Origin of the sequence: Mesorhizobium sp. ISC15, from assembly GCF_037162615.1 — a bacterium.
In the GTDB taxonomy this organism is placed as follows: Bacteria; Pseudomonadota; Alphaproteobacteria; order Rhizobiales; family Rhizobiaceae; genus Mesorhizobium; species Mesorhizobium mediterraneum.
Genome location: NZ_JAVSPX010000001.1, coordinates 3031828 through 3088233 on the forward strand (window position 1 = coordinate 3031828; position 56406 = coordinate 3088233).

The 56406-nt window shown below is 60.5% G+C and carries 58 protein-coding genes (2 of these 58 cut by a window edge); 36 read left to right on the plus strand and 22 right to left on the minus strand.

Annotated features, from left to right (window positions below; genetic code table 11):
* The 5 genes in view from RPG13_RS14485 to RPG13_RS14505 are tightly spaced (at most 56 nt apart) and all read left to right on the plus strand, a layout consistent with a single transcriptional unit that may run on beyond the window.
* Window positions 1-554, plus strand: partial view of a flavin-containing monooxygenase gene (locus tag RPG13_RS14485; RefSeq protein WP_337125367.1) — the 3' end only. It extends 721 nt beyond the left edge of the window; 554 of the gene's 1275 nt are visible here — the last part of the coding sequence; its start codon lies off the left edge, out of view; its stop codon occupies window positions 552-554.
* A gap of 56 nt (window positions 555-610) precedes the next feature.
* The gene (locus RPG13_RS14490) at window positions 611-1075 is read left to right on the plus strand and encodes a RidA family protein (RefSeq protein ID WP_337125368.1); all 465 of its coding nucleotides are present in this window, start codon (window positions 611-613) and stop codon (window positions 1073-1075) included.
* A gap of 5 nt (window positions 1076-1080) precedes the next feature.
* Window positions 1081-1755 (plus strand): DUF1028 domain-containing protein, encoded by a 675-nt coding sequence (locus RPG13_RS14495; protein ID WP_337125369.1) that lies wholly within the window; start codon window positions 1081-1083, stop codon window positions 1753-1755.
* A gap of 27 nt (window positions 1756-1782) precedes the next feature.
* Entirely contained in the window at window positions 1783-3273 is a 1491-nt protein-coding gene (locus RPG13_RS14500) for an aldehyde dehydrogenase (RefSeq protein ID WP_337125370.1), read from the plus strand.
* Window positions 3274-3323: 50 nt separating this feature from the next.
* A complete protein-coding gene (locus RPG13_RS14505; protein ID WP_095486329.1) occupies window positions 3324-4274 on the plus strand; it encodes a LysR family transcriptional regulator in 951 nt (316 codons plus the stop codon).
* A 35-nt stretch (window positions 4275-4309) separates the two neighbouring features.
* Here the strand turns inward: RPG13_RS14505 and argE are convergent, their stop codons facing one another.
* Window positions 4310-5473 carry an acetylornithine deacetylase gene (argE, locus tag RPG13_RS14510; RefSeq protein ID WP_337125371.1) on the minus strand — a complete coding sequence of 388 codons (1164 nt, stop codon included), beginning with the start codon at window positions 5471-5473 and terminating at the stop codon, window positions 4310-4312.
* Window positions 5474-5715: 242 nt separating this feature from the next.
* Between argE and RPG13_RS14515 the strand changes: the two genes are divergently transcribed.
* Window positions 5716-7785: an oxidoreductase gene (locus tag RPG13_RS14515; protein WP_337125372.1), complete on the plus strand. Its 2070-nt coding sequence runs from the start codon at window positions 5716-5718 to the stop codon at window positions 7783-7785.
* A gap of 171 nt (window positions 7786-7956) precedes the next feature.
* Here the strand turns inward: RPG13_RS14515 and cyoD are convergent, their stop codons facing one another.
* From cyoD to cyoA, 4 genes are read right to left on the minus strand one after another with little or no spacing between them, the layout of a single operon-like run.
* A complete protein-coding gene (cyoD, locus tag RPG13_RS14520) occupies window positions 7957-8358 on the minus strand; it encodes a cytochrome o ubiquinol oxidase subunit IV (protein ID WP_126103083.1) in 402 nt (133 codons plus the stop codon).
* Window positions 8355-9038: a cytochrome o ubiquinol oxidase subunit III gene (gene cyoC / locus RPG13_RS14525; protein ID WP_337125373.1), complete on the minus strand. Its 684-nt coding sequence runs from the start codon at window positions 9036-9038 to the stop codon at window positions 8355-8357. The genes cyoD and cyoC overlap by 4 nt, the downstream gene beginning before the upstream one ends.
* Window positions 9035-11029, minus strand: a complete 1995-nt coding sequence (cyoB, locus tag RPG13_RS14530) for a cytochrome o ubiquinol oxidase subunit I (RefSeq protein ID WP_337125374.1) — start codon at window positions 11027-11029, stop codon at window positions 9035-9037. Before cyoB ends, cyoC begins: the two co-directional genes overlap by 4 nt.
* Window positions 11030-11032: 3 nt before the next feature.
* Window positions 11033-11983, minus strand: a complete 951-nt coding sequence (cyoA, locus tag RPG13_RS14535) for a ubiquinol oxidase subunit II (protein WP_126103081.1) — start codon at window positions 11981-11983, stop codon at window positions 11033-11035.
* 385 nt (window positions 11984-12368) lie between these two features.
* Here cyoA and RPG13_RS14540 point away from each other — a divergent pair, with 385 nt between their 5' ends.
* From RPG13_RS14540 to RPG13_RS14555, 4 genes are read left to right on the plus strand one after another with little or no spacing between them, the layout of a single operon-like run.
* A complete protein-coding gene (locus RPG13_RS14540) occupies window positions 12369-12941 on the plus strand; it encodes an aminotriazole resistance protein (RefSeq protein ID WP_337125375.1) in 573 nt (190 codons plus the stop codon).
* Between the two features lie 44 nt (window positions 12942-12985).
* Window positions 12986-14479, plus strand: a complete 1494-nt coding sequence (locus tag RPG13_RS14545) for an ABC transporter ATP-binding protein (protein ID WP_337125376.1) — start codon at window positions 12986-12988, stop codon at window positions 14477-14479.
* Window positions 14476-15150: an energy-coupling factor transporter transmembrane component T family protein gene (locus tag RPG13_RS14550; RefSeq protein WP_337125377.1), complete on the plus strand. Its 675-nt coding sequence runs from the start codon at window positions 14476-14478 to the stop codon at window positions 15148-15150. Before RPG13_RS14545 ends, RPG13_RS14550 begins: the two co-directional genes overlap by 4 nt.
* Window positions 15147-15785, plus strand: coding sequence for a phosphoribosyltransferase family protein (locus tag RPG13_RS14555; RefSeq protein WP_095486339.1), 639 nt, complete (start codon window positions 15147-15149; stop codon window positions 15783-15785). The genes RPG13_RS14550 and RPG13_RS14555 overlap by 4 nt, the downstream gene beginning before the upstream one ends.
* Before the next feature lie 275 nt (window positions 15786-16060).
* Here RPG13_RS14555 and RPG13_RS14560 read toward each other — a convergent pair whose 3' ends face one another.
* Window positions 16061-17170 (minus strand): calcium:proton antiporter, encoded by a 1110-nt coding sequence (locus RPG13_RS14560; protein WP_292217515.1) that lies wholly within the window; start codon window positions 17168-17170, stop codon window positions 16061-16063.
* 396 nt (window positions 17171-17566) lie between these two features.
* Here RPG13_RS14560 and RPG13_RS14565 point away from each other — a divergent pair, with 396 nt between their 5' ends.
* Complete coding sequence (locus tag RPG13_RS14565) at window positions 17567-18223, plus strand: TerC family protein (RefSeq protein WP_095486341.1); 657 nt, start codon at window positions 17567-17569, stop codon at window positions 18221-18223.
* 151 nt (window positions 18224-18374) lie between these two features.
* On the opposite strand, the gene RPG13_RS14570 is transcribed toward RPG13_RS14565, so the two are convergent.
* Entirely contained in the window at window positions 18375-19505 is a 1131-nt protein-coding gene (locus tag RPG13_RS14570; protein ID WP_337125378.1) for a site-2 protease family protein, read from the minus strand.
* Between the two features lie 102 nt (window positions 19506-19607).
* Window positions 19608-20045, minus strand: coding sequence for a CBS domain-containing protein (locus RPG13_RS14575; protein WP_127288879.1), 438 nt, complete (start codon window positions 20043-20045; stop codon window positions 19608-19610).
* Window positions 20046-20373: 328 nt separating this feature from the next.
* On the opposite strand from RPG13_RS14575, the gene RPG13_RS14580 reads away from it, so the two are divergent.
* On the plus strand, window positions 20374-20784 hold the full coding sequence (locus RPG13_RS14580) for a DUF427 domain-containing protein (protein ID WP_127288881.1): 411 nt from the start codon (window positions 20374-20376) through the stop codon (window positions 20782-20784).
* Between the two features lie 58 nt (window positions 20785-20842).
* Here RPG13_RS14580 and RPG13_RS14585 read toward each other — a convergent pair whose 3' ends face one another.
* Both RPG13_RS14585 and RPG13_RS14590 read right to left on the minus strand, forming a co-directional pair.
* Window positions 20843-21259, minus strand: a complete 417-nt coding sequence (locus RPG13_RS14585; protein WP_095486344.1) for an HD domain-containing protein — start codon at window positions 21257-21259, stop codon at window positions 20843-20845.
* 274 nt (window positions 21260-21533) lie between these two features.
* Window positions 21534-21773, minus strand: a complete 240-nt coding sequence (locus RPG13_RS14590; protein WP_029356005.1) for a hypothetical protein — start codon at window positions 21771-21773, stop codon at window positions 21534-21536.
* Between the two features lie 251 nt (window positions 21774-22024).
* On the opposite strand from RPG13_RS14590, the gene RPG13_RS14595 reads away from it, so the two are divergent.
* Window positions 22025-22366, plus strand: a complete 342-nt coding sequence (locus RPG13_RS14595) for a hypothetical protein (RefSeq protein WP_185928162.1) — start codon at window positions 22025-22027, stop codon at window positions 22364-22366.
* A 60-nt stretch (window positions 22367-22426) separates the two neighbouring features.
* Here the strand turns inward: RPG13_RS14595 and RPG13_RS14600 are convergent, their stop codons facing one another.
* Both RPG13_RS14600 and RPG13_RS14605 read right to left on the minus strand, forming a co-directional pair.
* Window positions 22427-23833, minus strand: a complete 1407-nt coding sequence (locus RPG13_RS14600) for a PAS domain S-box protein (protein WP_245465495.1) — start codon at window positions 23831-23833, stop codon at window positions 22427-22429.
* A gap of 171 nt (window positions 23834-24004) precedes the next feature.
* Window positions 24005-24169, minus strand: coding sequence for a DUF3309 family protein (locus RPG13_RS14605; RefSeq protein ID WP_126103072.1), 165 nt, complete (start codon window positions 24167-24169; stop codon window positions 24005-24007).
* 401 nt (window positions 24170-24570) lie between these two features.
* On the opposite strand from RPG13_RS14605, the gene RPG13_RS14610 reads away from it, so the two are divergent.
* The gene (locus tag RPG13_RS14610) at window positions 24571-25032 is read left to right on the plus strand and encodes a DUF2267 domain-containing protein (protein WP_126103071.1); all 462 of its coding nucleotides are present in this window, start codon (window positions 24571-24573) and stop codon (window positions 25030-25032) included.
* 102 nt (window positions 25033-25134) lie between these two features.
* Here RPG13_RS14610 and RPG13_RS14615 read toward each other — a convergent pair whose 3' ends face one another.
* A complete protein-coding gene (locus RPG13_RS14615; RefSeq protein ID WP_126103070.1) occupies window positions 25135-25356 on the minus strand; it encodes a hypothetical protein in 222 nt (73 codons plus the stop codon).
* Window positions 25357-25365: 9 nt separating this feature from the next.
* Window positions 25366-25548 (minus strand): hypothetical protein, encoded by a 183-nt coding sequence (locus tag RPG13_RS14620; RefSeq protein WP_095486348.1) that lies wholly within the window; start codon window positions 25546-25548, stop codon window positions 25366-25368.
* Window positions 25549-25715: 167 nt separating this feature from the next.
* On the opposite strand from RPG13_RS14620, the gene RPG13_RS14625 reads away from it, so the two are divergent.
* Together RPG13_RS14625 and RPG13_RS14630 are read left to right on the plus strand one after the other, a co-directional pair.
* Window positions 25716-26147, plus strand: coding sequence for a hypothetical protein (locus tag RPG13_RS14625; protein ID WP_126103069.1), 432 nt, complete (start codon window positions 25716-25718; stop codon window positions 26145-26147).
* A gap of 28 nt (window positions 26148-26175) precedes the next feature.
* Window positions 26176-26943 carry a YbhB/YbcL family Raf kinase inhibitor-like protein gene (locus RPG13_RS14630; protein ID WP_245465496.1) on the plus strand — a complete coding sequence of 256 codons (768 nt, stop codon included), beginning with the start codon at window positions 26176-26178 and terminating at the stop codon, window positions 26941-26943.
* Between the two features lie 106 nt (window positions 26944-27049).
* Here RPG13_RS14630 and RPG13_RS14635 read toward each other — a convergent pair whose 3' ends face one another.
* Window positions 27050-27976: an NADP-dependent oxidoreductase gene (locus RPG13_RS14635; protein WP_245465497.1), complete on the minus strand. Its 927-nt coding sequence runs from the start codon at window positions 27974-27976 to the stop codon at window positions 27050-27052.
* 357 nt (window positions 27977-28333) lie between these two features.
* Here RPG13_RS14635 and RPG13_RS14640 point away from each other — a divergent pair, with 357 nt between their 5' ends.
* The 3 genes from RPG13_RS14640 to RPG13_RS14650 all read left to right on the plus strand — a co-directional run bounded on the left by RPG13_RS14640 (window position 28334) and on the right by RPG13_RS14650 (window position 30598).
* Window positions 28334-28540 carry a sugar phosphorylase gene (locus tag RPG13_RS14640; protein WP_095486351.1) on the plus strand — a complete coding sequence of 69 codons (207 nt, stop codon included), beginning with the start codon at window positions 28334-28336 and terminating at the stop codon, window positions 28538-28540.
* Window positions 28541-28676: 136 nt separating this feature from the next.
* Window positions 28677-29999: a Do family serine endopeptidase gene (locus RPG13_RS14645; RefSeq protein ID WP_337125379.1), complete on the plus strand. Its 1323-nt coding sequence runs from the start codon at window positions 28677-28679 to the stop codon at window positions 29997-29999.
* Window positions 30000-30160: 161 nt separating this feature from the next.
* Window positions 30161-30598, plus strand: coding sequence for a DUF2267 domain-containing protein (locus tag RPG13_RS14650; protein ID WP_095486353.1), 438 nt, complete (start codon window positions 30161-30163; stop codon window positions 30596-30598).
* Between the two features lie 46 nt (window positions 30599-30644).
* Here the strand turns inward: RPG13_RS14650 and RPG13_RS14655 are convergent, their stop codons facing one another.
* Together RPG13_RS14655 and RPG13_RS14660 are read right to left on the minus strand one after the other, a co-directional pair.
* The gene (locus RPG13_RS14655; protein WP_126103067.1) at window positions 30645-32135 is read right to left on the minus strand and encodes an FAD-dependent oxidoreductase; all 1491 of its coding nucleotides are present in this window, start codon (window positions 32133-32135) and stop codon (window positions 30645-30647) included.
* Window positions 32136-32218: 83 nt separating this feature from the next.
* Complete coding sequence (locus RPG13_RS14660; protein ID WP_095486354.1) at window positions 32219-33130, minus strand: hypothetical protein; 912 nt, start codon at window positions 33128-33130, stop codon at window positions 32219-32221.
* Window positions 33131-33571: 441 nt separating this feature from the next.
* Here RPG13_RS14660 and RPG13_RS14665 point away from each other — a divergent pair, with 441 nt between their 5' ends.
* Window positions 33572-34216, plus strand: coding sequence for a hypothetical protein (locus RPG13_RS14665; protein ID WP_126103065.1), 645 nt, complete (start codon window positions 33572-33574; stop codon window positions 34214-34216).
* Window positions 34217-34486: 270 nt separating this feature from the next.
* On the opposite strand, the gene RPG13_RS14670 is transcribed toward RPG13_RS14665, so the two are convergent.
* Window positions 34487-35545 (minus strand): LacI family DNA-binding transcriptional regulator, encoded by a 1059-nt coding sequence (locus RPG13_RS14670; RefSeq protein ID WP_126103064.1) that lies wholly within the window; start codon window positions 35543-35545, stop codon window positions 34487-34489.
* Window positions 35546-35755: 210 nt separating this feature from the next.
* On the opposite strand from RPG13_RS14670, the gene RPG13_RS14675 reads away from it, so the two are divergent.
* The 7 genes from RPG13_RS14675 (at window position 35756) to RPG13_RS14705 (ending at window position 43333) form a co-directional block, all read left to right on the plus strand.
* Window positions 35756-36745, plus strand: coding sequence for an autoinducer 2 ABC transporter substrate-binding protein (locus tag RPG13_RS14675; RefSeq protein WP_126103063.1), 990 nt, complete (start codon window positions 35756-35758; stop codon window positions 36743-36745).
* Between the two features lie 84 nt (window positions 36746-36829).
* Window positions 36830-38344 (plus strand): sugar ABC transporter ATP-binding protein, encoded by a 1515-nt coding sequence (locus tag RPG13_RS14680; RefSeq protein ID WP_337125380.1) that lies wholly within the window; start codon window positions 36830-36832, stop codon window positions 38342-38344.
* Complete coding sequence (locus RPG13_RS14685; RefSeq protein WP_127204000.1) at window positions 38337-39338, plus strand: ABC transporter permease; 1002 nt, start codon at window positions 38337-38339, stop codon at window positions 39336-39338. Before RPG13_RS14680 ends, RPG13_RS14685 begins: the two co-directional genes overlap by 8 nt.
* Entirely contained in the window at window positions 39335-40330 is a 996-nt protein-coding gene (locus tag RPG13_RS14690) for an ABC transporter permease (protein ID WP_337125381.1), read from the plus strand. Before RPG13_RS14685 ends, RPG13_RS14690 begins: the two co-directional genes overlap by 4 nt.
* A 6-nt stretch (window positions 40331-40336) precedes the next feature.
* Window positions 40337-41185 (plus strand): sugar phosphate isomerase/epimerase family protein, encoded by an 849-nt coding sequence (locus RPG13_RS14695; RefSeq protein WP_337125382.1) that lies wholly within the window; start codon window positions 40337-40339, stop codon window positions 41183-41185.
* A 4-nt stretch (window positions 41186-41189) separates the two neighbouring features.
* Window positions 41190-42644: an FGGY family carbohydrate kinase gene (locus RPG13_RS14700; RefSeq protein WP_337125383.1), complete on the plus strand. Its 1455-nt coding sequence runs from the start codon at window positions 41190-41192 to the stop codon at window positions 42642-42644.
* Window positions 42641-43333 (plus strand): class II aldolase/adducin family protein, encoded by a 693-nt coding sequence (locus tag RPG13_RS14705; RefSeq protein ID WP_127288901.1) that lies wholly within the window; start codon window positions 42641-42643, stop codon window positions 43331-43333. The genes RPG13_RS14700 and RPG13_RS14705 overlap by 4 nt, the downstream gene beginning before the upstream one ends.
* Before the next feature lie 161 nt (window positions 43334-43494).
* On the opposite strand, the gene RPG13_RS14710 is transcribed toward RPG13_RS14705, so the two are convergent.
* On the minus strand, window positions 43495-43968 hold the full coding sequence (locus RPG13_RS14710) for a phosphatidylglycerophosphatase A family protein (RefSeq protein ID WP_337125384.1): 474 nt from the start codon (window positions 43966-43968) through the stop codon (window positions 43495-43497).
* Between the two features lie 453 nt (window positions 43969-44421).
* Between RPG13_RS14710 and RPG13_RS14715 the strand changes: the two genes are divergently transcribed.
* On the plus strand, window positions 44422-44949 hold the full coding sequence (locus RPG13_RS14715; RefSeq protein ID WP_337125385.1) for a CDP-alcohol phosphatidyltransferase family protein: 528 nt from the start codon (window positions 44422-44424) through the stop codon (window positions 44947-44949).
* Window positions 44950-45194: 245 nt separating this feature from the next.
* Here RPG13_RS14715 and RPG13_RS14720 read toward each other — a convergent pair whose 3' ends face one another.
* The 3 genes from RPG13_RS14720 to RPG13_RS14730 form a co-directional block, all read right to left on the minus strand.
* Window positions 45195-45869 (minus strand): protein-L-isoaspartate(D-aspartate) O-methyltransferase, encoded by a 675-nt coding sequence (locus RPG13_RS14720; RefSeq protein ID WP_292501259.1) that lies wholly within the window; start codon window positions 45867-45869, stop codon window positions 45195-45197.
* A gap of 376 nt (window positions 45870-46245) precedes the next feature.
* Entirely contained in the window at window positions 46246-46962 is a 717-nt protein-coding gene (locus RPG13_RS14725; RefSeq protein WP_337125386.1) for an alpha/beta fold hydrolase, read from the minus strand.
* A complete protein-coding gene (locus RPG13_RS14730; RefSeq protein WP_337125387.1) occupies window positions 46877-47260 on the minus strand; it encodes a hypothetical protein in 384 nt (127 codons plus the stop codon). The genes RPG13_RS14725 and RPG13_RS14730 overlap by 86 nt, the downstream gene beginning before the upstream one ends.
* Before the next feature lie 328 nt (window positions 47261-47588).
* Here RPG13_RS14730 and RPG13_RS14735 point away from each other — a divergent pair, with 328 nt between their 5' ends.
* The 8 genes from RPG13_RS14735 to RPG13_RS14770 form a co-directional block, all read left to right on the plus strand.
* Window positions 47589-47882, plus strand: a complete 294-nt coding sequence (locus tag RPG13_RS14735; protein WP_292501257.1) for a hypothetical protein — start codon at window positions 47589-47591, stop codon at window positions 47880-47882.
* 260 nt (window positions 47883-48142) lie between these two features.
* Window positions 48143-49489 (plus strand): SGNH/GDSL hydrolase family protein, encoded by a 1347-nt coding sequence (locus tag RPG13_RS14740; protein ID WP_292646474.1) that lies wholly within the window; start codon window positions 48143-48145, stop codon window positions 49487-49489.
* Window positions 49490-49730: 241 nt separating this feature from the next.
* Window positions 49731-51122 (plus strand): family 16 glycosylhydrolase, encoded by a 1392-nt coding sequence (locus RPG13_RS14745; RefSeq protein WP_337125388.1) that lies wholly within the window; start codon window positions 49731-49733, stop codon window positions 51120-51122.
* A 105-nt stretch (window positions 51123-51227) separates the two neighbouring features.
* The gene (locus RPG13_RS14750; protein ID WP_337125389.1) at window positions 51228-52973 is read left to right on the plus strand and encodes a type I secretion system permease/ATPase; all 1746 of its coding nucleotides are present in this window, start codon (window positions 51228-51230) and stop codon (window positions 52971-52973) included.
* Window positions 52973-54283, plus strand: a complete 1311-nt coding sequence (locus RPG13_RS14755; RefSeq protein WP_337125390.1) for an HlyD family type I secretion periplasmic adaptor subunit — start codon at window positions 52973-52975, stop codon at window positions 54281-54283. The genes RPG13_RS14750 and RPG13_RS14755 overlap by 1 nt, the downstream gene beginning before the upstream one ends.
* Before the next feature lie 86 nt (window positions 54284-54369).
* Window positions 54370-54666: a hypothetical protein gene (locus tag RPG13_RS14760; RefSeq protein WP_292646483.1), complete on the plus strand. Its 297-nt coding sequence runs from the start codon at window positions 54370-54372 to the stop codon at window positions 54664-54666.
* Between the two features lie 249 nt (window positions 54667-54915).
* Entirely contained in the window at window positions 54916-55578 is a 663-nt protein-coding gene (locus RPG13_RS14765; protein WP_292646486.1) for a dienelactone hydrolase family protein, read from the plus strand.
* A gap of 128 nt (window positions 55579-55706) precedes the next feature.
* Window positions 55707-56406: the start of an NAD-dependent epimerase/dehydratase family protein gene (locus tag RPG13_RS14770; protein ID WP_337125391.1), read on the plus strand. 1847 nt of this gene lie beyond the right edge of the window; only the first 700 of its 2547 coding nucleotides appear in the window; the start codon lies at window positions 55707-55709; the stop codon falls past the right edge of the window.

Sequence of the window (56406 nt, forward strand, 5' to 3'; positions counted from 1 at the left end):
GTGGCGGCCAAACGATCGACTTCCGGCGTCTTGCCGCGCAAGGGATGACGCTGGTTGGCCGGACGGAATTGTACAGGGACGGTATCATGACCTTCGCGCCCGATCTGGCCAGGAATATCGCTCGCGGCGATGCGAACTATATGTCGGTGCTGGACGAGGCCGACGCCTATGTTGCCCGAAACGGCCTTGACCTTCCCGAAGAGCCCGAGGCCCGCAAGATCGGGTCGGACCCGCAATGCGTGACCGATCCGATTCTCGATCTCAACTTGGCAGAAGCAGGAATAGGTTCGATCATCTGGGCAACGGGATTCACCGTCGATTACAACTGGCTGAAAGTCGATGTGTTCGACGAAAAGGGCAAGCCGAGGCATCAGCGCGGTGTGTCGACCGAGCCCGGAATCTATTTCCTGGGCCTGCCGTGGCAATCGCGCAGGGGATCCAGCTTCATCTGGGGCGTCTGGCATGACGCCCAGCATGTGGCGGACCATATTTCCACGCAGCGCAAATACCTAGCCTACCATGCGTCCGCGAAGCGCGACACCAAGGTGGCGTAGCCAACGGCAACTGCAACGGATGTCCCGACCTCGAGCCTGATCTGACGGAGACCAAGATGGCGCATACCAGAATTCGCAAGTTCAACACCAAAGACACCTATCCCGAGCAGAAGCTCGACAACGATCTGTGTCAGGCGGTCGTTACGCGGGGCGGCAGGACCGTCTATCTGCGTGGCCAGTGTCCGCAGGACCTCGATACGGCCAAGAATATCGACAGCCATGATCCCGTCGAGCAGACGCACAAGGTCATGCAGAACATCCGCCAGCTGATCGAGGAGTGCGGCGGGTCCATGGAGCACCTGGTCAAGGTGGTGGTCTACATCACCGACGTGCGCCATCGCGAGGCGGTCTACCGCACCATGGGCGAGTACATCAAAGGCGTGCATCCCGTTTCAACCGGCCTCGTCGTGCAGGCTCTGGCGCGGCCAGACTGGCTGGTCGAGATCGACGGCACCGCCGTCATTCCGGATGATCGCACTTCGATCATCCCGGATGATCGCACTTCGATCATCCGGGACTGACGGCCATGACCTTTTCCATTGTCGCGCGGTGCAGCCGCACCGGCATGTTCGGGGTCGCGGTGTCATCCTCGTCGCCTGCGGTCGCGGCGCGCTGTGCCTTTGCGCAGGCAGGCGTCGGCGCCATTGCCAGCCAGAACGTCACCGATCCGACGCTTGGGCTGCGAGGCCTCGAACTGCTGGCGCGCGGCGCTTCGGCCGCCGAGGCGGTCGCCATATTGAAGCGCACCGGCGCCTATAGCGAATACCGGCAGGTGCTGGCTGTCGATGCCGCCGGGACGACCGCGATACATTCAGGTCCCAAGGCGCTTGGCATCTGGGCGGAAGCGCGCGCGGAAAATGTCGCCTGCGGCGGCAACATGCTTGCCCATGACGGAGTGCCGCAAGCCATGGTCGATGCCTTTCTGGCGTCGGAAGGACATCTGGGCGACCGCCTCATCGCGACCATGCGCGCCGCGCTGAAAGCAGGCGGCGAGGCGGGCCCGGTCCATTCCGCCGGAATGAAGCTGGTGCGTGAGGTTGCGTGGCCGGTCGCCGATCTGCGCTGCGACTGGACCGACGACTGCCCGATCGAGCAACTGGCGACGCTGTGGGAGCTCTACAAGCCGCAGCTCGATGCCTATGTGACCCGCGCGATAAATCCATCCGATGCGCCGAGCTACGGCGTGCCCGGCGATGAATAGTCAAGACACAGCCACGGGACATCTGCGATGAGCGAACTCAGCCACAAGGACTGGATCGGCAAAGCATCCGCGATCCGTTTTTGCGACAAGGCGTTCATCGACGGTAAGCCGGTTGCAGCCCGTTCCGGCCGAACCTTCGCCAGCGTCAATCCGGCAACCGGCGAAGTGCTGGCCGAAGTGGCGTCTTGTGGCGAGGAAGATATTGATCTGGGTGTTGCCGCGGCACGGCGCAGCTTCAACGCCGGCGTCTGGTCACGGACCAGTCCGGCACACCGCAAGGAGGTGTTGTTGCGGCTGGCGCAGTTGCTGCGCGAAAACCTGCATGAACTGGCCCTGCTTGAATCGCTCGACATGGGCAAACTCGTCAAAGATGCGGCCTCGGTCGACGTCCCCGGCTCGGCAGCGATCTTCCAATGGTATGGCGAAGCCATCGACAAGATCTATGACGAAGTGGCGCCAACCGGCGAAGGCGATCTGGTGTTGGTGCGGCGCGAGCCGCTTGGCGTGATCGGCGCAGTGGTGCCGTGGAATTTTCCACTCGACATGGCGACCTGGAAGTGCGCGCCGGCGCTGGCGGCGGGCAATTCGGTGGTGCTGAAACCGGCCGAGCAGTCGCCCTTGTCGGCCCTGCGGCTGGCGGAACTGGCTGTTGAAGCGGGCCTGCCGGCTGGCGTGCTCAATGTGGTGCCCGGCCTTGGCGAAACCGCCGGCCAGGCGCTTGGCCGCCACATGGATGTGGATTGCCTTGCCTTCACCGGCTCGACTGCCGTGGGCAAGATGTTCCTGCAGTACTCCGGTCAGTCGAACATGAAGCAGGTCTGGCTGGAAACCGGCGGCAAGAGCCCCAACCTCGTCTTTGCCGATTGCAGCAACCTCGATGCAGCGGCCGATATGGCGGCCTTTGGTATCTTCTTCAACCAGGGCGAAGTCTGCTCCGCCAATTCACGGTTGCTCGTGCAGCGCGGCATCAAGGATGTTCTTGTGGAAAGGCTCGTGCAGCGTGCGGCGGCCACGCAGCCCGGCGATCCACTCGATCCGGCTTCGAAAATGGGCGCGATGGTCGATGCCCGTCACGCGGCCAATGTCATGCGGTTTGTCGAGGCCGGCAAGAAAACCGCGCGCTTGGTTGCGGGCGGCGATCTGGTCACGGTCAACGGGCGCGGCAGCTTTATCCAACCCACCATCTTCGACGATGTCGCGCATACCGATCCGATTGCGCGGGACGAGATATTCGGGCCGGTGCTTTCTGTCATCGCCTTCGACGACGAGGCGGAGGCGATCCGTATGGCCAATGACAGTCCATACGGGCTGGCCGCATCGCTGTGGACCGACAGCCTGTCGCGTGCACACCGCATCGCCGGCCGGCTCCATGCCGGCACGGTTTCCGTCAACACGGTCGACGCGCTGAGCCCGATGACGCCGTTCGGTGGCTTCAAGCAATCCGGCTTCGGCCGCGACCTGTCGCTGCATGCGCTCGACAAGTACACCGCGCTCAAGACGACGTGGATCAAATACTGATGGATGGCAAAGGCTTGATCGAAGCACCTAAACCGGCAACATAGCCAGCCATGCCGCTACGCTTTACGCTCAGACAGTTGGAATATTTCGTCGCCGTTGGCGAGGCTGGCTCCATTGCAAAGGCGGCCGAACAGGTCAACGTGTCACCGCCATCGATTTCGGCCTCCATCGCGCAGCTGGAAACTGAGTTCGGCGTCCAGCTTTTTGTCCGCAAGCATTCGCACGGCCTCTCGCTCACCGCCGGCGGTCGCGTCTTCCTTAAGGAAGCCGCCCGCTTGCTCAACGACGCCGACGCCTTGCATGACGTCGCTGGCGACATTGCAGAAAAGGTGCGCGGCCCGCTGGCAGTAGGATGCTTGCTGACGTTCGCGCAGATCGTCCTGCCGGCTCTGCGCATGAAGTTCGAGCGCGCCTATCCTGATGTGCGCGTACGGCAGTTCGAGCGCAATCAAGGGCAGTTGCTCGAGATGCTGCAGCGCGGCGAAATCGACCTTGCCCTGACATACGATCTCGAACTGTCGCAGGACATGACCTTTGAGCCGCTGATCCTGGTGCCAGCCTATGTCATGCTGCCAGCGGGGCACCGCTTTGCGGGAAAGGCGTCGATCACGACGGAAGAATTGGCCGACGAGCCGATGGTGTTGCTCGACCTGCCTTTCAGTCGCGAATATTTCCTGTCGGCGTTCCACCAGCGGGGAATCCGACCGAACATCGCCGAGCGCACAGGCGACATTGCGGTTATGCGCACTATGGTGGCCAATGGCTTCGGCTACGGCATCGCCAATATGCGGCCGCTCAACACCCTGGCGCCGGACGGCAAGCCACTTGTCTTTGTGCCGCTGGATGGTGACTTGCGACCTCTGACCATGGGCGTCGCCTTGCCCAACTCTGAACATCGCACGCAAACCGTCCAGGCGTTCATCGATCACTGCCGGCATTTTGTGGTTGAGCAAGGCGTATTCGGCGCCGGGCGGGCGGTGGAACACCAGTCGATTGGCTAGATCAGCCACCCAATCAAATCGGAACCGCTCTGTTGCTAAGCTCGAAGCTGGTGGACGACAAGCCGCCGCAGCAATTCGTCCAGCATGTTGTCGCAGCGGCGCATCTGCTCGACGCTGACGAATTCGTCCGGCTTGTGCCCTTGCGCCATCGACCCCGGTCCGCATACGACCGTCGGCGTGCCGAGATCGCTGCTGAAAAGGCCACCTTCCGTGCCGAAGGCAACCTTGATGGTGTCGTTGGCGCCGGTCAGCGATTTGACGAAAGCGACGGCTTGCGAACTGAGCGGCGTATCCAGGCCGGGATAGGTGTTGGTGATGTCGATGTCGATCGCCGCCTCGGGCGCGATGGCCGAAGCTTCGACGGCAATGCGCGCTGCCTCCGCGCGCAGACCGTCGAGGATCTCCTGAGGGTTGTCGGCTGCAATATTGCGGATCTCGAAGTCGATCTGACAGAGGTTCGGCACGATGTTCAGCGCCACGCCGGCGTTCATCTTGCCGACGTGGACGGTTGTGTAGGGAATGTCGTAGTCGCCATCGCGGGCGCCATCACGCGCCAGCCGGTCCTGCTCCCGGCGCAAGGCGGCGACGAAGTCGCAGCCGAGATGGATGGCGTTGAGCGCCAGTGGAGCCAGCGCCGAATGGCCTTCGCGTCCCTTGCAGATGGCGCGTGCGGCAAGCTTGCCCTTGTGACCCGTCGCCACCTTCATGCCGGTCGGCTCGCCGATGATGCATAGCAACGGCCGTTGCGGGGCTCCTCGCAGCATGTCGATCAGGCTGCGCACGCCGATGCAGCCGATCTCCTCGTCGTAGGAGAGTGCCAGGTGCAACGGGGTCTGCAGTGTCATTTTCGAGGCCGTGACACATGCAGCGAGCGCGCTGGCGACGAAGCCCTTCATGTCGGCCGCCCCGCGTCCGTAAAGCTTGCCGTCGCGCTCGCTCATCTCGAAGGGCGGCAGCGTCCAGTTCTGGCCGTCGATGGGAACGACGTCGGTGTGGCCGGACAGCATGATGCCGGAAGTGCCGGCCGGTCCGATGGTGGCAAAGAGGTTGGCTTTATGGCCATCCCCGCTTTGAATGATCTGGCAAGCAATGCCATGTGCGTCCAGCAGGTCCGCTACGTAGCCGATGAGGTCGAGATTCGGGTCACGGCTCACCGTCGGGAATGCGATCAGCTTTTCAAGGATCCGGATGCTGTCCATGCGTCTAAATCTCGTTGCCCGTGCGAGCTATCTAGCATCGCGTGGCCACGGCCTTGAAGTCGCATTTGGCTCAGCCGGGATTCACCGGATGCTAATCCAGGCCGTGCCGATTAGGCGGGTCCTAATCGGCACGGAAGAAATCTGTAGTTTTCCGGCGCCTGCCTCAACTTATGAGTAGTCTCTCGGCATCAACCCAATGGCGCTTGGCAGACCGGCTTGCGCCACGGCTCGAGGAAAGTTCCATGCGCGATCCACGCTACGACATTCTGTTCGAGCCCATGAAGATCGGTCCAGTGACCGCCAAGAACCGCTTCTATCAGGTTCCGCATTGCAATGGCGGCGGCTACCGCGATCCTTCCGCCGCCGCCGAGATGCGCCGCATCAAGTCGGAAGGCGGCTGGGGCGTCATCTTCACCGAGCAGACCGAGATGCACCATACCTCGGAGATCACGCCCTTCATCGAGCTCAGGCTGTGGGACGACGCCGATATCCCAGCACTGGCCAAGATGGCCAGCGCCATGCATCAGCATGGCGCGCTGGCCGGCATCCAGCTGGCCTATTCAGGCATCAACGGTCCGAACCTCTACACCAAGGAAGTGCCACGCGGACCGTCGGCTTTGCCCATCCGGACCTTCACCAACGATCCGGTTCAGGCGCGCGCCATGGACAAGCAAGATATCCGCGACCTGCGCCGCTGGCACCGCAATGCCTTCAAGCGTGCCAGGCAGGCGGGCTTCGATCTGGTCTGTCTCTACGGCGCGCATGGCTTCGGCATCATCCAGCACTTCCTGTCTACCGCCACCAACCAGCGCAGTGACGAATATGGCGGCTCGCTGGAAAACCGCTCGCGGCTGATGCGTGAGCTGATCGAAGAGGGCCGGGATGCCATCGGCGGCACCTGCGGCCTGACGCTGCGGCTGTCGTTGGACGAGATGATCGGCGAGCTTGGCTTCGCCAATTCCGAAGTGCGTGACATGATCGAGATGCACGCCGACCTGCCCGACCTCTGGGATTTGGCCCATGGCGCCTGGGAGGACTGCTCCGGGCCGTCTCGGTTCAAGGAGGAGGCCGCGCAGGAGAGCCTCGTGTCCGGTATCAAGAAGCTGACCTCGAAGCCGGTCGTCGGTGTCGGTCGCTTCACGTCGCCCGATGTGATGGTGAAGATGATCAGGTCCGGCACGCTTGATTTCATCGGCTGCGCGCGGCCATCGATTGCCGATCCCTTCCTGCCGAAGAAGGTGGAGGAGGGGCGGATCGAGGATATTCGCGAATGCATCGGCTGCAACATCTGCATTACCGGCGACATGACGATGTCCATCTCGCGCTGCACGCAGAATCCAACGTTCATGGAGGAGTGGCGCAAAGGCTGGCATCCGGAACACATGCAGGCCAAGGGCGACAGCGAGAGCGTGCTGATCGTCGGCGCCGGCCCTGCCGGGCTGGAGGCCGCTCGCGCACTCGGCCTGCGTGGCTATCAGGTGGCCGTTGCCGAAGCCGGCACCGAACTCGGCGGCCGCGTGGCGCGCGAATGCCGCTTGCCTGGCCTCTCCGCATGGGGCCGCGTGCGCGACTATCGCCAGTATCAGCTCAGCCAAATGTCGAATGTCGACGTCTATTTCGAAAGCCGGTTGTCTGCCGAGGACATATTGGCCTTCGGCTTTCAAAACGTTGCCATCGCCACCGGCTCGACATGGCGCAGCGACGGCGTGGCGCGCGCGCATGTCGTGCCGATGCCGATCGATCCGGTCATGCCGGTCTACACGCCGGACGATCTGATGGGCGGCAATGTGCCGACCGGCAATGTCGTGCTGTTCGACGACGACCACTACTACATGGGTGGCGTTCTGGCGGAGCTTATGGCGCGCCAGGGCGCGAGGGTGACGCTGGTGACGCCATCCGCCTATGTATCCGACTGGACCCGCAACACGCTGGAGCAGGGTGCCATCCATCGCCGGCTGGCTGAGCTCGGCGTCGAGATCGTGTTGAACCGGATCGTGACGCGCATTGTGCCGGGAGGTGTTGCCACCGCCTGTGCATATACTGGCAACCGACGTGACATCGCTGCAGACGCTGTGGTGCTGGTGACGTCGCGCCAACAGGACGATGGCGTCTGGCAGGGCTTAAAGGCGCGGAGGGACGAATGGGCCGATAACGGCATTCGCTCGATCAAGGTCATCGGCGATGCCGAGGCGCCGGGGCCGATCGCGTGGGCAACTTATGCGGGGCACCGCTTTGCGCGCGAACTGGATGAAGCCGATATTGGCGACGCACTGCCCTTCCGTCGCGAGATCACGGCATTGGCCGCGGAATAGGTTTGAGAAGAAATAGATAGATTTGAAGCCGTTCATGCTTCCGGTTGCTCAGCATTCGATGAGCCACAGATTCGCGAGGATATGCGGCGCCCCGAACCTTTGGAGATAGCCAGGCGCACAGACAGTCATCGGTCGCTGGAGAACCCAGATAGCTCAGTCTCGTTTACTGTACTACTGCATTTGGATTCCGTTCATCGGCATCATATTGTGATTGAGGTGCGTCATGATCCAGACGGAACCGAGCACGACAAGCACGACGATGAATACGCCGAAGGCCAGCGCCAGGACGTTGTTCGTGTTGTCCGGGCCTGTGGTGAGATGAATGAAGAAGACGAGGTGCACGCCCATCTGCGCAATGGCGAGCACAACGAGCGCTGAGATGATCGCCGGCTGGTAGATGAGACCGCTCTGCGCCGCAACGAAAGAGGCGACAGTCAGCAGGATGGCCAGGCCAAACCCCAGTGCGTAGCCCAGCAGGCCGCCGGCCAGCTCCTGCTCGTTGATGCGCTCTTCGCCAGGCGCGGAATCGTCAAGGTCGGCAAATTCTTCGGGGCGGTGGTCGCGATCGCTCATGCACTGGCTCCCAGAAGATACACGAGAGTGAAGATCGCGATCCAGATGATGTCCAGCGCATGCCAGAACAGGTTGAAACACTGAAGGCGACGCAAGATGTCGTCGCGAAAACCCTTCACCCAAAGCTGCGCGATCATCGTGCCCAGCCAAAGCAGGCCCATTCCCACGTGCAGGCCATGGCATCCAACCAGCGCAAAGAAGGCAGAAAGGAAGGCGCTGCGCGAAGGGCCGGCACCTTCCTCGATCATTCCGGCGAACTCCTGCACCTCGAGCATCAGAAATGCGGCGCCCAGGATTCCGGTCACGAGTAGCCAGATCTGTGTCCAGACCATATCGCGCCGGTGACTGGCAAGACTTCCCAGACCGCAAGTGAAGCTGGAGGTGAGAAGCAGCCCGGTCTGGATCGCGACCCTGGGGAGTTCGAACAGAGCGCGGCCGGCCGGGCCTCCGGCGATCTCCTTCGCCAGCACGGCGTAGGCCGCGAAGAAGGCCGAGAACATGATGATGTCGGACAGCAGGAAAATCCAGAAGCCGTAGGCGACGGTCACGAATTTCGAGGCCGGTCCACCTTCGCCGTGCCCTGTCGCACCATGACCATGGCCTGAGCCATGGCCGAGCCGATGTGGATCTGGCCTGCCAGCCGAAATGGCGCCTGGCAGCGCTCCCGAGACGGCGCTCATGCGAGTTCCTCCCGGCGCTTGGACCACCCAGCCCGGCCAGCGCGTTCAATGCGCTCGAGATCTTCGGCGGAGACCTCATATTCGGCGACGTCACGCCAGGCAAAGACCACGAAGGTGGCGTAGGCGCCGACAAGACCGACAATGGCTAGCCACCAGATGTGCCATATGAGCGCGAATCCAACGAGGGTCGCGAAGAAGGCGGCCACGAATCCGGTAGGACTGTTCTTCGGCATCTCGATCGGTTCATAGGCCGGCTCCTCGCCCGAATCCTGCATTTCGATCCTGCGCTGCTTCATGGTCCAGTAGGCTTCCTCGCCTCCCACATGCGGAAGTCTGGCAAAATTGAAGCTTGGCGGCGGAGACGATGTAGACCATTCCAGCGAGCGGCCGTCCCATGGATCGCCGGTTTCGTCGCGCAACTCATCACTGTGCCTGATCGATACGACAAGCTGCGTGATCTGACAGGCCGCACCAACGATCATCACAAGAATACCGCAGGCCGCAACGATCAACCAAGGCACCCAAGGGTCGATTTCGATGTGCTGAAGGCGGCGCGTCATCCCCTGCAGGCCGACGATATACAGTGGCAGGAAGACGAGAATGAACCCCAGCAGCGTGAACCAGAACGCTGCCTTGCCCCAGCCCTCATGCAGCCGGAAGCCGAACGCCTTCGGGAACCAATAGGTGAAGCCTGCGAAAGCCCCAAACAGCACGCCTGCGATGATGACATTGTGGAAATGCGCGACCAGGAACATCGAGTTGTGCAGCATGAAATCGGCAGGCGGAACGGCCAGCAGCACGCCGGTCATGCCGCCGACGGTGAAGGTGGTGATGAAGCCGATGGCCCACAGCATCGGCGTGTCGAAGCGAATGCGTCCGCCATACATGGTGAAGAGCCAGTTGTAGATCTTCACGCCGGTACCGACTGCAATGATCGAGGTGGCGATGCCGAAGGCGGCATTCACATCTGCGCCGGCGCCCATGGTGAAGAAGTGATGCAGCCACACCATGAACGAAACGATGCAGATGAAGAGCGTAGCGGCCACCATCGAACGGTAACCGAACAGCGGCTTTGACGAGAAGGTGGAGAACACTTCCGAAAAGATGCCGAAGGCGGGCAGCACGAGGATATAGACCTCCGGATGGCCCCAGGCCCAGATGAGGTTCACGAACATCATAGGGTTGCCGCCAGCCTCGTTCGTGAAGAAATGGAACCCTAGATAGCGATCGAGCGTGAGCATCGCCAATGTCGCCGTCAGGATGGGAAACGCCGCGACGATGAGGAGGTTGGCGGCGAGCGAGGTCCAGCAGAACATGGGCATGCGCAGATAGCCCATCCCCGGAGCGCGCATCTTCAGAATCGTGGCAACCAGATTGACGCCGGTCATCAGCGTGCCGACGCCCGAGATCTGGATCGCCCAGAGATAGTAATCGACGCCGACGCCCGGGGAGTAGTCGAGCTCCGATAGCGGCGCGTAGGGGAGCCACCCGGTGCGGGCGAATTCGCCAATAACCAGTGAAATGTTGACAAGCAGTGCACCCGACGCGGTCAGCCAGAGGCTGACGGAATTGAGCGTCGGAAAGGCCACGTCGCGCACTCCGAGTTGCAGCGGAACCACGAAATTCATGAGGCCGATCATGAACGGCATTGCGCCGAAGAAGATCATGATGGTGCCATGCGCGGAAAATATCTGGTCGTAGTGGTCGGGCGGCAGAAAGCCTGGCCCATGCACGGCGGCGATCTGCTGGGTGCGCATCATGATCGCGTCGACGAAGCCGCGCAGCAGCATGAGCCCCGCCAAAAGTACGTACATGACGCCGATCCGCTTGTGGTCCACCGAGGTGATCCACTCGCGCCACAGGTAGGGCCAAAAGCCTTTGACGGTGATCCAGGCCAACACGCCGATAGCCGCAAGGAAGACGACGAGAGCGGCGATGAGCGGAATCGGCTCATCGAAGGGAATGGCGGACCAGTCGAGCTTTCCCAGCATGGTTCAACCGCCTCCGTGCCGTTCATGTCTGGCATTTGGGTCCGCCGGCGTGGCCGGACCCAAAGGATCAGGGTGGACCCGTGGATTGCCGCCGCGGCCTTCGCTTGGCCCGGGCGCTGGCGGCAGGTATTGACGCACCACGGCATCAAACAGCCCTGGCTGAACATGCGAGAACGCAAACGGAGCGACGTCCTGGCTTTGTCGAGCGAGTTCGCGGTACGCCCCCGCGTTCAGGGTCTGGCCGCCGCCGCGGAGGCCCGCCGTCCACTGGGCGAACGCTTCGGGCGGCACGATCCGCACCCGAAAATTCATGTCCGAGAAACCGTCGCCGCTGTAGTGGGCCGACTGGCCATACAGGACGCCAGGCTTGTCGGCCAGGAGGTTGAGCTCGCTTTCCATACCGTTCATCGCGTAAATCATGCTCCCGAGCTGCGGAACGAAAAATGTGTTCATTACGCTCGCCGAGGTCAGACGGAACCGCACCGGCGTGCCTGCAGGCATGACCAGTTCGTTGACGCTCGCGATTTGCTGGTCGGGGTAGATGAACAGCCATTTCCAATCGAGCGCGACGACTTGCACCTCGAGCGGCGAATTGGTCGACGATAGAGGCTTGCGAGGGTCGAGCTGATGGGATCCGTAATAAATTAGACCCCCGAGAAAGAGGATCGTCAGCGTGGGAATTGACCAGACGATGAGCTCTATCCGGCCTGAATAGGTGAATCCTGGATCATATTTGGCGCGGGTGTTGGAAGCGCGAAACCACCATGCAAACCATAGCGCGGCGACGATGGTCGGGACGACGATCACCAACATGACGGCCAGCGAGTTGAGCAGGATTGTCCGATTGCCGGCGCCGACCGGCCCTTGTGGGTCGAGCACGCCGCCTGCGCAGCCGGCGAGCTCGACCGTGCCCAGCAAGAGAATGGTAAGGCCTGACGAGCCAGCCCGCTTCATGTTCGTCCCTATGGTAGGTGATCACATAGTCACCCGGCTCCGGTTCGTTCGTGGCCACCGGCCACGGGCCGAAACTATGCGCATCGACGCGAAATCAGCTCCCTCAGCAACGGCTTCAACTTGCAGTGAGAAAGACCGTATACGTCGAAGAATTTCCTGTCTCTCTGGTTTTAGGTGCGGAACAGATAAGCCGCCGGTCCGCGGAAAGCCGAACATTCAGGGGCCGAATTTGTTCCCGGGCATTTACGCGAGGCAAAGTTAACGTTTGGCGGAGTTGGTGTGCAGTCCGTGAGAAGCGGCAACCGCGGCCCAGTCCGATGTGCCCGCCAAGGTCGGCACATAACTTGCTTATCAAATACGGGAGACACATCAGGGGAATTTCGTCATGCAAGAAGCAACTGCAACTCATCCTGAGGGCAATACCCTCTTCCCGATCGTGCTTTCGATCGTCGCTGCAGCGGCGACCGGAGTGCTCTGGGCCTATGCGAACCCGATCCAACTCGTTCCCGGCGTCATCCAGTGGCGCATCTTCGCCTTTCTGCCCCCGCTGGTGGGCATCCTGCTCGGCTGGAAGAGCGGTTTCATCTGCGGCTATCTCGGCACCGTAGTCTGGTCGCTGCTGGCCGGTACCTTCATCCCCGCTCATTCGCTCATCGTCGACGGCATCATGGTAGGCCTCACTGGCCTCTTGCCCGGGCTGATATTCGACCCAGCGAGGACGAAATTCGATCGCAACACGCTGATCAAAATTGCGGCAGTGTGCCTCATCGTTGGCCTTGTGATGGTCGTCGCGGTCTCGGCCAGTCTCGCTTATCTCGGCATTTTCCCCTTCTGGTGGGCGGTGATGTATCTGGGCCTGTCGGACATCGTGCCGATGATCATAGGCACGCCGCTTCTTGTTGTCCCAGCGCTGAAGATACTCAAGAGCGCGCATCCGGCCGGTTTCACGCGCTTTTGAGCGCAGGTAAGATTTGAAAAGTGCTTGAACTGAACGATGTGAAGGTGGGCTTCGGCGATGCGCCGATGGCAGTCACCGAAGCCACGATGACCATTGCACGTGGCGAGCGCCTGCTCGTGTGCGGGGCGGCAGGCGGGGCCAAGACCACGTTGCTCAACGTGGCGGGAGGGATCATCCCCCGCCTCGTTGCCCCTCGCCACTTCTCCGGCTCGGTTTCATTCGATGGCCAGCCGCTGTCGACCTTGTCGAAGGATGCCCTTTTTACCAAGATCGGCATCGTCACTCAGAATGTCGAGGACCAGCTTTGGGACCTCGGTGTCGAGGACCTGATCGCGTTCCCGCTGGAAAACCGGGGCGTGGAAAAGAAACTTATCCGCCGCAGGCTGCAGATTCTGCTCGATGAGCTTGAACTCAATCCGCTGCGGGGGAGGCGAGTACTCACTCTCTCCGGCGGCGAACGGCGGATGGTGGCAATCGCAGCTGCCCTTGCGGCTACGCCTGTGCTGCTTGTGCTCGACGAGCCCACGACAGGGCTCGATCCAGCTGCCCGTGCACGGCTGGTTCGAATTCTCGCGAAGCTTGCCGACGAGGTGCCCTCGTTGCTTGTCGCCGAGCAGGATCCGGGTGCATTCAAATCTGTCGCTGAAAATGTGCGCCTGCTCGTGTCGGGCAGGCTTTCGGAGGCCGTCGCCGCGCGCACGATAATGACACAGCAAGAGCCATGGCTGGAGGCGGGCATCCTGCCGCCCAATCATCGGACGACCTGCACTCCGTCCTTTCCTGCCGGCGACGTGCTGCTTTCGGTTTCCGGCATCCGCACCCGGCTTGCGCGCCCCGACGGCGTCCCGGTATTGCGTGATATCTCGCTCCAGATTCGCGCCGGGGAGCACGTGGCGCTGATAGGGCGCAACGGCGCAGGCAAGACGACGCTGTTCCAGTCGATCCTCGGCTTGGCGAAGCTCGCCGCAGGATCGATCCGTATTGGCGGCGAACCGGCCGACGGCTGGACCGTTGCGCGCCGCGCCCGCGCGATCGCGTATCTTCCGCAGAACATGCGCCGCATCCTGTTCAACATGACTGTGCTCGAGGAAGTCATTTTCTCCATGATCGCAGGCGCGGCAGCCGACGATTTAGTAAGGAGGGAGGCGCATGCCGCGCTAGAGAAATACGAAATTAAAGGGTTGGCCGAAGCCAACCCCTTCGCGCTTTCGACGAGGCAGCAGGCATTGCTGGGGCTTGCCTGCGCCGATGCGGCGCAGGCATCGATAGCGATCCTGGACGAGCCGCTGCTTGCGCGCGACCTGCACGGCAGACGCATGCTGGACCTGTTCATCGGGTCCATGCTGTCGTCGGGGCGCGCGATCATGCTCATCTCGCATGATCTCGACCTCGTCCAAGATGTCGCCTCGCGCACGCTGATACTGGACGAAGGGCAGATCGTCTTCGACGGCGCGCCGCAGCAAGCCTGGGCGTCGAGCGCGTTCTCCCAACTCGGTTGGCCCGCACCGACGGCTCTATCGACCGGAGCAGCGGCATGAAACGGATCTATGAGTTCAACTTTTTCGTGAAATTGACGGGTGCATTCACGATCATGCTGGTGGCTTGGCTTGCGCCGGACTGGCGCTTTGGCGTGCCCCTGGCCCTGCTTTCTCTCGTTTTCCTGAGCGTGATGCAGGTGCCCGGCTTGCGCGGCTATCTCAAGGGTGCGGCGCTTCTCGTGCTTCTGGTCATGGTGAGCTGGATCGGCAATCTCCTGCTGCAGGGGCTTTCGCCTGCCGATGCCCTGCCGATCGCCGCCGGGATGGCTGCACGCCTCATCACGACGACCGCGGCATTCTATTTCGTCATGGAGACAAGCACTCCAGGCTCTATCCTGGCAGCGGCCAGTGCAGCTCGTCTCCCGCCCATTGTCACTCTGATCCTGTCGCTCACCTTCGGCATCATCCCGATGCTGCGCGAGGATTTCGAGCGCATCGCCGACGCGCAGCGCGCACGCGGCATGGAGATCGACGACGTCTCGCTACCCACTCGATTGCGCTTTGCGCTGGCACGCGGTGTGCCGCTTCTAGTGCAGGCCATCCGCTTGGCGCACGCCATCTCGCTTTCGCTTTCCATCTACGGGTTCGACATGAACCGAAAGCGCACAACGTGGCGCAATGTGGGCCTGCTGATCGAACCCCGACTCGCTCATCAAGGACAAACAAAATGACCCAGGAAACCGCCTTTTCGCCGATAACCGGGCAAAACTGGCCGGTCGACGTCGCCGGCTTGCAGGTCGACTTGCCGATCGTCGCGATCAGGCCGGATTTCGCCATCTCGCTGATGATGGTCATCGATCTCGGAGTAAGGTTCGGCGAGCATGTCGGCCGCAAGTTGGCCGAGAAACTGCGACCGCTCAAACCCGACGTGATCGTGGGCGCGGCCACGCTTGGCATTCCCGTCGCCATCGAAGTGAGCCGCGCCTTGAGCCTCGATAACTACGTGATCTTGCAGAAATCGCCAAAGATCCATCTGGGCGACGCGCTCGTCCAGCACATCTCCTCCATCACCTCGAAGGGCGAGCAGCGCCTGCTTCTCGACCGCCGCGCGATACCGTTCCTAGCAGGCAAACGCGTCGTGGTGGTTGACGATGTCGTGGCGTCCGGCTCAAGCCTAAAGGGCTCGGTCGAGTTGGCGCGCAGCGCGGGCGCGGAAGTGGTCGGCATCGGTGTGATCCTCACCGAGGCGCGGGATTGGCAAGAAACGCTTGGGCCGGACCAGGCACTGATCCACAGCCTTGCGCATATCCCGCAATTCGCATTAGGCAAGGACGGCTGGAGCCCCATTCCAGAAACCTTTCTCTAGCGAACCGGTCCCGTACACTAGCCGGTTGCCGGTAGCGCCATACGTGCGGAAAACATCAGTCACCGACTGACACACATCGTATCTCTGCTCGAAGTCGGGAAAGAGATGAGCGGGAAAGACCGCTCGATCTTCTCCAATACAAGAACGCCTCGACCATCATTCTCGTGATCTTCGTCGTCGTGGTGTTGATGGAGTTCGCGACGGATCGCTTGCGCTCGAAGATCCAGTAGCTGCGGCCATGTGCGTGCAAAATCGACACGACACGGTTCCGCATCCTAGGGCACGAAGATAAGGAACAGATAGGCGACAAACACGACGAGATGAACGAGCCCCGTCAGCATCGTTGTTCGGCCCGTCCCAAAGCTCACGATGCTAATGGCAAGCGCGAGGAGGAGAAGCACAGTATCCCCCGGACCCAGACCAAGCATCAGGCTTCGTCCTGTGAGCAGGCTCGCCACCCCGATTGCCGGGATTGTCAGGCCGATCGTCGCGCAAGCGGAGCCGAGGGCGACATTCAGTCCTCGCTGAAGTTCGTTATTAAGCGCTGCCCGAACGGCCGATACCGCTTCCGGCATAAGCACAAGCGCAGCGACGAAGAAGCCCACGATTGCGTCCGCCTGGGTAATTTGAAGAAATGCGAGCCCATCCTCGATGCTGCCGGCCACCTGCTCGGTCAGAAGAACGATCCCTGCCAGCCCGACAAATAAAAGGAGCACGTTGGTAGTCACTTTCCCACCCTCAGATACATGCTCCTCATGTTCGGCTCTGGACGTCAGATCCTCGATAAAATCGCCCCGTTGGCGCACCATCTGTGCAAAGACGAACGCACCATAGAGGAGAACTGAAAGGACGCTCACGAATGCGAGTTGCGATGCGGAGAACACACCGGGGCTTGTTGCAAGGGTGTAGTTTGGAAGGATCAGCGTAAGAACCGTCAGCGCCATAATGACGGCAAGGGAAGCGTTGGTGCCCTGACGTTTGATGTCCTGATATCGATGCTTCAGCCCACCCAGGGTGAGGCAGACCCCGACCACACCAGTGCACACGATCATGACCGTCGAGAACACGGACTCGCGTGCCAGCGTCGGATTGTTCGCGCCGTGCAGCATCATCGAAACGATGACCGATGCTTCGATGGCAGTGACCGAAAACGTCAACAGCAGCGTGCCGTAAGGTTCACCGAGCCGCCGTGCGACGGCTTCTGCATGATGCAAAACCACAAACACGGTCGCGAAGATGAGGATGGCGACCACGATCAAAGCCAGGATCTTGATCGAAAGCAGCGAATGCTCGATCGACGCGCCGCCGAAATGAATTAGTGCGGCCAGGCCCAAGGAACCGATTGGGAACAGATATTGGCCGATCGGTCGTCGATGAACAGCCAAGACGGATTTCCTTCATCCCATCGACGGTCGCAGATTGGGTATTACAGAGACTGACCGAAGCCCATGGTGTCAGTCTACTTGCGGCTGCCGGCCCGTTCAATGGCCGCGTGCACGACCGACTTGGCGTAACGAAATTGGCCGAGCTCGATGCCGCATAGGCCGGATCACAATTAAGCCTTGAGTTTTCACGCTTCCGGCAATAGCTAGGTGCTACCAGGCCGGGCCCCTCTGGCAGTCCATCAGGACTGTGATGTCGGACTGGAATTCCAATCCGGGTGGCCTGGCTTTGAGTTTCTTCAGCTGTAGCGGCATTTCTCTCATCATACGCGGTGTCCGCGTTGCTCTACGGTTATGCTCGCAAGCCTCGTCACCCCTAGCTGAACGCAAGGGTGCCGTATGACAGAATTTTTCAGTCCTGAAGCAATGACCGCTCTCTTGCAGGTCATCATGATCGACCTGGTGCTGGCCGGCGACAATGCCATCGTTATCGGCCTTGCCGCGGCCGGGCTACCCAAAGAGCAGCGCAGAAACGCCATCGTCATTGGTATCGTCGCAGCGGCCGTTCTGCGCATCGGCTTTGCGGCCGCCACAACCCAGCTCCTGCAGATCGTCGGCTTGCTGTTTGCCGGCGGGATATTGCTGTTGTGGGTCTGCTGGAAGATGTGGCGCGAACTTCGGCAAAACCATGCACAGGAAACACAGGCGATCGAAGCGCTTTCGGAAAGCGACGTTGACTACGATGGCGTCGTAGCTGGCAAAGCCTCACGCAAGACGCTGGCGCAGGCAACCTGGCAGATCATCATCGCCGATGTCTCTATGTCGCTCGACAATGTTCTGGCGGTAGCGGGTGCTGCGCGCGAACATCCGAACGTATTGATCTTCGGCCTTGTCCTCTCCGTCGCGCTGATGGGCATTGCCGCAAACTTCATTGCCAATCTGCTTCAGAAGCATCGCTGGATTGCCTATGTCGGCCTGGTGGTCATCCTCTACGTAGCTGGCGACATGATCTATCGCGGTACTCTTGAACTTATGCCTCACGTCGCGGGCTCTTAAGACGCAAAAAGTGGATCGGCCGGAACCGCATCGTTCCGGCCGGTCTGTTCCTAAGCAAGCTTGATCGAAAGTTATTCCTCCCTCGACCCGCTCCCTTACGATTTAGAGCGGACCCGCTCGATCCGGCGATAGAGAAAGAATATCCTGGTGCTCAGATTTGCGTAAGTCGCGGCTTGCCCCCACGCAAACGACCAAATCGGAAGCCATCTGAAACGGCTGAGCGGACCATAAGCATCTCGCCTATGGTTTCGTGTGTCATGAGCCCGACCAGTCGATCGGAATTGTCCACGACCGCAACGGCAGGCACATCTGCCCGCTGCATGAGGCGCAGGCTTTCCTCGAGACTTTTGCGGTAATGTATTTTCGGGATATCGTTGCGCATTGCGCTCGCGACCGGTTCAGCGGGGCCCTTTTCCTTCAATGTCCGGATCATGTCGTTGCGTGTCACCAGTCCTTCAAGATGGCCAGCGGAATCGATGACCGGGAATTCATGCTGCGTGGTCGCGAGCAGCATCTCGATTGCCTCGTCGAGCGTCGCCGACCGGTCCAGCCGGGCGAACTCGGTGATCATCACGTCCCCGACAAGCACGCTTGTGGCGACCTCGCGGATCTGTGCGTTCTGGGCTTCCGCAGCCGCGGCGAGATAAACGAAGATGCCGATGAAGATCAGCAGCGGGTTGTAGAACAGCCCAATGAAACCGAAGACGAAGGCCAATCCTTGCCCGATCGTGGCGGCGATCTGGGTCGCGCGCGACCAGGAAAGGCGGGCGGCGAGGGCGGCGCGCAGGATACGGCCGCCATCCATCGGGAAGGCTGGGATCATGTTGAAAAGGACCAGGAAGACATTGACCCCTGCAAGCCTGGCGAGAAAATTCGTACGCGGATCCTCGATCCCGGCCATCTGTTCGACACCTGCCGACCCGCCGAGCAAAGCGAAGATCAGCGCGGCGATCGCGACATTGACCAGCGGCCCCGCCACCGCGATCACGAACTCCTGCCCCGGCTCTTCGGGCATGCGTTCCAGCCTGGCCACGCCGCCGATCGGGAAAAGCGTGATGTCCGGCGTGCTGATGCCGAAATACCGTGCGGCGGCGATGTGGCCGAATTCATGCAGGACCACGCAGGCAAAGACGGCAATGATGAATGCTACGCCTTCCCAGGCCGCTGGCGTGCCGCCGATCCGATAGTGCGTTAGCCAAATCCAGACGAGCAGAAGCAGGAAGGTAAAGTGAACGCGCACGGTGGTGCCGGCGATCGTCCCGAGGTTCAGCGACCAACCCAAATTTATCCACTCCAAGAGGCCCCGCCTTCACCATAGGCTTGGCAGGGCGCTTGCAATCGTACGAGAACATCAGGCGCTGGCACCGACGTATCGCGGCGTCAGTCAGTGGGTAGTTTGCGAGTGCTCGCCGCCCGGCTTCGAGATGCCGCTTAAAGCCTCTCCCGCTTCTGCCGCTTCGCCATTCGTCGCGAGATCGCCAAGAGAGATGATCCCGACGAGCCTCTTGTCGCGGTTCAGAACCGGAAGCCGACGCACCTGCAGGTCGCCCATGTTCTCGAGCACATGCTCGACGTCTTCGTCATCGAAGCAATATTTGACCTCCGGGCTCATGACATCTCGCACCTTGGCGTCAGGTCCCTTACCCAATGCTACGCCGCGGATCGCGATATCACGGTCGGTGATCATCCCGACCAGCCGGTCGTGGTCGCCCACAGGCATCACTCCAGCGTCGAGCCTTTCCATAATCTGCGCTACCTCGCGAATGGACTGTTGGGGGTTCGCGACCTGGACATTCCTCGTCATGCAGTTGCCGATTTTCATGGCAATCTCCCTTCTACTTGCAAAGCCCGCCGCCGGTTTTGGTGTTGCTCTAGGAAACGAACTCTCCGGCGGTAACGTTCCCTTGAATCTGAATGGCCCCTGAATGGCCCGCAGCAGGTTTCTCACCTGCAGCCGGAAGGGCTGGGAAAGCTCACATCGCCGGGATCTTGCGGTCTGTCTTTGGCGCGAAGTCGAACCACCCAATGGTCGCGCGCTCCAATGCGCCCATCGCCGTAACTGCCGCAGCAACGCCAATGACCGGCCAGACTGGAACCCTGATGGGCGATACGACGTTTCAGGGAGACAGCGCAGCCAACGGAGAAGTCGAATGCAGCCCGTAGCCGCAAAATCCACACGCCGCCCCAGCGCGCTTGCGATTACCCCGTTCAATGGGACGGTGACGGTCAGGTTTTCCGACGCGATCATTGCCTCAACCGAGCGGGCAAAAGTGCTTCACGAAGAAGGACATGATCCTGTCTTCTATATCCCTTTCGAGGACATCTATTTCGACCTTCTGGAGAAGACGAATACCACAACGCGCTCCCCGCTGAAGGGCACGGCGAATTACTGGCGGGTTCACGCGGTCGGCGGAGCGGCTGATGATTTCATGTGGGCCTACGAGACGCCCGACGCGCCAGCATTGGCCATCGCCCGCCATGGCGCCTTCGATCCCGACAAGGCGCGGATCGATGCCGATCCTGCCGAGGATAAGCGACATACGCCTCACATCCCCGAGTAGCGCGGCGCTTGAATTTTCCACATCGGGGCGGTCACGCCGCAGACGGCGATCTTTTCCGTCAATCGGTGAATTCTTCGTCGAGGATCCGCAGGCCGGCTTCATATTTCGATGTCGAGGTGCCGACCTGCCGTGCCTGCCACAGATTGTCGGCGAGATCCGCGCGCTTCACCGGCAGCGCCAATGGGTTGGCTGCTGCTCTGCGCACGAAAGCGGGGTCGTCCTCGTCCGGCCTGCGTGTCATGGCATCGACTGCCGACACGATGGAGGTTCCGAAACCAGCCGCCTCGAGCCGATCGCGATCCCAATCGTCGCTTTTCTCTAGAACGTCGTGAAGATAGGCAACGGCCTTCTGGTCGAGCGTTTCGACGGCGTCAACGACCCGGCGGCAATGTTCGATATAGGGCCGCCCGGTCTTGTCTGTCTGCCCGGCATGAGCCTGTTCGGCTATTTTTGCGGCGCGGTAAAGCACGCTCATTGCTTCGATCCTTGCTGGCCTGTGTGTGGTGATGCAACCGGAACGTGCCTCAAAAAAAGCGTGTGGCACCGTAGCCCGTGTCACCGAACGCGCGACGATTGCCTGAGGTTCCAGAGCGCAGGCAGGGCTCCGACACACTGTTGCCGAATGTTGCCGAAGGGTCTCCAGCTTCGCGTCACCGAACCTGCCGTATAGCGTGCCGTCGCCGATCTTTGGGAACACCGGGATAGGTTGCTAGCCTTGAGCGACAGGCCAGATGCGCGGTGTGAGGCGGCTAGCCGCCGTCGGACGGTCCATCGACAATCCCGGAACTGGGCAGAATTCCAAAATCCTGTGACTTGGCACCCTGTGCTGCCGTCAAAAACCCGTCTGCATGGAGACCGCGCCGCAGCAACTCTCTCACGGCCGCCGACCGGCTTGGCATGCGCCTTTCAAAGCGCCAATTTTCCAATGCAGCCAATTCGTCGGCAGTTAGCATGATCTGCAGTCGTTCGGGTCTTTCCAGGTCGGCCATTTTCGCCTCCAGCCGCTCAAAGTTAGTATTTACCTAAGAATTAGGAAAAGCCTCGCAGAACGTCAAGATCGGTTAATAGGCCCTCGGCGTGAAAGGCTGACAGTTACTGTGAGGCGTCGCCCGCGCAGTCTGTGTAATAGGCTAACTTATTGATTTTGCGGTATAATTTTATTGATTTCCCTTGCCATTCGGATCGATATGGCACATGCTTACCACGAGGGACAAACCGCTCCTGAAAAAGAGGGTTTTCCATGAGATACAGTTATTCGGCTCATTTGTGTCAAGACGTTAACCTGCAAGTTCGGGCAGCCGCCCGGTATAAGGGAATAGTCAATGTCACTACGGTGGCCGAGGCCGTGCGGCTGCGAAACCTCGCAGAAAACGTTGCGCTTGAAGACATTGAACGCCTTGTGCTGCAAGCGGCCCAGTTCTGCGGGGCGGCCATGGAATTCGACAGCCTCACAGTTCTTGAATCACATGACGTCCATCGGCACTCAGTGAATTGTGATGCTCTGCCTGGCAGCGGCGGCTTCGATGTTCTGGAGGGCAGGACTGTTTCGCTCTATCATCGCCAGCCGGACCGAACGCAATAGGTCCGGCCGAGCCGTCAGCACAGTCGGTCGGAGGGGAAGGGTTCATCTTCACAGGCGCTTTCAAACCGCCGTGTTGTCCGCCACCGACGCCTGGACGAAGTGCAGTGGTGCCTCGAGCGTCCAGGTGACGCCTTGCTCATGGAAGTCCAGCCGGCCGCTGCCGCTGAAAGCCTGCGGCGCCACTCGCTCCAGGACGACCGTTCCGAAACCGCGCCCCCTGACGGCGTCCAGGATCGGCCCGCCCAATTCACGCCAGACCAGTCGAAAGGTTCCCGCGCCGTCGCCGGCAGAGATCACATTCCAATCGATTTCGACGCGTCCACCGCTGCAGGACAGCGCTCCATGTTTTGCCGAATTGGTAGCGAGTTCGTGAAAGGCTATGCCGAGATACTGCACTGCGTTCGGCTGCAGTATAACCATTGGCCCGGCCATCGACACGCGGGACTGCGCTGCGAAGGCCTTGAGCTGTGCCTGGATGAGCTCGCCGACCGTCGCGCCGCGCCACTCGGCATTGACCAGGAGATCATGGGATTCCGAAAGCGCCGCGATACGCTCCCGAACCTGCCCGAGGAAAGCCTCGGGTGTGCTTGTCAGTTTGCTGGTCTCGCGGATCATCGAAATGATCACCGAATACTGGTTCTTCACCCGATGGTTGACCTCGCGCATGAGCAGTCGGATGCGCCGTTCGTTCTCCTTGTGGGAGCTGATGTCGCGCGCGATCTTGGAGGCGCCGACGACCCGCCCGATGGCATCGCGGATCGGCGAGACGGTGAGCGAGACCGAGACGTGCGTGCCGTCTTTGCGCAGGCGCATCGTCTCATAGGAGGGGACGCGTTCGCCGGCGCGGATGCGGCTGATGATCGAGACTTCCTCGTCCAGACGATCAGGCGGAATGAGGATCGTCACCGGCCGGCCAATCGCCTCGGCAGGCGTGTAGCCGAACAAGCGTTCTGCCGCATCGTTCCAACTGGTGATGATGCCGTTGATGTCCTTCGAGACGATGGCGTCCATCGACGACTCGACAATGGCGGCAAGACGCATGCGGGCTTCATCGCCCAGCGCCTGCGTGCGCAGGTCGAGCAGCGTGTTTATGGCACCAACAATGTTGCCCGCTTCGTCGCGAAGCAGCCGTGGGTGAGCCCTGAACGGGACGAGTTCACCATCCGGCCGCTCCGCAATCGCCTGGTCCCATGAGACGTCCCGCCCTTCGCGCAGCGCCACGGCCATCGGACACTCGCCATGCGCCATATTCCGACCGTCTAGATGACGAAGCTTCCACGAGCCGCACCATAGGTCCCGACCGATAACCGGACGATGGCCCCAGAGCTCAGCTGCGGCTTCGTTGAAGAAGGTGATGCGTCCCTGTTCGTCGGTGGTGTAGACGGCGACGGGCAGTGCCTGCAGCAGGTCGGCAGAGGGAAGGCCCGGAACTCCGAGGCCGATATCGGCTTGTTCCACGAAGTTCACGTATTGCGCCATTCCAGTGGATTTCTGCAGCGGCTATAATGCGCTTGAGCAATTTCGGTTCCCCGTCGGGACAATCCCCCCTTTGCCCCGCCGGCTGCGGCGACATTCCTGGACGAGGTACCAGGCCGACACAGGATCACCGGTGAAGTTATCGGCTAAATCGTGCGGGCCCTAAATGCGCCCGAGAAGGACCAGGATAATCACGATCAACAGCACGAGACCGAGGCCGCCACCGCCGTAATAGCCGGTGCCATAGAACGGCCCGCCACCCAGACCGCTGAACCCGCCAAGCAAGACAAGGATCAAAATGATGATGAGTATGGTTCCGAGGCTCATGGTGGTTCTCCCATTCTTGCGCTGCCGCGCCATACAAGGGCACGTCCATGCGCCTGTTGATGACGGTATGAACTCCCAGAGGGGCTTCCTGTTCCACCGGAAGTAGCATCGTTGTGGCTCGTCTAGCGGGAAAAGCCGGTGGGCCCACGAGAAAGCCCGCCGGCCGGGAGCCAGCGGGCAACAGGCTTTTTCAGCCTCGGACCGCCTGGAGGGACGGGCGATCTAAAGCAAGAATGCATGACGTAGGTTGAAGTTGCGACGGTAAGCCAAAAAAGCCCACAGCCATTGCCGAGCCGGTGATATGTCCCGCATCTGGAATCTGAAGACCTGAGGGAACTCATATGGACGTAATCCGTTCACGAATAACTGTGCGCGGCGGACGTGACCGGGAGGACGGTATAGTGAGCGCGACAGGCCTCGACGTGTTCGACAAGACGCTTCAGACAACCAACGTCTGGCTCAATGACTTGATGGAAGAGCTCGGCCCAGACAGGCAGCTCTGCTGGAAGGTGTTGTCGACAGTCCTGCAGATGCTGCGTGACCGGCTGCCTTTGGGGCTAGCGGCGCATCTCGGCGCAGAACTGCCAGTTTTGGTGCGTGGCGCCTACTACGATCAGTTCGAGCCGGCAAGGCAGCCGAGCGATTGTGACTGGGACGAGTTCGTCATCGAAGTCACGGATCGCGTGTCCGATGCACGGCTCATGGATGCCAACGATGCGGTGCGTTCTGTCTTTGCCACGCTGTCGCGGCATGTCTCGCGTGGTCAGGTCGCCAAGGTCCAAGCCACTTTACCGGAAAAGCTGCGCACCATGTGGCGCTTGGCCGAAGAACGGATCGTCCCCCCGGACCAAAGTGCTGCCTAGACCACAGCGCCGTCAGGCGGTGCTCACAATCAGACGGTCTGTTCGCGCCCCGCATTTTCAGCAAAGAATGCGAGGCGCTACGCCCCAGGCTTCAGCGACCATTCACCTTCCTTCTCGTGCCGGTCGGGTGCTGCCGCCCTTCTTTTCGGGGTCATGAGTATGGTGGCTGTCGCGTTCGCCTCCGCCGCCTGAGATCTTGCTGCGGCTGCGCAGGTCGGAATCGGCTGGCGGCTTTTCTATCACCAGCGGCTCCTTCGCATTCTCGTGCGATGCGCCAGGACCGCCGTGGCGGATGCTGGCGCGGTTCTTCTTCGACGTGGACATGAAAATCACCTAACGGTCCTGCTGGTAGCCTTGGTGGGTCGTATTGACCCTCGTGTTGCCCTGCTGGCCCTGTTTGTCGGGATTTGGGGCGGAATGGCTGTGCTGCGTTTGGTCGACAGGAACCGACTTCTTATCGCCCGGACCCTTAGGGCTCTGGTTCTCTGCCGGAACGGGTGGTGGCTTTGTGCTCATGGCGGTCTCCTTTCACTAGCCAAAACAAGCAGGCCCCCGAGAAGGTTCCTGATACGAGCCGTGCGAGGGGTGAACTCCTCACATTGCCAATTCCCGGCCTTGTCGGCGCGTCGCAGCGCAATAATTTTTTGTTAGGGCGTGGGTGCACCTATCAAAAGGAGCCGACCATGAGACACCAAACACTCGACCAACTGCAGACAATTGCAAAAGTTGAGCCCTCGGCGACATACCCTGTCATGACTCGGACGCAGCGGATCGAGCGTTGGGCAGATCTTCTCGAACAAAATCCACGGCGCTGCCTCGGAGCGCTTTCAGGCACCGAATATCTCAGTCCTGAAGCCCGTGCTGTAGCGCGTGGCGCGGGATCGCCGATCACCGTTGCCTATGAGGATCCGGTGCTGCGCGCCATGGGTCTGAAAGATGACACCTACGGTGAGGCAAAGCGCTTCTTCGAGCTAAGTGACTGGCAGTTGCACAACATCGTCTGTCACTGCCACGTTGGTGCTACGATGCAAGCGCGATGGGCTGCCGCCAGAGTCCGCCGGACAATTGTCGGGAACAGACTTCTGGCTTGGCTGAGGGCGAAGTTTGTGCATTGAGGCCCGCGCAGGACGGTGACGAAAAGTCTTGCTCGTTCTCGTTAGCGACTGGCCGCCAACTGCCGGCGGCATCGCCGGCAACGCCATGGATGGTGGAGCCAACGCACTGCTTCAAAGCAGCCGGGTGAAGACCTCATGCTCGCCCGGGCGCGGTTCTTTTTTCGGCGAGCACATTGAGGAGCAATCGGGGCGCCAATTTCAAGTGAGCACGGCCCGCGCCGATACGATCCATAGCCGGTTGTGGTTGTTGGGGTCGTCTGATGGAGAGAAGGCCGCGACGGGCGCGCCCCAAAGCGTCTATTTCGACGAGTCTAGCCGAGCAAGGAGGAGAATGATGGCGTTCACTTTGACCAGTCCCGCCTTTCAGAACGGCCAGCCTATTCCAGATCGTCATGCCCGGCGCGGCGACAATCTCTCCCCGTTTCTGGAATGGAGCGATCCGCCGCCGGGCACTCGGAGCTACGTGCTCGTCATGGAAGATACGGATGCACCGTCACAGGCGTCCCGGCATTGGGTCGTCTACGACATCGGCGGCGACCGGCGTCATTTGGCCGAAGGGCGCAGTTCCAAAGCGCGAACCGAGGACCTGCCTCATGGCTTCAATGATTTCGGCAATCTTCACTATGATGGACCCGACCTGCATCCGGGTTATAAACCACACACCTACCGCTTCAGGCTCGCCGCCCTTGGCATTGCCAACCTTCCCATCGGCCCGGAACCCGATGCCCTGGTCGTGTGGCAGGCTGCCCGTGAAAACATGCTGGGTGAGGCGGAATTAATCGGCACTTACGGATGAATCAGCGCCAAGTCCTGCAGGCGGGCTGCCTGTCGGCCACGCACCGATCACCTCCCGAATGGCTTGCCAGCAGAACTGGTTCACTTTGAACTTGAGCATTCCGGGCTCAGGCGGCCACCTCAACCACGATCTTGCCGCGCGTATGTTCCCTCTCCAGCCGTTCCTCGGCCTTGGCGATCTCCTCCAAAGGATAAGTTGCCTGCACGAACGGAGTTACCTTGCCGGCGTCGATGAGGCGGCTGATCCTCGCAAGCTGCGCCGCGTTTGGCTCAGCCAGATAGGAAACGCCACGCGCCTGATGCAGGCGTGCCTGTTCGGCCGAGGGCTCAGAAACGGTGGAAACAAGTATCCCACCGGGCTTCAGCACGTTCCAGGAGCGATCCTGTGTGTCGCCCGCGACCAGATCGAAAACCATATCGATGTCCTCGACCTCGTCCTCGAAGCGCTGGTTCTTGTAGTCGACGGCCTGGTCGGCGCCAAGCTTGCGGACGAAATCGAAATCCTCGGCAGCAACGGTCGTCGCGACAAACGCGCCCGCAGCCTTGGCAAACTGGATCGCCAGATGGCCGACACCGCCGGCGCCGCCATGGATGAGAACCCGCTGCCCGGATTTGAGGTCGCCATGGTCGAAAAGGCCCTGCCACGCTGTAATGCCGGCAAGCGGCACGGCGGCGGCTTCCACGTGGCTTAACCGTTCCGGTTTTGCTGCCGCCTCCGTCGCCTTGACGACGACGTATTCGGCATTCCCGCCGCGGTTGGGGCCAAGCATGGCAAACATCGGATCGCCCTTCTTCAACGTATGAGCCCGCGTGCCGCACAGCTCCACCACGCCGGACACGTCGCGGCCGAGCGTAACGGGCAGATCCCCGCCCGCCGATCCTTCTCGGGTCTTGTAGTCAACAGGATTGACGCTTGCTGCGCAGACCTTGAGCGTGACCTCGTCGTCACGGGGCTGAGGCAAGGGAACCTCGTCCAGCGAAAGGACCTCTGGCCCGCCAAAAGTATGAATACGAACTGCTTTCATGGTCGCCATGGGTTTCCTCCTCGTTTCGGGGCCCAGCGCAGGTCCGGAAACAGTACGAGCATTGGGTGAATGGGAAACCTGCGATCCCGGCAGTCGAGCGCGGATTTTCACCAATCACTGAGGACATCACCTTCCACTCAATCCGCTTCAAATCCTTGCCCACCTAACCGGATTGCGGGCTGGAAGTTCCAATGAAGTTCCGAGGTCGGTCGTGGCATTCAAAGACCGTTCTCTCGAGTTCTACGAGAGAGCTTGCGCGGAGATCATCCTGCAACATCGCCGCAATCTCGTCTTGGAACTTTTCTGGAGGGACATGGTTGGAATGTGCGGCCGAAAGAATCCGGGCCTGTGCCAAGGAGATTCGCCATGAAGCTTCGCGAATTGATGGACCAAGTGAAGGATCTGCCACCGGATACCCTGGTCTGTACTGCCGAGATTGACGAGGCCTTTGCGGCCAACATTGCTGGCATAGAAACAGTAGAAAGCGCCCGGATCGAAAGCCGCAAGCCGGACGGCACCGAAGCTGTCGAACTCACCAATGGGAACGACAAGGTCGTCGTAATCCGCTGGTGAGCGGCTTGCGCCTGCTGGAGCGGCCATATGCTTGATCACTGAACGCTGAAGGAGTCTCAGACCATGTTTCCGGTGTTGAACAAAAGACTCTGCGCCGGCCTGATTGCCGCAATTCTGATATTCCCGGCCGGCGGCCTTGCTCCGCTCGCAGCTCAGGAAATCCCGAACGACTTCACGGCGAGAAAATTCCGGCCGTGGTCGCCATAACGACCAAACAGATTATCCAGGGCCAGACGACGCTGGACGATTTTTTAGTCCTTTCCGTAGTCCCGGCCTCGAGCCGGCGCAACCACAGGTGCGAGAGGCCCTTGGTTCCGGCTTTGTGATCAGTCCTGAGGGGTACATCGTCACGAACAACCATGTCGTTGCCGATGCAAACGAAATCCATGTCGTATTCTCCGACAAGCAGATTTCGCCTGCGCGGCTCGTCGGCCGGGATCCGGCGACCGACATCGCGGTGCTGAAGGTCGATCCGCGGCCCAATATGACAACGACCGCCTGGGGTGACTCCGATGCAGTACAGCCCGGCGCCTGGACGATCGCGATCGGCAGTCCGTTCGGGCTTGGTGGGACCGTTACCGTCGGCGTGCTTTCAGCCCGTTCGCGCGACATTCAGGCTGGACCCTATGACGACTTTCTCCAGACGGATGCCTCCGTCAATCAGGGCAATTCCGGCGGTCCCCTGTTCAACGCACGCGGCGAAGTGATCGGAGTCAATACAGCCATCGTCTCGCCTTCGGGCGGTAGCATAGGCATTGGTTTCGCCGTGCCATCCCGGACCGCGCAGAGGATCGTCGACCAGTTGATCCGCACTGGTCGGATCGAGCGCGGTTTCATCGGAGTGCGTCTCCAGGAGATCACGCCCTCGATTGCCGAGGCGCTTGGAATACCGGGCAGCAAGGGAGCGCTCGTCGCCTCGGTCGAGCCCGGCAGTCCGGCGGAGAAGGCAGGCATACAGGCGGGAGACGTGATAACGCGCTTTAACGGCAAGGACATCCAGAGCGTTCACGACCTGACGCTCGCGGCTGCGAGCCAAAAGCCGGGGACAAGGACGACGCTCACAAGAAACCGCGGGGGCAGCCAGCAGGAAATAGCTCTGACCATCGGTCAGCGTGACGATGAAGAGCAACAGACCGGCGCCATTCCCGGACCGGAAGCGGCGGACCAACGTCTCGGGCTGTCGCTCAGTCCCATCCCCGATGAGGCGCACCAGCAACTCGGACTCCCGCCGGGCACCACCGGGCTATTCGTGCAAGAAGTGGCGCCGAACAGCCTCGCCGACCAAAGCGGCCTCCGCGCGGGCGACGTGATCGTTTCGGCCAACAATCAGAACGTAAGCCAGCCGTCCGACATCGAAGCGGAGTGGACGAAATCCCGTCAACAGAACAAGCCCATCTTGTTCCGCATCAACAGGCAAGGGCAAACGCTTTTCGTTGCCGTGGCTATGGCCAAATCTTGACGGGCAAATCTTGATAGGAACGCATGGAGCGTAAGCTTGGCCGGACTGATCACACGCTTTTGCGGGCGAGGGTCTTTACGCTTGGCAAGGGGAACAACAGCCGACCAAGGTCGTTTCGTCCAATGAGTTGTTCGAACAGTTGGCAGAAAAAGGAGGCTTCGATGAGCGCCACCGGACTCGACGTATTCGACAAGACGCTGCAGACCACAAACATCTGGCTTGACGAGATCATGGCCGAGATCGGACCGGATCGGCAGATCGCATGGCACGTTCTTGGGGCGGTGCTCCACGCCCTGCGGGATCGCATGCAGCCGGATCTTGCTGCCCATCTCGGTTCGCAGCTGCCGATCCTCGTGCGCGGTGCCTATTATGACCAATATCAGCCCTCCAAGACGCCCGAGAAGTTGCGATCGCTCGATGAGTTTCTAGCCAAAATCAAGGCGGAGCTGGAGTTCACCCGACCGGTCGATTCCAAGGATGCATTCAAGGTCGTATCCAAGGTTCTCGCTCACCACGTGGGAGAGGGGCAGATGATCAAGGTTTGGGAATCCTTGCCAGCAGAAATCAGGCGCGTCGCGGAAGCGCAGCAAGCGGCGTGAGATGACTCGGGAATCTCGACGATCCCGGCCGTGACGCCGGGCCGTGTCAGTCGTCGCCTTTCCACAGCGCGGCCGGGGATAGCGGTTTTCGAGCCGGGCCGTGGATGACCGAACCGTCGGCAGCGAAGATCGAGCCATGGCAAGGACAGTCCCAGGTGTTGTCAGCGTTGTTCCAGGTCACGGTGCAGCCCTTGTGGGTGCATGCCGCGGAAACGGGATGGAGCACCCCTTCAGCGTCTCTCCACGCCGCGATCTTTTCGTCACTCCTGACGATCACACCGCCCATGCCCGGCGCTATGTCGTCGACGCTTGAGACAATGGATTGGCTGCGGCCATTCTTGTGAAAGTCCTCAGGATAAGACCGCGCCGGATCGTAGAGTTTTTGCCATGGGCTCGGCCGAGCGCAGATCAAATCCGCAATCATCGTGCCTGCGGCCGTTCCGTTGGTGATGCCCCAGGCGTTGAATCCCGTGGCGATATGAAAACCGGAGGCTTTGTCCGGATCGGGCTCGCCGGCATACGGAACTCTGTCGGCCGTGTCATAGTCCTCGTTGCACCAGCGCCACGCAATGTCTCCAACTGGAAGACTAATTCTTGCCCATTGCTCCAGCTCGACAAACCGTTTCGCGACGTCGCCGTCCTGGCCTGTATCGAACTTGGGGCCGAGCGTGACCAGCAGCGGGCCTTCGGCATCGCGGCCCGTGCGGATGGAGTGCGTCGGATCGTCGATGCCGATGAACATGCCGTCGACAGCAAGAGGGTCATCGACCCGAAACGCCATGGCAGTGTGGCAGCGCGGCTGGGTCCGGTTCGCCATGCCGATGGGGCTCTTCACTGTCATGTTGGTGGCGACGACCACATATTCGGCGTGAACGGTGCCGCCGTCGGTGACGACGCGCCAGCGGCTTGCCTCGCCAATCGAGATCGCGCGGCTGTTTTCGAAAATCCGTCCGCCACGGGCCGTCACCGCCTGAGCCAGGCCAACCAGATACGCCGCCGGATTGAACTGCGCCTGGTCGGAAAAACGCAAAGCGGCGGCCGTTTCGAAAGGCAGCGGCGCGCGCTCGAGAACATCGGCGTCCAGCCCAACCTGGCGCGCGGCCTCTGCCTCGGCTGCGATCTCCGCGCCCCGGCTTGTGTCGCAGGTGTAGGTATAGGCGTCCTTGGTCTCGAGATCGCAGGCGATGGCATAGTTGCGAACCCATTCCCGGATCTGAACGGCGCCGGCGGAATTCGCATCGGCATAGGCTTGCGCCATGTCCCGGCCGAATGTGTCGATGAGATGGCGATAGATCAGCGCGTGCTGCGTCGTGATCTTGGCCGTCGAGCGGCCGGTCACCTGGCCGCCTGTCCGCAAGCCTTCGACGACGATTACCGACCGACCGGCCTCGCAAAGGCGAAGCGCCGTCGTCAGCCCGACAATCCCAGCGCCCACGATAACCACCTCCGCATGGATCGAGCCATCGAGCGGGGGATAGTTTGTAGCGGTGGCGGCAGCCACCCAACAGCTTCCCGGTTTTCCCGAAAGAATGGCCATTTCACCTGCATCCTTTGCGTTTTCGATGCACTTGTCATCGACAACCCGCGCCGGCGCGAGAACGTTCCCGGGATTTACCGTCTTCAATCGGTCCTTGGCCGTCCGGAAGCTACAAACGCACCGGGAAGATGCGAGGTGCAAGCCATCACCCAGGTGATCGCCTCGCGATCGTATTCGTCGCCGGAGCGCCAGTTCTCGAAGAAAGCGTTCAGCCTCTCGACACGCTCCGGCCAGACGCCGGCGGCTTGAAGGCCCAGCGACACGCCGTAATTGGTGAAGGCGAACTTCGTATCGCGCAGCCACGGCGCGCGGCTGAAACAACCCGGCGGGTCGACCCACATCGTTTCCAACGTTGCCAGCGAACGTTTCGTCTGCGCCTCAGCCCATGGCTCGGTAGGAAAGAAGTGCGCGAGCCACAGCATCATGCCGAGGCCGAGATCCTGTTCGATGTCGAGGGTGCGCCAGTCGCGCTCCATCAGGTCACGCATCTGCGCGATCTCGGGCGCAAGTGCGTCTTCGTCGAGCATCCGGTAGGAGACGTAGCCATCATAGGCGTCCATGCTACCGAGGCCGTAGCCGGGATAAGGTCTGCTCAAATCCTCCTGCATCTTCCAGATAACGCCGCGGCCGGGGATCACGAAGGCCGGATGAATGTCCCGCGCCAGCGCGATGCCGCGCGTGCGGTATCGCGGCTTCAGATCACCGAGACGCGCCAAGGCAAACAGCCACATCGCCAGGTAATGGAAATACTGTCCGTCGCGATCTGCCGCTTCGCCGATCCTCACTCCGCGCAGACGACCGAGCACACGCTCGACCTCCGCCACCAGTCGCTCGGCCTCACCCAGCCAACGTTCCTCGCCGAGCTCCTTGTAAAGCGAGACATAGAGTACGACCCCGAAAGCATCGGTCCAAAGGTAGCGCAGACCGTTGGGCCAGATGCCTTCGGCGCGCATCCAGTCAAGCTTTCGCAAGACATAGTCAACGTCGCGCAGCATAGCGGCGATCTAAAGCTCTAACGGATAAGTACGGGTGCTCCGGTCTTGGCATGTTCCGGCCCGAGCGAAGTCCCGCCGGGTTATATGCGCGTCGACGCTGCGATTGCGAGCATGCGGCATGTCGAGCATGTTTGCCTCCGGTTAGTCTGCGTCAGATATCGCGAAACGAACTGGTCGGCGGCGGGTTCCTTGGCCGTCGCAATAAGAACAGAAGATGGGCGGCGTTTCGAGTTCGCTCCGCCCTTCTCAAGAAAGCCCGTTTCGCCGGACCGGCCGTCTGACTGCGGCCATTGTCGTTGCGCGCCGGCTGGCAAAGGGTTCGAGCTACCAGAACGTACCCGCATTCAGCATTCTGGCGATAAACCAATTCGCACCTTGTTCTTCCTCGTGAAATTCACGAAGGATGGATGGTCGACTGAGGGATCGATTCGGAGCTTGTCTATGCGCGGACTGCAAGCGGCCCTGGCTGCGGTGATCTTGAGCACTTCAGTCAGTTCTGGACGCGCCGATGACAGCTCTCCCTTTATCTATTTAGCGACCCAGGATCCTTTCACAGACGGTCTGCCGACGAAGAACGATGTTTATGTCTTTGGTGGCGTCTTTGCTCGCGGGTCCTTCGGGGATACGATCGACCTTTTTGATGCCAACTACACAGACAACTACATAATCGGGGCCGCATATGGTCGCGATCTCGTCGATATAGGCGCTGGTTTTGTTCTTGGTGGCGTCACCGGCGCGGCCATAAGATTTGGCGAGGACGATGATACGTCTGGCGAACTTTGGGCCGGAGCGCGACTTCGCCATCAGGGCCTTGTCATTGGTGATCTGGCGATCGCGCCCGCAGTGACGGCTGGATTTAGTGCCGTTACGGGCCCCACCGAGATCGAGCGCAATCGCGAAATCCGCGACGATGGCGATGCATCATTCCTCGGCTTCGTTGGTGCGGAGCTTTCTTTCAGAGTCAGGCAAGCACCCAATGTCGAACTCGTCTACCAACTCCACCATAGATCCGGCGCCGACGGTACATTCGGAAATATGAAAGAGGGTTCTAATGCGAACACTCTTGGAATCCGTTATCGCTTCTAGCGCCCGGTGCTGTAGACCTTTTTCAGGCGCCCACGTGCTCCCGTATTGGGAACGGCGACACTCTCGTGAACGCTTTGCACGGGAGATGGCGAGCGTGGCTCCAATGTAGGATCATTGTGGGCCGAAGCCGCCAGGAGAAAGGGGCGATGGCACTTCCGGAGAACAGATTCTGCGTCTTCTGCGGCAAGATGTGGTTGGGCAAGGGATCTCAATGCCGACCGGCACGATAATTTCAGAGCGGGCGGGGTCACCCTGTAGCGCCGTTCACACTCAGGCCATATCCTTGAGCGTGTCCAGCGGCCCTTTCAGCGCAGACCTGGGCTGGATCAACTCTGGCGTAATCAGGAATGTCTGCGGCGGCGTCGTTGGTTCATCGATAAGCTCGAACGCCTTCGTAATCATCGCCTCAACATTCTGCCGCACCATGATTACCGGGAAGGGCAGGAATGAGCCGAACGGATCATAGTCGTAGCAACCGACAACAAGCTCGCTAAACATCTCCGCCGGACGGCCTGCCATGAAACGCAGCAGACCTTCCATGTTGATCGACGAATTGACGAACAGCGCGCGCGGCAGCTTGCCATGGCGTTGGTAAAACGCCTCGAAGGCACGCAAAGTTATATCGGGCGAATACCCGGAGGACTGCACACCGTCGTCAGGGTCGGCGCCCAGCAGTGCCTTCTTGGTCGCATGGAATGCGGCGATGCGTTCGCGGCTGGCGTGGTCGTTGCGGCCGCCAAACAGAAACAGCTCGTCCGGCCGTAGGGGATCGTCATTGCCGAAGTGGCGGATGATTGCTTCCGTCAGCATCCGCGCGCCCTCATAATTGTCGCTGATCACCGAGTGCGCCTTCGCTCCCGGCAGGTCGATGTTGATATGCTTCAGCCCCGCCGGTTCGCAGACCTCATGCACGCCGTCCGGATCGGTGGCGCCGACGATGAAGAGTTGGTCGATTGAATAAGAGATCAGCGTCTCCGCGGTCCGCCGTTCCTCTTCCGGGTCGCGACTGGCGCTGACCACCACCGGGCATTGACCGCGGCTACGCACATGCCCCTCAAACGTCTGCGCCATGGAGGAGAAGTAGCGATTGTCGTGGACGGGCAGCATAAGGCCGACCAGGCCCGATCGCGAGCGTCGCAAACCCCGCGCCTGCAGATTGGTGGTGTACTGGTGGCGTTCGGCGAGGCCGAGAATTGTTTCCGCCGTACTTTCCTTGATACGGCGCTTGCGCCAAGTGCCGTTCAGCACGGCACTCACGGTCGACGGCGAACTACCCGATAGCACGGACAGATCATAGATCGTCGCCTTCTTCTTGACCCGCTGATCCATCTGGCGCCTCCGGCGCGTCTTTTTAGAGCAACATCCCGCTTGACGAGAGCTTCTCGATGCACAATAGTTTCTGCACCATCGATTGTGCAAGCGAAAACCGCTGCATGATCGATGGGGGAGTGTCCCGTCTTTTCGGGGAGGTTTCTAACGGCCGCCGTCGTTCGACGGCTCGAGTGTGTTTCCACTAGGAACGTTATGGGAGGAGTACAGATGAAAAAGCTCATGATCGCGGCGCTTGCCGCGACCCTTATGCTTGGCGGTTCATTCGCTGCGATGGCACAGCAGGCCGGCAAGGTCGGCGTCGTCGTCAAGATCGGCGGCATTCCGTGGTTCAACGCTATGGAGGCGGGAATCAAGGAGCGCGGCCAGAAGCTCGGGATCGACGCATTCATGGTCGGCCCGACCAGCGCTGATCCGGCACTGCAAGTTCGCGCAATCGAGGATCTGATCGCTCAGGGCGTCAAAGTCATCGGTGTCGTGCCGAATGATGCAAAAGTGCTCGAACCAGTGCTGCAGAAGGCGAAGGACGCCGGCATCATCGTCATCACGCATGAATCGCCTGGCCAGAAGGGCGCCGACTGGGACTTCGAACTCGCGTCCGCCACCGGCTTCGGCGAAGCTCATGCCAAGCTCCTGGCGGAGAAGATGGGCGGCAAGGGTGAGTATGCAGTGTTCGTCGGCTCGCTGACGGTGCCGCTACACAATGCCTGGGCCGATGCGGCAATCGAGTATCTGAAGAAGAACAATCCCGACATGAAACTTGTCGGCGAACGTTATGGCGTCGCCGAGGATGTGGACAAGAGCCGCAGCACTGCACTTGACTTGATCTCCGCCAATCCCGGCTTGAAGGGCTTTCTCGCCTTCGGCAGCCAAGGGCCAATCGGCGCTGGCCGCGCAATCGAAGAGCGCCGGAAGGTGGGCGAAATTTTCGTGCTCGGGCCATTCTCGCCAGGCCAGGGCCAGAAGCTCATCAAAAACGACGCGATCTCCGGCGGTTTCATGTGGAATCCGAAGCAGGCGGGCGAGGTTTTCGTCACGCTGGCCGACCATCTCATGAAGGGCAACGAGATCAAGGATGGTGATACGATCGAAGGACTAGGGACAGTTAAGCCCGACTTCGAAAACCGTAACATCATCGTCGATCAGCTGGTCCCAATCAACAAGGATACTGTCGACGATCTCGCGGCGATGGGCCTGTAAAGCCTCCCAAGGCTATGGCAGCCGGGCTGGCCTCGAGCCGCCCGGCTGCAGGATTGCAACCGATTGGATCCAGGGTTCAACTCGATGGCTGATCAGGCACTCGATGGCGCCGCATCACGGCCGTTGCTGTCGCTCCGCAACGTCAACATGACGTTCGGCGGCGTGAAGGCGCTGAAGAATGTCAGCTTTGAGGTGCTGCCGGGCGAGGTGCATTGCCTCGCCGGCGAGAACGGCTCCGGCAAGAGCACGCTGATCAAGGTCATCACAGGCGTGTACAAGCCCGAGGCGGGCGCCGTGATCGACTATGACGGCCAGAGCTACTCCCATATGTCGCCGGTAACCGCGCAAGCCGGCGGGATTCAGGTCATCTGGCAGGACCTCGCCCTGTTTCCCGAGATGACTGTCGCCGAGAATATCGCGTTCCAGACTGTCATCGGCCGTTGGCCGCGGCTGGTGAACTATGCCGAAATGCGCCGTGTCGCGACCAACGCCTTGCAACGTCTTGGTGTTTACCTCGATGTCGATCTCGCACTACACCATTTTCCCATCGCACAGCGGCAGATCGTAGCAATCGCGCGCGCCCTCGTCGGCCAGGCGAAGCTCGTCTTCATGGACGAGCCGACGGCGTCGCTCACTCAATCCGAAACCGACTATCTGCTCGATATCGTGCGCAATCTGTCGGCGTCGGGCGTCGCCGTTGTGTTCGTCAGCCATCGCCTGGCGGAGGTTCTTGAAATCTCCAGCCGCGTGACCGTGCTGCGCGACGGCGCGCTCGTTGGCGTCTATCCAACCAAAGGCCTGACCCAATCGCGCATCACCGAACTGATGACGGGCAAGACCTTCGGCTATTCCGTCCTGCACCGGGATTTAGGCACGAGCCCGGTCATGCTTGAGGTCAAGGGGCTGTCGCGGCCCGGCGAATTCCAGGATGTGTCCTTGACGGTCCGGCGCGGCGAGACGCTCGGCATCACCGGGCTTCTCGGGGCAGGGCGCACCGAGCTCGCGCTGACGTTGTTTGGCATGCGCAAGCCGAAGTCGGGCTCTGTCGTCCTGGAGGGCAACCCCGTTCGCTTCGGTTCCAACCGTGACGCGATCGCCGCCGGCGTCGCCTATCTTTCGGAAGACCGGCTGTCGCTCGGTCTCATTCAGCCCCAGGCAATCGCCGATAACATGGTGATCGCGTCGCTAGACAAGATCCTTTCGCGCGGTTTGATTTCGAGCGATCGCAAGCGATCTCTGGTCAATCGCTGGATAAGGGATCTCGGCGTCAAGATCGGAAACCAGAACGACGCGATCTCGACGCTGTCAGGGGGAAATCAGCAACGTGTCGCCATTGCAAAATGGCTGGCGACCGATCCAAAGCTGCTTATCCTCGACGCACCGACAGTCGGCGTCGATGTCGGCGCGCGCGCCGGCATTTTCGACATCGTTTCCAAACTGGCGGACAGCGGCCTGGCTATTATCCTGATCTCGGATGAGGTCCCTGAAGTCTATTTCAATGCGGACCGTGTGCTGCACATGGCTCAGGGGCGCATTGTCGGCGAATATGCACCGGGCGCTACGACCCTCCAGGCGATCGAGGAGGCGGTCTATGCGTAGGTTTGTCCGCTCCCACGCAACGGAACTGGCTTTGCTCGCCGTGATCGCAGTCATCTGCGTCTTCCTCTCGTTTGCGACAGACCGGTTCTTCACCCTCGGCAACGCGTTTGACCTTCTCAACACCAGCTCGGTTAACATCATCTTCGCTGTCGGCCTGCTCGTTGTGCTGATTGCCGGCGGCATTGACATCTCCTTCGCGGTTGCTGCCTCCGTTGTGCAATATCTGACGGCGACTGTCCTCGGTTGGGTCGGCGGCGGGAATTGGATTGTCGGCCTCATCATCGCTGGCGCTTTGGGCGTCGCGTTGGGCTGCATCAATGCCTTCTTGATCCACGGGTTCAGGATCATCTCGATCGTCGCCACGATTTCGACCTTCAACATTTTCTTCGGCTTGCTGATGTTCTTCACAGGTGGCGTGTCGATCTACAATCTGCCGGACTGGCTCACCACCCGCGTCGTGCTGTTCGAGCGAGAGATGGCTGACGGGACCTGGGCGGAGATCACCCTACCTGTGCTCATTATGGCCATATGCGTGTTCGCTACCTGGGCGTTGATCACGCGCACCACCACTGGTCGCCAGCTCTACGCATTTGGCGACAATCCGGAGGGCGCGCGCCGCTTCGGCATCAATATCGGTGCCATGCAATTTATCGCCTTCGGCTGGCTTGGCATGATGGCGGGCATCGCCGGTCTCGTCCAAGCGCATTACGCGCAGGAAGTCGTGCCGAACGCCCTTTATGGGCGCGAACTCGACGTCCTGGCAGCGGCAGTCCTTGGCGGTGCGCGGCTCGGCGGCGGCAAAGGCAGCGTGCTTGGCTGCATTCTGGGCGTTCTGTTGGTCTCGATCACCCAGAACGGACTCAATTTGATGGGTGTGTCGCCTTTCGCGTTCAAGATGATCGTCGGCGCCATCATTCTTGCCGCCATCACCCTGTCGAACACCAGCATCGAACGCCTGCTGCCGTTCCTGAAAAGCCGACGGGTGCCTTCATGACGGTTTTGATTGACCGCGCCCGCAATGCGCTTGGCCCCGAACTGGCAGGTCCGCTTGCCGCGTTCGCGGTGGTCATGGTCGTGTTCGGCATTGCCGCGCCGAACTTCCTTTCCCGCGCCACCTTTGGATCCGTCGCCTTCCAGCTGCCGGAGCTCGGCCTCCTCACACTCGCTATGCTGCTGCCGATCCTGACCGGCGGCCTGAATCTGGCCATCACCTTCACGGCCAACATGGCCGGCCTGACGCTGGCTTGGGTACTGCAAAGCCAGGGAGGCGTCGACGCGGGCATCGGCGCCTTTGTCCTTGGCTCGGTCCTTGGCGTCGCGGTCGGAGCACTGAGTGGGCTGATCATGGGGCTCGTCATCGCCTACACCAAGGCTCACCCGATCCTGGTCTCGCTGTCGATGATGATCTTCCTGCGCGGTCTCGGCGAATTCCTGACGCGGGGCGGCGACGTGTCCGGCATTCCCGGGTTCCTAGCGCGGATCGGCTATAGTTCGATTTTTGGCATTCCGGTGCCGTTGCTCATCTTCATCGCTAGCGTGCTGATCTGGCACATCCTGCTGACACGCATGAAGCTAGGCTTCAACACTTACATGATCGGCTCCAACATCGAAGCCACGCGCTATTCCGGTATCAATACGCGCAAGGTACAGGTCCTCGTCTACACACTGTCCGGCGCGATGTGCGCGGTCGCCGGTATCATCATGCTGGCGCGCTTCAATTCGGTGCGTGTCGGCCACGGCGAGTCTTACTTGCTGATCACCGTGCTTGCCTGCTTTCTTGGCGGGGTCAATCCGTTCGGCGGCTTCGGTCGGGTGATCCCGGTCTTCGTTGCGCTGGTCGTGCTCCAGCTTCTGTCCTCAGGGCTCAATCTGATGGGCGCAAACCAGCATCTTGCGACGGCAGTCTGGGGCATTTTGATGATCACGGTGATGATCCTGCGCTGGCTTGCCGGGCGCCTCAAATTCCTAAACACAAACAGAGGGTGAGTTGAGATGCATGGTTTTGGGGTCCACACCTCGATGTGGACGATGAACTGGGATCGGGCCGGCGCTGAGAAGGCGATTGCGGCTTCGGTCAAATACGGGATGGACTTTATCGAGATCGCGCTTCTGAACGCGCCGGCGGTCGATGCCGCGCATACGCGCGCCTTGCTCGAACAGCACAATCTTCCTGCCGTTTGCTCGCTTGGCCTGCCGGAGCGCGCCTGGGCCTCGGTGCGGCCGGATGCTGCCATCGAACATCTCGAAGTGGCGATCGACAAGACCGCCGAGATGGGCGCGCTGGCGCTTTCCGGCGTGATTTTCGGCGGTATCGGCGAACGCACCGGCCTGCCACCGACCGAGAAGGAATACGACAATATTGCGCATGTGCTGACCGTCGCCGCCAAGCACGCCAAAAAGCGCGGCATAGAGCTCGGAATCGAGGCGGTGAACCGCTACGAGAACCATTTGATCAATACCGGCGCGCAGGCCGTCTGGATGGTCGAGAAGGTCGGGGCCGACAACATCTTTGTTCATCTCGACACCTACCACATGAACATCGAGGAGAAGGGGGCCGCCAATGGCATTCTGGCCGCACGCGACTATCTGAAGTACATCCACTTGTCTGAGAGCGATCGCGGCACACCAGGCACCGGCAACTGCCCCTGGGACGAGATCTACGCGACGCTGGCGGCGATCGGCTTCAAGGGCGGACTTGCCATGGAAAGCTTCATCAACATGCCGCCGGACGTCTCCTACGGTCTCTCAGTCTGGCGGCCAGTCGCGAAGGACGAGGCCGAAGTGATGGGCAATGGCTTGCCGTTCCTGCGCAACAAGGCTCGCCAATACGGTCTGATCTGAAACGATGGGTGACGCGCAGAAGGTGGACGGCGCAAGGATCGCCGTCCTCGATGTCGGCAAGACCAATATAAAGCTCTCCGCGATGACATTCGACGGCATGCTCGCGGAGAGCCTCTGCGTCCGCAACGAAGTGCGGCCCGGTCCACCTTGGCGGCACCACGATCTCAATGGCATTAGCGACTGGCTGTTCGGCTCGCTCGCCAGTTTGTGCCGTCGTCATCCGTTGGAAAAAATGGTCGGCACCGGACATGGCTCCGCGGGGGTTCTGGTGAACGCAGATCCCGACGACACTTCCGCCCTGCCGATGATTGACTACGAGCAGGACCTGCCGCCTGCAATTCGCGATGGCTACGCGCCGCTTTCGGGCGATTTCTTCGATCGCGGCAGCTCGATGATGCTGAAGGCCGCCCACCAGGCGCGCCAGCTGTATTGGATGCAGCAGGTTGATCCGGAGCGCGTCGCTCAAGCTCGTTGGTATCTGGGCTTGCCCCAATATTGGGCCTGGCGGCTGTCAGGCGTGCCATCGGCCGAAACGACGGTTCTTTCGGCGCAATCACATCTATGGAACAACGTGCGCAAGGAGTGGTCGCCCATTGTGGCGGGGCAGGGCTGGAAGCGCCTCATGCCACCATTCCATCCGGCATGGGAGACGTTGGGGCCAATCCGGCAGGATCTAGCGCGCCGGCACGGCATATCGGAAAAGCTGTCTGTTCTGACCGGCGGCCACGACAGCAGCCTGAACCTCTACCGCTATCAGGCGGCAGGCATGCGCGATGCCTGCGTGATCTCCACCGGAACTTGGATTGTCGGAATGTGCGCCGCGACACCTCTCGACCAACTCGATGAAAATCGCGGAATGGTGCTGAACAGCGACGTGACAGGACGCGCGGTTGGCGGTATTTTGACCATGGGCGGACGAGAGTTCAGTCATGTGGCAGGGCAGGGGCAAGAAGGAAATGCGGCCGACGCCGCGCTGGTCAGTTCGTTGATTGGGCGAGGCACCTTCGCATTGCCGTCGTTCGGCGACGATGACGGACTGTTTCCCGGCAGCGCTGGGCGCGGCCGGTTTGAAGGGCCGCCTGCAGAAACCCCTGAGGAGCGCAAGGCGCTCGCGGTGCTCTATGCCGCGCTGCTGACAGCGGAATGTATCGATGCGCTGAAGGAAAACGGGTTGGTTGCATTGGATGGCACCTTCCTGCGGGACCCGCTCTACGCCATGCTGGTTGCCGCGCTGCGGCCAAACGCCGAAACGGTTTACAACCTCGACTCCTACGGCACCGCTTCGGGTGCGGCATTACTTGGCGAACATGAAGCTCGTGACACGCCGGCTCCGATCGCGCTCAGCCTGCCGGCCGCCTTTGCCGGCGATCGTGCGGCGCTCGCGGCCTATGCGCAGCGGTGGCGCGAACTGGCAAACAGACACATTCTTCCGAGACAAGACAGAAGGAACGACCGATGACTGATGACAGCGCTCTGCGCCGCGAGATGGTGGATGTTTGCCGCCGGATGAACTCCAGCGGTATCAACCAGGGCAATGCCGGCAACCTGTCGGTGCGCTCCAGCGACGGTTTCCTGATCACGCCCTCATCGCTACCCTACGAAACGATGACGCCCGAAGACATCGTCGAGATGGGCTTTGATGGCACCTATGTCGGCCGACGACCCTCCTCGGAGTGGCGCTTCCACCGTGACATCTTGAGGGAGCGGCAGGAGATCAACGTCGTGCTGCATTGCCACTCGCTCTATGCTACGACGCTGGCCTGCCATCATAAGACGATCCCGAGCTTCCACTATATGACAGGAGTGGCGGGCGGTACGACCATTCGCTGCGCGGGCTACGCAACCTTTGGCACGCAGGCCTTGTCCGACAATGCCTTGGTTGCACTCAAGGATCGCCGCGCCTGCCTGCTCGGCCAGCACGGTCAGATTTCGCTCGGCAAGACCATGGAAGCTGCGTTGTGGCTGGCGAACGAGGTCGAAACCCTGTCGCGCATGTATGTCCAGGCGCTTACCCTTGGCGAGCCGCCTGTCCTTTCCGACGAGGAGATGGCGCGGGTGATCGAGCAGATGAAGAAGATGAGCTATGGCCAAGCGCCGGATCCGGAGGGAACGAACGATCTGGCGCGGCCGCGCGGTGCTGCGGCCTAGCACGGCTTTGGCAGATTTTTAGTGGAGAGATGCCTGAGGCCGCGTGGGCAGCGGACTGGCGGCGGCTGTGCGAGGCTGAGGGATCGCCTGCCAATCGTTCTCGCTTTATCCCAATCGCCGCCTTGAGCTCGACTGTGGCAGGTGAAGACTGAATGTCGCCCTTATGACAAACGTTGAATCAAATCGTTCAGCAAGAGCAGCGACGCCCCGGCGAACACAGCCGCAGCCGCGTCGTCCAGCATGATGCCGAGACCACCCCTTACCTTGTCATGCATGACGCGGATGGGCCAGGGTTTGACGACATCGAAAAACCGGAATGCAAGGAAACCTGCTGCCCACCAGACCGGGTCGAGCGGCAGCATGGAAAGTGTTGCGGCGGTACCGAAGGTCTCGTCAATGACGACGATCTGCGGATCCTCCGTTCCGGTACGGGAGACGACATGCGACGACGCCCATACTCCCACGGTGAATACGGCCATGTAGGCAACCACGACCAGCCAAGGCGATGCAGGTATCAGGATCGCGGCAAGAACCACTCCAACAGCCGCGCCGCCCGTGCCCGGCCATAACGGGGATAATCCTGCGCCGGCCGAGGTCGCGAGCAGGTAAGCGAACTTAGGCAGAAATTTACGCATCGAGTTTCGGGCGGCTTCCCCGTGAATTGTAAATAGGCATTATATTCACATCTTTCCGATTACTGCCGCTAGACCGCCGGTCGATTTGCGACGGCGGACACAAGGGGCATTGCAGAAACTTCGAAACAACATCGGATGTTATCGCAGCGACCGGAGCTTTTGTGTTTCGCCGTCGGCTTGACAGTTCTCTGACTGCCTCAATCCATGGGCGCATTCGCCAAGACTTGAGCCGGGGAAGAGCCTGATCCGGTCTCGACCGCGCTGACCACCTCGATCTGCGCCGACGGGCTGGAACGAACCCACAATTTGCCGGTTAAACTTCGCAAAGCGACATCATCAGAGGAGCCAAGTCATCATGATCGCCGGCCTCATGAAACGTCGTATCGACCCGCTATGGGAGCACGCCGCTTCCCCGCTGATCGGGATCGGCATGACCCCGAACCAGGTTACATCATGCGGGCTGTGCTCGTCGCCCTGTCGTGCGCCGCTTATGTGTACCACCAGTCAACCCTTGCCTTTGGCCTTTGCCTCGCGTTGGCGTTTACCTTCGACGCGCTGGACGGCGCGGTTGCCCGTCGGAGACATATGAGCACCAAGGCCGGTGGTTATTTCGACGCGATGGCCGACCGGTATCAGGAACTTTCCGTGTTTGCGGCAATAGGCTGCGTCGCCGATCTGTGGGCGATCGCAATGATCGCGTTCGCCGGCGGAATCCTCACCAGCTACGCCAAGGCGCGGACGGCGATCGAAATCCCCATAGAAAATCAGGCGTGGCCGGACTTCTTCGAACGGATGGAGCGCCTGGTGTTCATTTGCGTGCTATTGGTCGCCGACGGAATCGCGATCGCCACGGGCGCCACTTCGCCCTGGATTCTCACGGGCGGGTTCGCGCTTTACGCACTGCTGGCAAACGCCACAGCGCTGCAACGGACCAATCGCGCATTTGCGATGCTCAAACGAGCGGACGCGAAGCAGCCATGAGACGGTGAAATCCATAACGCAAGCATCGATGACGGCAGCCTCACCTGGGAGACCCGTCTGGTCGATCTGCTCCCACGTTTCCAAAGCGCGCCCTGGCCCAGAAAAGGCGGTCATGACAACGGTCTGGCCGGTGGAAAACGTGAGGCGCTGGCACGGCGCAGTCGGGTTAAAAACGATCCACGCGCGACCTGCGTCCTCTGGCATAGCGAAGTTGCTGACCCTGTGGGCCGATGTCCGCACCCTCGTTAGACCGTTTCGAGCCGGCTGAACCGAACCGGGATGAGTTTGCGGGTCTTCAGTTGCCCTACCGAATCCTTGTCGATGACCGTCAGCAACTGCCCTTGTTCGGGCCCCACAGGCATAACCAGGCGGCCCCCCGGCTTGAGTTGCTCAAGCAAAGCCGACGGCGCCCGCCCAGCCGCCACGGTGACTAGGATCTTGTCGAACGGGGCGTGCTCGGGCCAGCCGCGAGACCCGTCTCCGACACGAATGCTGACATTGGATAGACCGAAGCCCTGCAGGAGAGCCTCGGCATGGCTCGCGAATTCCTCGATGATTTCGACGCTCCAAACGTGCCCGGCGAGTTCCGCGAGAATTGCGGTTTGGTAGCCCAGGCCAGTGCCGATCTCGAGCACAGCCTCGCGCGGTTGAAGAGCAAGGAGATCGGTCATGAGAGCGACGATGAACGGCTGCGAGACGGTTTTGTCGAAGCCGATCGGCAGTGGCATGTCCTGATAGGCATAAGGAGCGACTGAGCTTGGCACGAAGAGATGGCGCGGCACCCGCTGCATCGCTGCCATCACCCGCTCATCGAGCGCCGCCTTGCCGAGTTCGTCGCTTGCAAGGTCGGTATGGATCGCAATCATCTCAACCATGTGTCGGCGTAAAACTGCGAGATGTTGTTCGTTCATTGGCTTCATGACGGTGGGGCTTTCCTCAACCAGCTTGCTGCCAAATAGGCTTATATCCTGTTCGTCACAGCAATGCCCGTCATGGTTTCCAGTTGCGGGTGGCCACCGCGACCGGAGGCAATTTAGCGTTGCGTCTGGTATATACCGGCGGCAGCCCTGGAGATCCGGCTATGTTACCATAACGGTATGTCCTAGCTCGCGGTGATCGAACGACGAACGGCTGAATTGCCGCATGCGTGGGCAGCCGGCGATCGCGATCGGGGCGTTGTCGTTTTAGTAGTGGACGCCGGTTTCACCGAGCGATGCAGCGACTGCTGCATGGCTTCGGGCAGCGGAATGCCACAACGGGCGTTCCCAAAGGTCGAGCCAAAGTCCGGGCAGGCCGCTACTTTATCGCCTCCACGAGTGCTGAGTGGAACTCGTCGGGTGCCTCTATCTGTGGTGAATGTCCAAGCTCTGGGAACTCAACGAGCGTCGCGTTTGGAATGGCCGCGGCTGCGGCGCGTCCGAGTTTTGGATATTGGCCGAGCGTCTTCGCGACCTCCGCGCTGGCGCGATTGCTGCCCGGGGCTGTGCGATCCTTGCCTCCGATGATCAGCGTTGTCGGTACGGAGATATTGCCAAACTCATGGATCACAGGTTGGGTGAAGATCATGTCCGAGGTTTGGGCCTGGTTCCACGCCACTATCTCCTTGTCCTCGCCGGCGTACATGCCAGCCAGCATGCTCACCCAACGGTCGTATTCCGGCTTCCAGTCGCCATTGTAATAGACGCGCTGCTGGTAGGCCTTGATGCTGGCGAAGCTGGTTTTCAGTTCGCTGGCGTATGCCACGTCGAGGGTGGCATAGGGAACACCTTTCGCCTGCCAGTCCTCGAGACCGATCGGATTCACCAGCACCAGGCGCTCCACGGTTTGAGGAAACTGCAGAGCGTAGCGTGCTGCCAGCATGCCGCCCATAGAATGGCCGACAAGGATGACGTCGGATACATTGAGGGATTCGATGAGCTCAGCGGTGTTATTGGTCAGTTGCTGAAACGAGAATTTGATATTTCTGCGGCTTAGTCGACTTGCAGAAGCCGACCTGATCCGGCGCAATGACACGGTAACCCGCTGTCGTCAGCACGTCGATGGTCACTTCCCAGGTTCCGGCGCAGAAATTCTTGCCGTGCAATAGCACGACGGTCTTGCCGTTCGCCTTCCCGCGCGCCGGAACATCGAGATAAGCCATTTCGATGGGCTGGCGCTGCGAAGTGAAGCGGTGGACCTTGACCGGATGGGCATAGCTGAAGCCCTCCAGCCGAGGCCCATAGACGGCACTGGAGGCGGTCGCGCCGGGATCTTGGGCGAGAGTCGATGTCGTTATGGTGAAGAAGATGGCGGCGCTGGCTGGAATGCGCATGGAAGTCCTCTCTGTAATTCTCGGCGAGAACTATGGCCATCAATACGAGCGGCTTGTGACAGGCCTCATCACCATGTCGGCACAGAGATAACGATCAGTTGATCGTGGGAGCCGAATGTGAGCCTCGCGGTGTGATCCGATGGGCTCGGGTCCTAGCTCACCGGCCATCAGTTACCGCGAGCGAGCGAACCGTAATCGGCGGCGCTTTTGTACCGCCCGAGATTGGACAATGGCAGGCTCTTTGCCGTGCACGGCGCGACTTCGCTGTTGGAGAATTCGAGGCTACACTATCATCGGCGCCGCCCATATACATTACGTCGGTAGAGAGATGGATCTGCAAGCCTTCAGAGATTCGATTGTGCAATTACAGCCGCCCGCCGGCTTGAACCCTGCCCTGCAGGCGCTGTGGTGGGATGCAAAGGGCGATTGGGTTAAGGCGCACGAGCACGCGCAGGTGCGCGGCGATACCGCGGGTATGCGCGTGCATGCCTACCTCCATCGCAAGGAAGGCGATCAATCGAATGCGGAATATTGGTATCGTCGCTGCGGCGCCGCGCCGTCGACCTTGACGCTTGATGAGGAATGGCAAGAGTTAGCGCGTGCACTTTTGGGGCAAAGCTGACGCCTTCCGCACGCCAAGTCTGGTTCTGGGGGCCTTCACTCGAACCGCAGCGATGACTTTGATATAGTACCGCGGTCACGATCGGACGGCCTGCTCAGTCCGCCGCTCGCAGGAAACAGGCGGGCGGCATCCCTCTGCCACGGTCGGACATCTTGCTCCTGGCGCTGGTCCAGATCGCAACGGAAGTTCAATTTCATTTCCTCTGAAGCCCGTCATAATTAGGCCGGCGGCGGCATTACCAGCAATGTCTCGAGGAGGAGATGAAAATGCGGCTCAATAGGTGTTTCAATTTTGCAGGTAAGGTTTCATCGGTGCTTTCTCCCGCAGCAGGGAGGAAACGGCGTCTGCGTCAGACTATCATATTTGCAGCTTTGGCGGCCGGTTCCGCGACGGTTGGTTTCGGGGCACAAAGCGCCGAAACGGGAGCCTGGATCACCACTTGGGCTGCCACACCTGCTCCGCGCTGGTTGGATGATCTTCCTGCGCCTTTTGGAGTGCCGGAGGTATTGGAGAATCAGACCGTCCGCCAAGTTGCCCGCATCAGCGTTGGCGGCAATACCGTCCGGGTGGTCCTATCGAATGCTTTCGGCGCTAGGCCGCTGACTATCGGGGCCGGCAGCGTCGGGATAGCAGGCAAGAACGGCGACGTCGATCAGGCGACCCTGAAGCCCCTGACCTGGGGCGGCAAGAGTTCTGTGGTCGTTCCGCCGGGAGCCCCGATCCTCAGCGACCCCGTCGACCTCCCGGCAGAAGCGCTTTCCGAAATCTCGGTCAGCATCTTCCTGCCGAAGAAGACGGCGCTCTCATCGGTGCATTGGGATGGTGTGCAAACCGCCTACATTTCCGGCCCGGGGAACTTCACAAACGAGGCGGCGTTCAAGGCTGACAGCACACTCAAATCACGCATTTTTCTGAGCGATATATGGGTTGACGCCGCGCCGGAATCCCACGCGATCGTGTTTTTCGGGGATTCCATCACGGATGGGAATTGCTCGACCCCCGACGCCAATAACCGCTGGCCAGACCATATCGCCAAGCGATTGCAGGAAACCGCCCACAAGGTCGCGGTGATCAACGAAGCTTTTTCGGGCAATCGCGTGTTGACCGACGGTATGGGTGTCAATGCGCTGGCGCGTTTCGATTCTGATATCCTGAGCCATCCAAAAGTCTCGACCGTCCTCGTAATGATGGGCATCAACGATATCGGATGGCCCGGCGAAAATGCAATCACGCCGGACGACAAGGAACCGACCGCCGAAGACATCATCACCGGATACAAACAGCTCATCGACCGCGCGCACGCCCATGGCATACGCATTGTAGGCGCGACGTTGACCCCCTTCGCCGACACCTTCAAAGGACTTCCCACCGAGGGTTACTACACACCCGAGAAGGAAAAGATACGCGTCGCAGTGAACGAATGGATACGCACCGGTGGCGGCTTCGATGGCGTGATCGACTTCGAAAAGGTGATGGAAGACCCGGCCAAACCGGGGTATCTGCGCGACGACTACGACTGCGGCGACAACCTTCATCCCAACGACGCGGGATACAAGGCGATGGCAGACGCGGTCGATCTCGACGTCCTATTGGGTTCAGCTAAATAGGTCGCTGCTGACCTTGCCGCGCTCCTCAGGTATTGCGCGGCAAGGTCGGTTCCTCCGGATGTCGAGGCCGAGCATTGCAACCTGGTACTTGGGACTGGGATCCGGATTTCCCACACAGGTCACCAGACGTGTTAAGCTTTTGGTAACTATCCTAAGTCGAAAGCCAAAATGTACTGGCTCCTTTTGCCCTCGATAGATGTTAGGGCTGCCATCGAGGTGAGATAAAGGAGAAAAGACCGGGATGGCCACGGTACTGAACGCCAAGGGCGTTCCACTTCCCTATAGCGGTTCCTCCGTAAAGTGGTATTCGGCGACGAATTCCGGCCCAACACTTTATGGCAGCACGTCCAACGACTCGATATATGGGGACGGCAGTGTCACCGTCACGATGTATGGCGGCAAGGGCGATGACATCTATTATCTGTATTCCTCGAAAAACAAGGCGGTCGAGCGGCCCGGCGAGGGTGTCGACACCATCTCGACCTGGATGAGCTATAAGCTCCCAGCGAATTTCGAGAACCTGACGGTCACGGGCGACAAACGCTATGCTTTCGGAAACGAGCTGAACAACATCATTACCGGCGGCTCCGGCCAACAGACGCTCGACGGCTTACAGGGCAATGACGTGCTCAAGGGCGGATCCGGGGCGGACATTTTCATCGTGACCCCCGGCAACGGCAGTGATCTGATCCTGGACTTTGGCGCTCAGGATACCGTCCGTGTTGGGAGCTACGGCTTCACCTCCTTCGAGGAGGTGCGCGCCAACATGGTCCAGTCGGGAGCGAACGTCCGACTCAATCTGTCCGACAACGAGTTTCTCGTCTTCGCCAACAAGCCCATCGGCGAGTTTACCGCAAGTCAGTTCAAGATGGCCGTGGACAGGTCGGCTCTGGAACTCACCTTTTCGGACGAGTTCGACACGCTGGACCTGTGGAATGGCTCGAGCGGCACCTGGGACTCGAATTTCTGGTGGGGAGCCGCAAACGGCAGCTCGCTCACGAGCAACAAAGAGCTCCAATGGTATATCGATACCAACTACGCCCCGACGCGTTCCGTCAACCCGTTCAGCGTTGACGACGGTATTCTTACGATTACCGCCGCCAAGGCTCCTGCGGCAATCCGGCCCGAGATAAACAACTACCAATACACGTCAGGTTTGCTGACGACCTACGAATCCTTCGCGCAGACCTACGGCTATTTCGAAATTCGAGCCGACATGCCCGAAAAACAGGGTGTATGGCCGGCCTTCTGGCTTCTCCCGGCGGACGGCTCCTGGCCACCGGAACTGGACGTCGTGGAGATGGTCGGTCAGGATCCAAACAAGCTCATTCTGACAAGCCACTCGAACGAGACGGGGACTCAGACGACAGTGACCTCGACGGCCTATGCCTCGGATACCGAAGGGTTCCACACATACGGGGTGCTGTGGACAGAAGACGAACTCGTCTGGTATTTCGACGATGTCGAAGTTGCTCGTGCCGCAACGCCTGCCGACATGCACGAGCCGATGTATATGCTGGTCGATCTGGCGGTTGGCGGCATCGCGGGAACGCCTGCCGACGGGCTTGCGACGCCTGCAGAAATGCAGATCGACTACATCCATGCCTATGCGTTGAACGATTGGATTATCTAGGCGTAACACCTCACGGTGGGCTCGGCACGGACACGTTCGTCATCAGGCCTGATTTCGGGTGCGGTCATTGCCGCCTGAGACCGAACTGGGACTGATGTGAAGGCGATGTCGCATCCCCATCCATCCGAGCCGCCGCGAACGACCCTCGCAGCGGTTCTGGCTTCCTTCCGGCGGGCGTTGGCGGGAATTGCCTTGATGAGCGGCGTCGTCAATGTCTTGGCGCTGACCGGCTCGTTTTTCATGCTGCAGGTCTATGATCGCGTCATACCCGGCCGCAGCGTGCCGACGCTCGTCGGGCTTGCCGTGTTTGCCGGCACACTTTTCGTCTTTCAGGGCGTTCTCGAACTCATCCGGTCGCGTTTGCTGGTGCGCATCGGAATGGCGCTGGATGCGCGCTTGAGCGGACAGGTCTATGCCGCTCTCATGCGTTTGCCGTTGCGCACCAAGCTCGCAGGCGACGGCCTCCAATCGTTGCGCGATCTTGACCAAGTGCGATCGTTTATGTCGAGCGCCGGTCCGACCGCGCTTTTCGACCTGCCCTGGATGCCGCTCTACCTCGCAATTTGCTTCCTGTTCCATTTCTGGATCGGCATGACGGCGCTGGCCGGCGTGGTGATTCTCTTCAGCCTGACATTGCTTGCCGAAATTCGCACGAGAGAGCCCGCCAGAAAGGCAAACAGTCAAGCGGCAGCGCGCAATACGCTTGCCGAAGCGACACGTCGCAATGTCGAGGTTCTGCAGGCCATGGGCTTTGGATCACGCATCGCCGAGCGCTGGTCAGGGATCAATGCTGACTATCTCGACACCAATGCAACGGCGAGTGACCTTGCCGGGACACTCGGAACGATCTCGAAGATCCTGCGCATGATGCTGCAATCGGGTATCCTGGCGATAGGCGCTTATCTGGTCATCCATCAGGAAGCGACCGGCGGCATTATGATCGCCAGTTCGATCATGATGAGCCGGGCGCTCGCACCAATCGAACTGGCTATCGCGCACTGGAGGGGTTTCGTCACCGCCCGCCAGGCATGGACCCGGTTGACCCAGCTTTTGGTCCTGCTTCCCGAAACTGCGATAAGTGTCTCCCTGCCTGCACCGAGATCTGCTCTTTCGGTCGAAAATATCAGTGTCACACCGCCGGGAGAGCGCCGTATGGTCGTGCAAGAAGCCACCTTTGCATTGGAAAGGGGCGTCGGCCTCGGCATTGTCGGGCCGAGCGCTTCTGGCAAGTCATCGCTCGTGCGCGCTATTGCCGGTATATGGCTCCCAGTTCGTGGAACCGTCAGGTTGGATGGCGCAACGCTCGACCAGTGGTCGCCGGAAGCGCTGGGCAACCATGTCGGCTATCTGCCGCAGGATGTGCAATTGTTCGACGGCACCATTGCCGAGAATATCGCGCGCTTCGAACCGCAAGCGCCCTCGGACAAGATACTGGCGGCTGCGCGCGTGGCTGGTGTCCATGATCTCGTCATCCACCTTCCGGAAGGCTACGAGACGCGGATCGGCGAGGCCGGGTCGGCACTTTCGGCTGGCCAGAGACAGCGGATTGCGCTTGCACGGGCTCTCTACGGTGACCCGTTTCTTGTTATTCTCGACGAGCCTAACTCCAACCTCGATGCGGAAGGCGAGGCCGCGTTGACGGAAGCAATTCAAAGTGTCCGCGCTCGAGGCGGCGTTGCCATCGTGGTCGCACACCGGCCGAGCGCGCTGGCAAGCCTGGATCAGGTTCTTGTGATGGCGAACGCCCGCATCGTGGCCTTTGGCCCGAAGAATGAGATCTTGAACAAGATAACTCGCCCAGCAGGCGTTCCCTTGAAGGTCGTTTCCGGGCTTGAAGAGACGGCATCCTGATGGCGCAACGCACGATATTCGCGGCGGATCGCACTATTCGACGCTATCTGCTTGGCGGTGTCGCAACCTGCATCCTGCTGGTCGGCGGGGCGGGGAGTTTGGCTGCGGTCACCACGCTCTCCGGAGCCGTTATCGCTTCGGGAAAATTGGTCGTCGATTCCAGCGTCAAGAAAGTCCAGCATCCAACTGGTGGCGTGGTCGGTCAAATCTTCGTCCGGGAAGGCGATGCCGTGCAATCGGGCAAGGTTTTGATCCGCCTCGATGAGACGATCACTCGGGCCAATTTGGCAATCGTTACCAAGAGCTTGGACGAATTCGAAGCGCGACTGGCTCGCCTTGAGGCCGAACGCGACGGCAAAGGAAGCATCACCTTTCCAGCTTCGCTTGTGTCACGGCAGGATGCCCCTGAGGTTGGTCAGGCGATGGCCGGCGAACAATCACTGTTCAAATTTCGCCGACAGGCACGCGCCGGTCAGAAGGCTCAGTTGGAAGAGCGCATTGCGCAGCTTGCCGAAGAAGTTTCCGGCCTGACCGAGCAAAGAGATGCCAAGAGCCAGGAAATCAAGTTGATCGGGTTTGAGCTCGAAGGCATGCGCGGACTTTGGCAACGCAAGCTGGTTTCAATTGATCGCATAACTGCGCTTGAACGCGATGCCGTGCGGCTTAAAGGTGAGCACGGGCAACTGACTGCGGCCATAGCGCAATCGAAGGGTCGTACGTCGGAGATCCGTTTGCAGATCATTCAGATCGACCAGGATTTGCGCAGCGAGGTGGCGACCGAACTGCGTGACGTCCAGGCAAGGATCTCTGAATTCGTCGAGCGCAAGGTCTCGGCTGAAGATCAGCTCAAGCGTATCGATGTTCGCAGTCCGCAGACCGGCGTCGTTCATCAACTCGGCGTGCACACGGTCGGTGGTGTGATTTCTCCGGGAGAACTCATCATGCTGATAGTCCCGGTGACCGACGACCTGACTGTCGAGGCGCACGTGGCACCCCAAGATATCGATCAATTGACGCCAGGGCAAAGCGCGACCTTGCGGCTGTCGGCATTCAATCAGCAAACAACACCGGAGCTGAACGGTGTCGTGGGCAAGATTTCCGCCGACCTGAATTTCGATGAGAAAACAGGCGCCGGCTTTTACACCGTGCATGTTGTTTTGCCGCGCACCGAGCTTACCAGGCTCAACGGCCTGACCTTGGCGCCTGGAATGCCCGTCGAGGTGTTCTTTTCCACCGGCAGCCGCACCATGCTGTCCTATCTCGTGAAACCTTTGGCGGACCAAATCCAACGGGCGTTCAGGGAAGAGTAGGCTGCGTCTCTGGGCGAACCGACGAGCTAAATTCCGGAACAAGGGCGCGATTTTGCCGTTTCGCCTGAAACTGGAAGCGATCCCACATGTCCGAGTTGACGAATGAAGAGATCGAGGGGCGGCTGAATGCCCAGCGGGAGACTTTGTCGCTAGTCGTCGCGCTGCTTGCCGGCCTCGACGCCACTTCCGAGCGAATATGGGCAGAACTGGAGGCCCGTTTTCAATTCCAGAATAATCAGGAAGATCCCGGCGCCTTGCCAAGCGGTGCATTCGCCATTGAGAGCGCGATGATGCGAGAGTTCAAGCTGATCGCCGACGAAGCGCGGGCACGCAAGGCGGAATGGAACGACACGGACAAGCCACCCATAAGAGGGGCTAGCTGAAAATCGCGAAAGCCCGGCGAGTGCGATGCCGCATCAAATTGGCCTCGCTATGCAGGGCGCCAATAGGGTTGCGGCCGGCGACGCTCGCGGGCATCGCTGGACGGGTCGTGCGAGGGTTGCGCCGAGGGATAGCAACAATTTTTCTCGCCTGACTCGGAAACATTTCCGGCATGCCAGTGTTTAGCGCACTGAGTGGGCGCGAAGCGCAGTTTCCTTGTCTGTGAGGCGATCCCCCTTTGGAGTGTAACGATGCCCCCAACCGCCATGACAGAGGTCGAGGAGGTCAGGATCGAACCCGACGGGCTCGTTGGGCTGCTGGGCGTGCCGCACGGTGCGCAAGGCATCGTCATCTTCGCTCATGGCAGCGGAAGTGGACGGCTCAGCCCGCGCAACAATCACGTAGCCGCCCCACTTCGGCAGGCCGGACTGGCGACCCTTCTCGTCGATCTTTTGACATCAATCGAGGAACGCGACAGGCGAAACGTCTTCGACATTGACCTGCTTGCATCGCGGCTCGCGCTGGCGACGCATTGGGCGGCTGCGGAAGCACGGACCAGAAAGCTTGTTCCACTTTATTTCGGGGCAAGCACTGGCGCGGCAGCCGCGCTGGTGGCCGCCTCGCGCCCGGACGCAGGTATCGCCGCTATCGTCTCGCGCGGCGGCCGGCCCGATCTGGCGATGGAAGCGTTGCCGGCCGTGCGTGCCCCGACATTGCTTCTGGTCGGTAGCCTGGACGGGCCGGTGATCGGGATAAACGAGCGTGCTCTTGCCGCGCTGAAAGGCGAGAAACAGTTGATCATCGTCGATGGCGCCGGCCACCTCTTCGAGGAGCCGGGCACGATGGACGAAGTAGTCAGGCATGCCACACGATGGTTCCTCGAGCATCTCGTGCCTGAAAGGCTGCGGCAATGATCCTGGGCAGGCCAAAACTCGATGCAGAGAAAGAAAACGAGTCCAGTTCCAAGGTGCTGAGCAAGCCGAGGAAGGCCAGAACGCATCGTGCCATTGGGGCCCTCTTCCAAGGCGAACGGGCCTGACATATGGCAAATCACAGCACGAGCCTTCCGACGGTTCTCATCACCGGCAGCAGCGGCTTTCTGGGGCAGGCGATCGCGCGAGGCTTGATTGACCGCTACCGCGTCGTCGGTCTCGATGTTGCAAAACCGAAGCATCCTCCCGCCGGCATGGAGACGATCGAGATCGATCTCACCTCCGATGAGGGCGTGAGCAGGGCTGTGGAGGCGGCGCGAGAGCGCAGCGGCGGTCGTATCGCGTCAGTCATCCATCTTGCTGCCTATTACGACACGACCGGCAAGGACGATCCGAAATATGACGCCGTCACCGTGCAGGGCACGCGCCGGCTCCTGAATGCGCTGACGGCGATCAAGACCGAGCAGTTCGTGTTTTCCAGCACGCTTCTCGTTCATGCGCCAAGTCCGGGGAAGGGCACGAAAATAGATGAAGACTCGCCGCTCGACCCGGCCTGGGCCTACCCCCAATCGAAAGCCGAAACCGAGGCGCTGATCTCGAGGCAGCGCGGCGAGATCAAAACGGTGATCCTGCGGTTCGCCGGCGTCTATGACGAAGACTGCCGGGCGGCCTTCATTGCCCAGCAGATCGCTCGCATCTTCGAGCGCTTGCCGACCGCCTATTTGTTCGCTGGCGATATCACCGCCGGCCAGCCCTATCTGCACAAGGACGATCTCGTCGACGCGGTGGTACGCACCGTCGATCGGCGCG

Coding starts and splice junctions, on each gene's coding strand:
- RPG13_RS14490 (WP_337125368.1), top strand. CDS start 611: ATGGCGCATACCAGAATTCGCAAGTTCAACACCAAAGACACCTATCCC.
- RPG13_RS14495 (WP_337125369.1), top strand. CDS start 1,081: ATGACCTTTTCCATTGTCGCGCGGTGCAGCCGCACCGGCATGTTCGGG.
- RPG13_RS14500 (WP_337125370.1), top strand. CDS start 1,783: ATGAGCGAACTCAGCCACAAGGACTGGATCGGCAAAGCATCCGCGATC.
- RPG13_RS14505 (WP_095486329.1), top strand. CDS start 3,324: ATGCCGCTACGCTTTACGCTCAGACAGTTGGAATATTTCGTCGCCGTT.
- argE (WP_337125371.1), bottom strand. CDS start 5,473: ATGGACAGCATCCGGATCCTTGAAAAGCTGATCGCATTCCCGACGGTG.
- RPG13_RS14515 (WP_337125372.1), top strand. CDS start 5,716: ATGCGCGATCCACGCTACGACATTCTGTTCGAGCCCATGAAGATCGGT.
- cyoD (WP_126103083.1), bottom strand. CDS start 8,358: ATGAGCGATCGCGACCACCGCCCCGAAGAATTTGCCGACCTTGACGAT.
- cyoC (WP_337125373.1), bottom strand. CDS start 9,038: ATGAGCGCCGTCTCGGGAGCGCTGCCAGGCGCCATTTCGGCTGGCAGG.
- cyoB (WP_337125374.1), bottom strand. CDS start 11,029: ATGCTGGGAAAGCTCGACTGGTCCGCCATTCCCTTCGATGAGCCGATT.
- cyoA (WP_126103081.1), bottom strand. CDS start 11,983: ATGAAGCGGGCTGGCTCGTCAGGCCTTACCATTCTCTTGCTGGGCACG.
- RPG13_RS14540 (WP_337125375.1), top strand. CDS start 12,369: ATGCAAGAAGCAACTGCAACTCATCCTGAGGGCAATACCCTCTTCCCG.
- RPG13_RS14550 (WP_337125377.1), top strand. CDS start 14,476: ATGAAACGGATCTATGAGTTCAACTTTTTCGTGAAATTGACGGGTGCA.
- RPG13_RS14555 (WP_095486339.1), top strand. CDS start 15,147: ATGACCCAGGAAACCGCCTTTTCGCCGATAACCGGGCAAAACTGGCCG.
- RPG13_RS14565 (WP_095486341.1), top strand. CDS start 17,567: ATGACAGAATTTTTCAGTCCTGAAGCAATGACCGCTCTCTTGCAGGTC.
- RPG13_RS14575 (WP_127288879.1), bottom strand. CDS start 20,045: ATGAAAATCGGCAACTGCATGACGAGGAATGTCCAGGTCGCGAACCCC.
- RPG13_RS14580 (WP_127288881.1), top strand. CDS start 20,374: ATGCAGCCCGTAGCCGCAAAATCCACACGCCGCCCCAGCGCGCTTGCG.
- RPG13_RS14585 (WP_095486344.1), bottom strand. CDS start 21,259: ATGAGCGTGCTTTACCGCGCCGCAAAAATAGCCGAACAGGCTCATGCC.
- RPG13_RS14590 (WP_029356005.1), bottom strand. CDS start 21,773: ATGGCCGACCTGGAAAGACCCGAACGACTGCAGATCATGCTAACTGCC.
- RPG13_RS14595 (WP_185928162.1), top strand. CDS start 22,025: ATGAGATACAGTTATTCGGCTCATTTGTGTCAAGACGTTAACCTGCAA.
- RPG13_RS14605 (WP_126103072.1), bottom strand. CDS start 24,169: ATGAGCCTCGGAACCATACTCATCATCATTTTGATCCTTGTCTTGCTT.
- RPG13_RS14615 (WP_126103070.1), bottom strand. CDS start 25,356: ATGTCCACGTCGAAGAAGAACCGCGCCAGCATCCGCCACGGCGGTCCT.
- RPG13_RS14620 (WP_095486348.1), bottom strand. CDS start 25,548: ATGAGCACAAAGCCACCACCCGTTCCGGCAGAGAACCAGAGCCCTAAG.
- RPG13_RS14625 (WP_126103069.1), top strand. CDS start 25,716: ATGAGACACCAAACACTCGACCAACTGCAGACAATTGCAAAAGTTGAG.
- RPG13_RS14635 (WP_245465497.1), bottom strand. CDS start 27,976: ATGGCGACCATGAAAGCAGTTCGTATTCATACTTTTGGCGGGCCAGAG.
- RPG13_RS14640 (WP_095486351.1), top strand. CDS start 28,334: ATGAAGCTTCGCGAATTGATGGACCAAGTGAAGGATCTGCCACCGGAT.
- RPG13_RS14650 (WP_095486353.1), top strand. CDS start 30,161: ATGAGCGCCACCGGACTCGACGTATTCGACAAGACGCTGCAGACCACA.
- RPG13_RS14655 (WP_126103067.1), bottom strand. CDS start 32,135: ATGGCCATTCTTTCGGGAAAACCGGGAAGCTGTTGGGTGGCTGCCGCC.
- RPG13_RS14660 (WP_095486354.1), bottom strand. CDS start 33,130: ATGCTGCGCGACGTTGACTATGTCTTGCGAAAGCTTGACTGGATGCGC.
- RPG13_RS14665 (WP_126103065.1), top strand. CDS start 33,572: ATGCGCGGACTGCAAGCGGCCCTGGCTGCGGTGATCTTGAGCACTTCA.
- RPG13_RS14670 (WP_126103064.1), bottom strand. CDS start 35,545: ATGGATCAGCGGGTCAAGAAGAAGGCGACGATCTATGATCTGTCCGTG.
- RPG13_RS14675 (WP_126103063.1), top strand. CDS start 35,756: ATGAAAAAGCTCATGATCGCGGCGCTTGCCGCGACCCTTATGCTTGGC.
- RPG13_RS14680 (WP_337125380.1), top strand. CDS start 36,830: ATGGCTGATCAGGCACTCGATGGCGCCGCATCACGGCCGTTGCTGTCG.
- RPG13_RS14685 (WP_127204000.1), top strand. CDS start 38,337: ATGCGTAGGTTTGTCCGCTCCCACGCAACGGAACTGGCTTTGCTCGCC.
- RPG13_RS14690 (WP_337125381.1), top strand. CDS start 39,335: ATGACGGTTTTGATTGACCGCGCCCGCAATGCGCTTGGCCCCGAACTG.
- RPG13_RS14695 (WP_337125382.1), top strand. CDS start 40,337: ATGCATGGTTTTGGGGTCCACACCTCGATGTGGACGATGAACTGGGAT.
- RPG13_RS14700 (WP_337125383.1), top strand. CDS start 41,190: ATGGGTGACGCGCAGAAGGTGGACGGCGCAAGGATCGCCGTCCTCGAT.
- RPG13_RS14705 (WP_127288901.1), top strand. CDS start 42,641: ATGACTGATGACAGCGCTCTGCGCCGCGAGATGGTGGATGTTTGCCGC.
- RPG13_RS14710 (WP_337125384.1), bottom strand. CDS start 43,968: ATGCGTAAATTTCTGCCTAAGTTCGCTTACCTGCTCGCGACCTCGGCC.
- RPG13_RS14715 (WP_337125385.1), top strand. CDS start 44,422: ATGCGGGCTGTGCTCGTCGCCCTGTCGTGCGCCGCTTATGTGTACCAC.
- RPG13_RS14720 (WP_292501259.1), bottom strand. CDS start 45,869: ATGAAGCCAATGAACGAACAACATCTCGCAGTTTTACGCCGACACATG.
- RPG13_RS14730 (WP_337125387.1), bottom strand. CDS start 47,260: ATGCGCATTCCAGCCAGCGCCGCCATCTTCTTCACCATAACGACATCG.
- RPG13_RS14735 (WP_292501257.1), top strand. CDS start 47,589: ATGGATCTGCAAGCCTTCAGAGATTCGATTGTGCAATTACAGCCGCCC.
- RPG13_RS14740 (WP_292646474.1), top strand. CDS start 48,143: ATGAAAATGCGGCTCAATAGGTGTTTCAATTTTGCAGGTAAGGTTTCA.
- RPG13_RS14745 (WP_337125388.1), top strand. CDS start 49,731: ATGGCCACGGTACTGAACGCCAAGGGCGTTCCACTTCCCTATAGCGGT.
- RPG13_RS14750 (WP_337125389.1), top strand. CDS start 51,228: ATGTCGCATCCCCATCCATCCGAGCCGCCGCGAACGACCCTCGCAGCG.
- RPG13_RS14755 (WP_337125390.1), top strand. CDS start 52,973: ATGGCGCAACGCACGATATTCGCGGCGGATCGCACTATTCGACGCTAT.
- RPG13_RS14760 (WP_292646483.1), top strand. CDS start 54,370: ATGTCCGAGTTGACGAATGAAGAGATCGAGGGGCGGCTGAATGCCCAG.
- RPG13_RS14765 (WP_292646486.1), top strand. CDS start 54,916: ATGCCCCCAACCGCCATGACAGAGGTCGAGGAGGTCAGGATCGAACCC.